The organism is Bacteroidales bacterium (genome assembly GCA_023228145.1).
Lineage (GTDB): Bacteria > Bacteroidota > Bacteroidia > Bacteroidales > CAIWKO01 > CAIWKO01.
In genome coordinates this window covers 1-41,969 of sequence record JALOBU010000026.1, presented here as the reverse complement: position 1 = coordinate 41,969, position 41,969 = coordinate 1, and the positions used below count along the sequence as shown (strand labels likewise).

Genomic DNA, 41,969 nt, shown 5'->3' with positions numbered 1-41,969 from the left:
TTCAATTATCTTATAAATTTCACGCATCATATCATCGTGTTCTGCTTCGCCTTCTTTCGACCAACGTGGCTCATAAGCGCAACTGCACTTCCATGAAGAAGCACATGCCTTTGGTTTTTCTCCCTTACGAAGCATATCAGTACAGGCTAAAAGTGAACGTACATCATAGTTTGTATATTTCTCATTATGCCCGTTATATTCAGGAGAAATTACCGCATATTTTTCAATAAACCTGTAAATACGTTCAGCAAGTTCTTTCATTTCATTTTCTGTTACAGAACCATCAAACATTTGTTGAACTGAAAAAATGATTTAATAAAACCTAAAAAATACTTCCATAAATCAAACCTGATATAGTGGCCATCACAACAACTAAAACCACATAAACAATAGTCTTTTGTGTTCCCATTACACCCCTGATCACGAGCATATTTGGTAATGACAATGAAGGGCCGGCAAGCAGCAAGGCCAAGGCCGGACCTTTACCCATTCCTGAGGCAATCAGCCCTTGTAATATGGGTACTTCTGTCAGCGTTGCAAAATACATAAATGCACCAACAACAGAGGCAAAGAAATTCGAAAAAACGGAGTTGCCACCCACCAGCCATTGTATCCATTCGTTGGGTATCACTCCGGCAATAGTTTTCCCATCGTGAGTTGAACCGAGAAGGAAACCTGCTGTAACAACACCAATGGCAAGTAATGGAAGTATCTGTTTGGCAAAGCCCCATGTTGATATTGTCCATTCTTTATTTTCCTGGTCTTTTTTATCAAAAAGCGTGATGATACTTAATGCGGCAATGCCAACGATCATGGGCACCAGCGAGCTGAGTTTCGAATCAGCAATAAACAAGGTGGAAAGTATGGCGGCCGCCGCTGTTGCTATAACGGCAAAAAGTACCCACTGCCATTTGATTTTTAATATTTTTATCAGCGAATACACCAGAAACAATCCGAAAAATCCGGTGATATACCATTTGTAATGCCATATATAATACCATAGGCTTGAACTGTCGCCTTCAGCCGGGCTGCCCCAGTTTGCAAAAACCAAAATAAGTATCAGCGTAAAAAAATGAAAGGATGTTTGCCACATAGGTCGTTTTTCGGGTGGAAGTTGTATATTCATCTGGTCTTCGCGTTTTTGTTTTTCTTCTTTACGGTATATCAGCGACATAATTACTCCAATAATTACGCTGAAGAAAACAGCTCCAACTGTACGTGCAACGCCCATTTCAAAACCTAAAATACGTGCCGTTAATATAATGGCAAGTATATTTATTGCCGGTCCTGAATATAAAAAGGCAATGGCAGGGCCTAAGCCAGCGCCGCGTTTGTGAATACTTGAAAATAAAGGCAATATTGTGCAAGAGCATACCGCAAGTATGCTTCCCGAAACAGCAGCCACTGAATAAGCCAGCCATTTTTTTGCGTTGGCACCAAAATATTTCAGTACCGAACCCTGGCTGACAAATACTGAAATTACTCCGGCAATAAAAAAAGCAGGCAGCAGGCAAAGAATTACATGCTCACGGGCATACCATTTGGCTAAATCAAAGGTTGCGTCAATGGCTGTTGTAAAACGGGCACTATCTATTGGTAAAAAAAACACCGCCCCGAATACCAATGCGATCCAGATCAGAATTTTAATTTCTTTTTTTGTTTCCATCATAATACGTTTTTGTATTTCGCAAAAAGGCGAAATGAATTTATAAAAAATTTTATGAAATTAATTTTTGTATGTAAAAAATATATACATAGTAAAATCCCACAATAATAAAGACAACAGCAATTACCCGCCTGAACCACTTTTCGAAGATCTTTACTTTATTGTAAAACCCTCCTAAACTGGAAATGCTGAATGCCAGCAGATAAGCCACAATAATTACCGGCAAACCGGTTGCAATAGCAAAAATTAATGGCAGAAACAAGCCTGAAGGACTACTGATGGTGATGGGGATCAACATGCCAAAATACAGCACACCACTATATGGGCAGAATGCAAGCGCAAAGACTACTCCCAGCAATAGCGCACTCCACCAGTTGTTTTTCTTGTTTTTCCCCATTCGTTCTGTCAACTTTCCGCTGCCGGGTAGTTTTATCTTAATAAAGTCGAGCATCAGTATGCCGATTAGTATCAAAAGAGGCCCTAAAAATTTTTCACCGTGCGACTGCAAAAATTTGGCAATATGAAAAGTACTGGCACCAAAAAATAAAATTACACCAATTGTTGTATAGGTGATTGCTCTTCCCAGAGTGTACCAGAGGCCGTTAAAAAAAATCTTTTTACGATTTTCGAGGTCTTTGCTTATAAAGCCAATAGCAGTAATGTTGGTAGCAAGAGGGCATGGGCTTATGGCAGTCATAATACCCAGTATAAAGGCAGATAAAAATGGAACATTCGTCCCATCAAGCCAGTTTTGTAAGAAATCCATAAAATTATTTTATAAATCCGTCTATCTTGGCAATAAGCTCTTTTTCAAGGTTTTCTTTTTTTTGGTCGAGCAAATAACTTTTTACAATATCTGTCACGTTTATGCTGATTTCTTTTTTCTTCTTTTTCTTAACAATAATAACCGTCTGGGAGGTGGCCTGATATTTTTCTATCAGGGCTTTATTGCTTTCATCGGCAATTTTTACTTCTTTGAAAACAACATTTCCCGTGGGATAGTTTTTTTCTACGATACCCTTGATGTCAGCTTCCAGTGCGTTGCATGCCCTGGCTTTGCAACAGGCAAGGTTGGCTTTGAAATACAAAACTTCTGCTTTTCCTTTGGTGCTTTGTGCAAAAAGGGCAGATACAGAAATGATGATTAATGCTAAAAATAATGCAGTTCTTTTCATTTTTTTATTTTATTGATTCATTAATTTTTGATTTTAGTTCTTCCATGAAGGTTTCGGGTTTATGTACCTTCTGAAATGCCCAGTTTGAAAGGTCCTCAGTTTTATCTTCTTTGCCGTTAATATAATATGTTATAGCCAGTGTTGCGCCGTAAGCATCATATTTTTTTACCAACTCTTTGTTTTCAGCCTGCTCACAGTTGAGTACATAAAGGTCAATAATTCCTAATTCCAACTGCTCAGCAAAATTAGTATCAATGGTTTGTTTTACATATTTTTCTATTGAATAACAAGTATTACAACGATTTGTGATATGAAAATAAAGTACCCTCACTTTCAGATTCTGTGGGTTGTTTGAAATGATAGTATCGCCGCTGCTTTGACCATATCCATGAAGCGACACAAAAAATAAAATTAATATAAAAGTTAGCTTTTTCATTGTTCTTTATTTTAAATATTCAGTGATTTTGCTTTTTAAAATCTCAATAAATTTTTCTTCTTTGTTCCTTGCAAATTTGAAGCCATCACCTGTCATGTCGGTTGTGGCTTCTTTCCCTTTATAGATTCTGGTCACAAATAAACCTGAACCAAATGCCTGGTATTTCTCTGCGATCTTAGCATTTGCATCTTCATCTACATTTAAGATATATTGTTTGATCCTGCCTTGTTTAAGTTCTGCAGAAAAGTAAGTATTCAGTGTTTTTGTAGTGGCTTTTTCTATGGCTATGCAGGACACACAACGGTTCGTGATATGAAAGTTGTACACCAAAACTTTAGATAAATCTTTTTTTTGTTCAACAACATCTTTTTTATCTGTCGTATCTGTTACCGGTAGCGAGTCAATGCTTTTTTGTTCAACTTTTGCTATGGTGTCGCTTGTCAACTGGTCGTCTGTTTTTTTGTTCGTTTGATTGCATCCTAAAAATAACATAACTGTTAAAACAAGTGTCAATGATTTTAATACTATTAATTTTTTCATAGTTCAATTTTTTTCTTGTTATTTATTTTGCCTTTATTCAAAAATTCTTCCATGAGCGATTTTGCAATTTCCCATTTTTTAGTGTTTATACAATATTTTATTATAGGAGGCTCTATCTCACCTTGTATCAAACCTGCATATTTCAGCTCTTTCAGATGTTGTGAAAGTGTGGAACGGGCTATAGGAATGTCTCCTATCATTTCGCCACTAGTGCAGCATGTGTTCAGTCCGTTGAGTTTTTCAAGAATATAAACACGTGCAGGATGACTCAGTGCCTTGGCAATAAGAGCAATCTGCTTGTGTTGCTCCGTAAATTTTGGCTTGGGCGACATGGCTTACTTGTATTTTTCGAATATCTCCTTTAATTCTTTCGTGGACGGAATCCTGCCGCTCAGGATCACTTTCCCGTCTATCACGAGCCCGGGTGTGCGCATGATGCCATAATTCATTATCTGAACTATGTCTTCCACTTTCTCCACAGTGGCATCAAGATTTAATTCCTCCACAGTATTTTTTACCGACTTTTCGAGAGTTTTGCAATTCGGGCAACCTGTGCCTAAAACTTTTATATCCATAGTAATTTTACTTTATATGTTTATATTTCGCAAAATTACGAAATGATTTTTAATTAGCAAAAAAAAATTAAAAATTCAGTGATTTTTTAAAATGCAATAAATTTGCAAATGCAAATGTTCAAAAAATACCTGCCGGCAATTATAGTTATTTTATATTTTTTTCTGCATTTTCCTTTTCTGAAATGCGACCCCGACACGCTTGTTGACCCGACGATTTATATGCGTGATGCCTGGACTGACGAAGGGCTTTATTCATCACAAATAAGAAATTATGTTGACCATGGCACTTTCAGCATGACAGAAAACTCTACTTTCGTCAGGGGACCTTTGTTTAATGTGATACAATATCCTTTTTTCAGCATTTTTGGCACAAAGCTGATTGTCGGCCGCCTGATAGTGTTGTTATTCTCATGCCTGGTGCTCTTTTTATTTCTGATACATTCAAAACTCCGCTGTTTTGGATTTTTTATGATGGTTTTTGCGCTGCTTGAATTCCATGTTTTTCAGTTTACACATTACAGCATGGCCGAAATGATGGGTACATCATTTATCTTGTTAGGCTTATATTTTTTATTCCGTTCAAGGGAGGCAGGTTCGGCAAAGAAAGAAAGATGGCTGATTTTCTTTTCTGTGTTTGCCATGTTTTGCTGTTACAGCACTAAAATTCAGTTTTTGTACGCAGGGGTCATTGTGCCAGCAAGTATGTTTTTTATTTCGCTGAACAGTACTCTGAACAGAAAAAAAATCCTGCTGAAGGACTATTCAGCATTTCTTTGGACAATGGCTTTCTCGGCATTTTTTGCGTTGTTGTATTTTTTAGCATGGTTTCTTCCCAATAAAGAATTTTACATGTACGTGATGTCGAGTGAAACAAGCGGAAGGTTTCCTGTCAGATTAATAGAATTCTGGAATGTAGCAAAATTCAACTATAAACATATTCTCTGGCTTGGATCGTTTAAAGTCTTTGTAGCGAACTTCTACCTGATGCTTGTTGTGGCTCTGGCATTTTTTGTTTTCAAAAAAAATAAAGCCAGACATTTTGAAATCAGCGTTTTTGCGTTTGTATGGCTCGTTATTGAACTGCATAAAATCCCCATGACTTATCTGCCAAATCAATACCTGACAAGTACCCTGGTTGCCGCAGGTGTTTTTGTTGCCTCAATATATGCTGAACTTATGGCATATTTTAAAAAGTTAAAGTATGTTTTTCTGTTTGCTGCTTTGATTATCGGGTTGTATAACCTTAAGAAAGACGGAGGTGCGTATAAAAGAAGGTCTTTTCAACTGGAGGCTATCAACAGTTATCTTGCTGGTTTTGATTTAAAAGGCAAAATGGCCTTAGGTGCCTGGGCGGCATCATCCACGTGGGATTGTAAGGCATATACCATTCCGGTATGGGATAAATATTTCAACTGGAAAGATCCTATAAACACATACAAACCCACTTTAATCCTTACCGAGCATGATGAAAAAGATGCAGATTACTGTTATAAAAATCAAGGCATTGACCTTCATCAGGTTTCGGATTCCAGCAGGACTTTCAGTGTTTCGTATTACAAAGTGGTGGTTTACTGGATAAACCAAAATAAATAAATTGACGGAAATCCACTTTAGGAAATATGTGTCTGCTAATGATACTTTCCAATTCCCATCCTTCAGTTGAATAACCAAAATTGAATATTGATTGCTTTCTGCGTAATCTGCGAGATCTGCGGGAACATATTTTTTATCCTGCTGACCCGCCTCGGCGAACGCTGGTTTTCTCAATGAAATATTTTGAGAGAAGTTTTATTTTTGAATTCTTGACTTTCTTGTGTCATGGTCTGTGCAACTCTTTTTTTACTGTGTACATTGAGGTAAAAAAGGATTATTAAACCACAGGGACACTGAGCAAGACACTGAGATCTCCGATTGTCTCACACTGCGAAAAAACAATTTAGTTTTGGATAACGCTATATTTCAAACTCTTTAAGTACCTCGGCAGTGGGAGCACCTTTTGCGTCCCATTTGCGCATTTTGTAATATTCATGAATGATGGTTTTAAAATAATCTTTTTCCATTTTTTTGCCTTTCATAAACCCAGCCAGGCTTTCTTCGCTGAAAAAGCGTTCGGGCAAAGTGTCGTCGGCATCGCTACGGCCGTTGCGCAGGTTGTAGGCTCTGGATAAATGGTTTATTCTTGCGCCGATTTTAAGCAAATCTTCAGCCGTGTGCTTGCTTCCTGTTGCTGCATTGAGAATTTCAGCAAGCACTGCGAGGCTCAAAGGCACAAAGTCGCAAATTACCATGCTGTTGCGGACATTCACGGTGTCAATGCCTTCAAAAACGGCAGGCAGGATATCTTCAACTTTGAAATCCGGCCCCATCTCTGTTTCTGCTATCCATAAGCGGGTGTGGCTTGCAAAGTCAGCAACAGCCATGGCAACTCCCATGGTTAAGGAACCTTTAGGGTTTATTCCCGACAGCTCCATACCACAAATTTGTATGGCAAAATCCAGGCTTCCCTTGCCAATTTTCAGCGCAGCTTCTCTGGTGCCATCGGCAAAAACTTTACCCAGACCTTTGCGGTGCGACATCTGATGCAACAGTTCACGCTGGGCTTCGGCATTTCCCCAGTCAAGCTGCAACCCAAAAGTGTTTTCCAGTAATCCTTTTTCATAACATTCCATGGCAAATCCTACAGTTCCTCCGGCGCTGATGGTGTCGAGGCCAAGGTCGTTGCATATCTCATTGCCAAAAGCTATGTCTTTGATATTAGAAATTTCACATGAGGATCCAAGGAAAGCTGTGGTTTCATATTCCGGGCCTTCTATTTCGTGGCCATCCCAGCGTGCCCATTTGGAGCAGCGTATAGAGCAATTGTAGCAGCCTGTATCCTCCCAGTTGAGCTCTTCACGGGTGGTTTCCGAGCTTAATTTTTCAAATTCTTCGTATTGTACCTTCTGCCAGTTTTTTACAGGAAGTATCTCGTTGGTCTGACAACTGCGTATGCATTTCATAGTGCCTTTTTGCCGGCGGAATTTGACATTGGGGTTGTTTAAAATATTTTTCGTTGCATCAAGATTAATGGCTTTGAATTTTTCTTCGTCGAAATATTTTATGGGGATGTTGCCGTCAACCACTATGGCTTTAAGGTTTTTGGAACCCATCACAGCCCCCACGCCGCCGCGCCCAAACTGCCGGTGCTTGTCAATGCCGATACACGATATTTTCGAGAGGCTTTCTCCGGCAGGGCCTATGGCTGCTATTCTTGGGTCAATACCGCTATGGCGTTTTTTTAGTTCGTCATTGGTATAAAAAATTCCTTTACCCCACAATTCAGCGGCATCAAGGATTTTGACTTTGTCTTCATAGATATAAATATAAACAGGTTTTTCAGCTTTTCCCGTGATGTATATGTAATCGTAACCGGCAAATTTTAATCTTGGGCCAAAGCTTCCGCCACAATGGCAATCCTGTGCACATCCTGTGAGTGGCGAACGTGTTACAAGCGTGGTGCGGGCGCTGGTTTGCATTTTTGTTCCGGTGAAGGGTCCGTTGATAAATATCAGAGGATTTTCAGGATCAAACGGAGCAGGACTCGGATTTAACCGGTTGAGCAAAGCAAAGCCCATTCCTTTAGCGCCAATGTACTGGTCGATAAGTTTTTTTTCTGTTTGGCCAAATTCTATTTTTTGAGTTGTTAAATCTATTTTCAGATATTTGTGTGTGTAGGACATTTTTTATTTTTTATTAAAGGTTTAAGGTTACAGGTTATTTGTGAGGCTTAATGGTTGCATATTCATTTATTATTTAGAGTTTGGAGTTACCTGAATTTATCCCCCTTATATTCGGTTTTTTTTAGGTAGTCAATAAATTTTGAAATTTGTTTGCTGATCTCAAGAATGCTTGAGGATAAATCGTTGAATTTTTCTTCAGTTATATATTTTCTGTCGAATACTCGGTAAAGCTGTGATCTCGCTTCACCTGCAGAGGCTTTAGAAATATAAAGAAACTGAATAAATTCTTTCTTGCCTCCTCTTTCAAATCCTTCTGCGATGTTGTCCATTACAGAACCGGAACTTCCATTCAACTGGTCTTTTAACGCATAATCTTTACAGAGTCCGGTTTCAGTCAACAAAATGAATATTTCATGGCATAAACATCTTGCTTTTTGCCATATCTCAAGATCTTCAAATCTATTAATTTTTGACATTATTATAGCAATTAATTATCAGGAACCTTCCAACCTTCTAACCTTCCAACCTTCCAACCTTCCAACCTTCGAACTTTCTAACCTTCAAACTTTCAAACCTTCCAACCTTAAATTCTTCTAACCTCTATGTATCGCTAAAATATCCGTCAAAATTGAAAATCCGGTTTCAATTCTTCCTGCCCCGGGGCCTACAATGGTAACATCTCCGAGCATGTCTGTAGTAAAGGTCAAAGCGTTTTTTGCTCCCATCACTCCTGCAAGAGGGTGTGTCAGTTCTACCATCTCAGGATTAACGGAACCGACAACCTTGTTGCCTTTCTTTTCCACACAGCCGATAAGTTTCCAGCGTTTGCCTTCTTTCTTTGCTTTTTCAATATCTTTTGGGGTGATTTTAGTTATCCCTTTGCACGGAATGTCGTTTATTTTTAATGGTGCGCCCATTACCACATTCGCCAAAATGCACACTTTGCCTCTTGCGTCATAACCTTCCACATCACCTGTCGGGTCCGCTTCGGCATAACCCAATTCCTGAGCCACTTTCAACACGGAGGCATAGTCCATGCCTTTCTCCATTTCAGTTAACATATAATTCGTGGTGCCGTTCAAAATGCCTTTAATTTTGCTTATTTCACAACCGGCCAGCGGCCCTTTGCTCAGGTTGATTATGGGTGTGCCTGCCACCACAGTGCCTTCTATCATGAATTTTACACCGTTCTTTTTGGCTAGTTTGTCGAATTCCTGAAATTTCAGGGCTGCAGGGCCTTTGTTACTTGTAACAACATTTTTCTTTGAACTTAGCGCTGTTTTAACATGTTCAATAGCCGGGCCACCGGTTTTCAGGTCGGTGTATGTGAGTTCACATACAATGTCGGCATTGCAGTTCTTTATCAGTGAAAGTGTGTCTTTCTTGTAGAGGTCTTTCGTGAATTTTTTCTTTGCTTTGGCAGTTTTCAGCATATAGGGTATGTCAAGGCCTTTCGGGTTGTAGCAGTTGCCGTAAGCAAAGTCGGCCACAGCCACAATGTCGTAATCGAACTTGTAATTATCCTTCAGATATTTCTTTTTGTTTAGGAGAATTTCGCTGATACCCTGTCCAACGGTACCGAAGCCTATAAGAGCAATTTTATGTTTCATAAAAATTTTAATTTAATAATATAAATTGATTTATTTTAATGTTGCGGAAGACGCACCTCCGGCAGAATATTCCGGTGCTGAGAAGAAAACTTTTTTGCCATCCAGCACAGCCAGTGCCTGGTCAAGGTCAGCGATCACGTCGTCGGGATGTTCTCCTCCAACGCATAGGCGAATCAGGTTCGAAGGAATACCGGCAATTTTTCTTCCCTCTTCGCCTTGTTGTGAATGAGTTGAAATTGCCGGAATAGTTGCTACTGATTTAATGCGACCCAAATCCGTAGCACGCCATATTCTCTGGAAAGCATCAAACACATCGCGTGTCTTCTGAGCATCGCCTTTCACATGGAACGACATCAGGTGCCCATAACGGTTCACGGGCTTTCCGTACATCTCGTCATATTCTGCATCAACCAGCCAGAGGTACTCAGAGGCCAGCTTATGCAACGGATGAGATTCGAGACCTAAATAATCAACCTGCTGAATGTGTTTGTGTGATTCAAGAAACTTGGCGACTTTCATGGTGCTGCGGCTTAACATATCAACCTTTGAACGCAGTGTCCTCATATCATTAAGACTGAGAATGCAATTCATTGGCGAAAGGTTTGGCCCCATATCGCGGTTTGGCAGTTGCTTGAGATAACCGCCGAAGCAGGCTTTCATCTCTTCTGTGCCATAACGTGAAATAAGGTTGTTGCGTGCGATGACAGCGCCGGAAATGCCGAAACCGCTGGATGTAAGCGTTTTGGTAGCCGATTGTATAACAACATCGGCGCCAAGTGTCAGTGGGCGCAATAGGGCAGGAGTGGCAACCGTGTTGTCGATAATGACAGGTATGCCATGCGAGTGGCCAAGTTCTATCACTTTCTTTAAGTCGAAGAAGGCCTGTGAAGGGTTGCTTGGCATCTCTCCGTATAAGAAACGTGTATTTTCGTCTATCTTGGAAGCCCACTCATCAATATCGTTCGAGTTGATAATCTTGCGCCATTCGATGTTGCGTTCCTGGTCTTTGCGGATAGCGAACTGCTGAAACGTGCCTCCGTAAACCTGGCAGGTTGCAACAAAATTCATTTTCTGATTGGGATTTTTAGGGTCAACTGCCAAAAAAGGCTCCGTGGCGCTGGCAATGGCAGACATTCCTGAAGAAGTGGCACAGCATGATGTTCCGGTTTCCATGCCGTATCCTTCAAGCAAAGCCATCACACCTTCAAAATAATACATGCTTGGGTTTCCTATTCTTGAATAGCACCACGTTGGGACCATGTAACCCAAAGCAGCTTCCATTTCGTCAGCATCGCGATAAGCCTGTGACGATGACATATAAATAGGTTCAATGATGGAGCCCTGATTAAAATCAAGCGCTTCCTGCATGGAATATACGCCGTGGACAGCGATAGTATCAAAACGGCATTTTTTCATCCTGCTTAAATACTCTGCATGCCATTGTGCCGAGCGTTTAGCGGCATCTTTGTAATGTTCAATTCCTTTTTTCATAATTTCATATTTAGTACAGCAAACCTACTTATTTTTTTTTAATAAAAAATGCTTTGATGCAAAAAATAATCTAATTTTGAATAACTAAAAAATTATATACATAGCCTTATCATGAGATTAAGAAAAGATTTTTTATGGCTTATCATGTTTGGGACATTAGCAGGCCTGAACGAAACTGTGCTGGGGAGCATGCACATCCCTAATAAATCTGTTATTTTAAGCACCATCACCTTGGTATTGTTTGCTGCGGCACGCTATTTATTTCGTGCCAAAGGAACAACACTATTGGTTGCGGGAGTAGCAGTGTTGTTCAAATTAAATGATGTGGGTGTCTGTGGCTGCAGGCCCGAAGCGCTGATAATGCTGGGTATTGGCTTCGAATTGTTTGCCTCTCTGATGATAAAGAAAGATACTGAAAAAAAAATCATATTTTTCTTAGTTCCTGCACTCACGGCATTGCTCGTTTTTCCGGTTTTTGCGCTGATGATGAGGTATGTGATGCTGGATGAATACTGGTTTAATGCAAAGTTTTTCACTCAATACATATTTATAAAAGGGCCTTTGACAGCAGTAGCTTCCGCTTTGTTTTCGTTTCTAACTGTCCTTGCTTTGAAACCACTTGTGAAAAACTATACAAATATTTCCGCACAAAAACCTTATATTATTAATGGAGCTCTTGGCGTTGTGATTATTGCCATCTGGCTGATAGGTTTTTTCAGTGTGTAAGGCGTTTGAAAAGTAATATTTAGTTTTTTAGCATTCTAATAGTGCTTATAAGTTACCTATTTTTTTTCATAATTATATCTTGCCTTTGTTAAAACAATTTTCTTTTTTCTAAGTGTTTCTGAGTGTTCTTAGTGCCTTAGTGGTAGTCATGCGAACCAAATATATCTTGTTTTTATACTTTTATATCCACTAAGACACCAGGGCACTAAGTGCCACTAAGCAAAATAAAAATCTTAAGTAAAATTTTTTAAAAAATGTCAGGATTTTTTATTGCGTATAAATGCAATGTGCAAGGTAACGCCGGTGGCGATAACGAGCAGTATGATTCTTATAAAAAGGTTGTCGGTGGCGAAAATGGCGGAAAGCACTATGGTGAGCCACAACAACGAAATAGCAGAAATTTTAACTTTTAACGGGATGCCTTTGCCCTCACGGTAATTTTTTATGTATATGCCAAACCACTTGTTGTTTAAAAGCCGGTGATAAAATTTTTCTGAGCTTCTGGCATAGCAGGCTGCTGCCAGCAGAAGAAAAGGCGTGGTGGGCAATAAAGGTAAAAATATACCGAGTATCCCCAGCCCGGTAAAAAAGCTGCCTGCAACAACTAACAAAGCCCGCACAAAACGCTTGTTTGTTATATTCTCCTTGTTCGGTTGCTCTCCGCTTGGCTTATCATCTGCTGCTTTCATGTTTTCCATACACTGCAATTATCTTCTGTACATATTTTTGCCCTCAAAGGTAGAAAGAAAAAAATATACAGGGCTTGAAGAAGGAAAAACAGTCGAGAAATGCTCTGCGAGTGCTCTACAATTATATTTAATAAAGTTACTGACTCCTTCCATTATTTTTCATTTTTTATCTGTTAAACACCATTACGCAATATTAACTAAGAAAAATATTTTAATTTTACAATGCAAAATATTAAAACATGAAAAGAAGCATTTTTTTGATGATTGGTATTATAAGTATTTCCAATCTTTTTTCATTTATGTGTATTGTTTCCCATGCGCAGGAGTTCGGTTCTTTCACCGACCCCATTAATAACAAAACCTATAAAACCGTTAAGATTGGCACCCAAATCTGGATGGCCGAAAACCTTAGCGCTGAAAAATTCAGCAATGGAGACCCCATACCTCTTGCCGAAACCGATGCAGACTGGAAAAAGGCAGCTAAAGAAGGCAAAGCCGCCTGGTGCTTTTACAATAATGCCTATTCGTATGGAGACCAATATGGTAAATTATACAATGGGTTCACTATAACTGACTCACGTAATGTATGCCCTGCGGGCTGGCATGTCCCGACAAACGAAGAATGGAAAACTCTTGAGAACTATGTGGGTGGCAGTGTTGTTGGAGGCATTAAAATGAAGGCAGTCGCAGGATGGAATGCTGTTGGCGGTGCAACAAACAGCAGCGGTTTTTCTGCATTGCCGGGCGGCATTCGGTTCAACATCAGTCAATTTGTTTATATGGGAAGAAACGGGTATTGGTGGAGCTCAACACCACACGGTTCCGGTAAAGCATGGAGCCGCTTCCTGAGCGATGCGGATACATTTATTTATCTGCGAAGTTTTCACAAAAAAAGCGGCCTGTCTGTCCGCTGTATTAAAAATTAATTTTTATCCCGGATTACGAAGTAGATTTTTTTCTAAAGCTGGATCAGGGTTTGAGGAATACCAAAACGAACCTATTTTGCCCGATGCCGGAGGCATCGAATATTTATAAAAAGATAACACAAAAACAATGGCGACTCCGGAGGAGTTGAACATTTTTAATAATAATTTAAGCAAGCATACTGTTTGAATTATTATAAATTCCGGCATAATTTCAAGCGCTTTATAAGCATTTCATTGAACCAATGTAAATATTCCTTTCATCTACAATAGTAGAAATTTTAAGCGCTTTATTGATATAGGTTGGTAAACTTTTGTAGTGCATTTGTATTTTCCATAACAATAAATTAAAAAATTTTATCAAATATAAATAATTTGCATTAATTTTAAAAATAGTTATGTTCTTAAAAAAATCAAATTACTCTGAAAGTTTTTTTTTGTTTGACGCAGCATTTAGGATAGATTATCATGAAGCTGCTGGCTTTCCCTTTAATCCACAAAGGGACCATGCTGGGTCGCACCAAACCACCAAAAAATACAAAGTGTATTCTTTTCTGTAAACCACAAATAAAAAAGGTTTCAAAGAAACTCTGAACCCCTTGTCGTAATTTTGTCAGATTCCGTTTACACCTTTGGTTTATTTGCCTGTTGTTTTTTATAATAATCCTGTTGATCTTAAATATATCCTTAAGAAAACCGAATTGTTTCGCAGAAACAAAGAGTGTTGGCCCGAAAACATGCCGGTGTCAGGGAGTGGCCCGTGTGAAGCCTGCCTACCGGCAAGGCAGGGTTCGCGATATATTTTCTTGACTTTTTGGTACTTTTTGTGTCAAGACAAAAAGTACAATACAAATATCTTTTGAAGGTCAAATGCCTTTTTAAAAAACCACTTGGGCGAAGTTTGCAGTGAGCCTTAGCAGTTCCGATGGCTATCGTAAGAACTGCTGATCTTCCATTTCTGCTAACCATCAGATTGACTGAGAGGACATCAATAGCACAATAGTCGCTAAGGCATACCTTTGTTAACTGACCAGTTTTTCTTTTATATCAGGCAAGAAAGGAAAAATGATTTATACCATAATCAATTCTTTGTTTTCTTTTTCTGTCAAATTATTTTGTATTATTGCAACATCTGATCAACATAGTCGACCAACATACCTTGTTTAAATTGAAAAAAAATTTATTTTTTTATAAAAATCGTTGGATACGAGAACTTAAAAGCCACCGATACAAGCTAATGTTTTTTCAATTTTTAACGGATAAAGGAATGCTGCAGCTGACTAAATGACAGTGTAAAACCATTATACCAACTGTATTTTTATTTTATACTAAGATTATTATGGGGCCTATTGCTTTTATTATTGACGGTAGAAAAAAAAACGCGGACAAGATCTTTCTGAACTTTGAACGACATCTTGGTCATGCACATAAGATGAAAAAATTTATTACAGCCTATGGCGGGAATGCTGTTCAGCTTGCAGAGCAGGCTTTAAACGAAGGATTTACCAGTATAATTTGCATCGGTGGTGATGGCTGCCTTAACGAGGTTACCAATGGCATGATGAAGGTACGCCAGAATTTAAGCGAAGAAGAATGGTCTAACGTCAGACTGGGTGTGCTACCCATGGGATCAGGCAATGATTTTGTGCGCGCAGCAAATGCACCGGATACTGTCGAAAAACTTATAAAAGCGATTGAGGAAGATAAGAACAAACTCATAGATATGGGCATGGTAAACTACTTGTCAATTTCAGGAGAGATGCAGCACCGTTATTTTATCAACATTGCTGATATTGGCATCGGCGCTGTGGTTGTGCAGAAGCAGAGCGCTTATGCCAAATGGATGGGAGCCATGTTCAATTACCAGCGGGCCATACTGAGCACCTTTATGACCTATAAAAAACATCTGGTGAGGGTTAAGACAGAAAACTTCGAATACGAGGGAAACGTTATTGACGTGGTGGTGGCAAATGGAAAGTTTTACGGAAACGGACTGGGAATTGCACCCGATGCAGAACTTGATGACGGAATATTCTCCTTAGTGGTGCTGGGAAATATTTCCTTGTTTGATTACCTCAGGAACCTGAACAAAGCGCGCAAATGCGTGAAAATAAATTTACCTGATCTGCATTATAAAACTGCAATCGAGACTCATGTGGATGCTTTATCAGGTAAAACGCCAATAGAAATTGACGGGGAATTTATCGGCTTTTCGCCTGTTACTATAAAGGTTGTTCCAGGCGCTATCAGGGTTTTGTGCTAAAGACACATTATAACATAAATTATCCAGGTTCATAGTCTGCTTGGATTATTTTGCTATCTTTTATCTGATTTTTTTATATTCTTTGTATTAGAAAGATTTTGCTTTTAATAAATGGGATTTTGTGTTTATTTTCGTAATTATTGGCCTTTTTCTTGACACTAAACAAAAAAAGGATTTCAGAACCTCTGAAACCCTTGTTATTGTTGGTGAGTCTTAGCAGGATCGAACTGCTGACCTCTTGCCTGTCAAGCAAGCGCTCTAAACCAGCTGAGCTAAAGACTCATGATGCAAAAGTATTAAAAAAATAAATACGTCAGCACTACCTATTTATTTATAGATACCTTGCTCACCGATTGTTTTTTGCCTTGTTTTACGCTTAAATAATATATGCCCGGCTTGTAGCTACTGAAATCAAACAGGCGGGTGTACAGGCCTTTTGATTTTGGTATTTTTTCCTTATAAATACTTTTGTGATTATCGTTGTCAACAGTTAAAAGCGTTGATTTTTTTTCATCAAGCTGAAAATACACTTTCAATTGGCTGTCGTCAGAAAATTCGTCTGTGCCGAAGTTGCTCACATTAGGCAGTGAAGATGAGATGATGATTTCAGAAACAATGCGGTGCGCCTGATTGTCCTGTTGTTGCCGTTCTATACGGGGTTTTAGCTGTTCGTACTCTTTCTCTGTCGCGTCGGGCATTCTGTAAACTTCATCGGGGAAAAGGCTGTCTATATTCATATCCAGCGGGAAGGTACGGTCAAATATGTCGAATTTCTTGTCAAAAAAATCATCATTATCCATATTTAAATCTTTAAAAAAATCCTTCATTTCCCGTGTAAAGATTTCTTCAAAGCGTTCACTAAAATTTGTATCAAGGTCATAATCTTTATTGAAAAATAAAAACACATCCTGATTGTTAAAAGCGGTATCACTGAAGAAAATATTGTTATCTCCTTCGCTGTCGTAAGAACGCTGGGTTATCACCGTATCGCCGTTTTGTATGGTTATGGTTTTGATGGTAATGGTAGATTTTGATTGTGCCAAAACACCAAAAGACAGGAATGCTGTCAGCAAGAATGAAAATATTATTGTTTTCATGGCTGCAATTTTTTAATTACAAAAAATGAACGATGCCAAAAATAAAAAATTGTATGTTTTAGTTGAAAAAATTATGGAGTACTCAGCGATACGGGAATAATTTTACCGTTCATATGGCGATGAGCTTTGCATGCAAAATCAGCAATAAAATCTGCCATCTGTGTCGCATTTACAGCCGCATTATATCCGGGAAAGGCTTTCTGGAGCATCTCTGTCTTTACCGAACCAAGACATAGGCAGTTAATGCTGATTTTTTTTTCTTTTAGCTCGGCAGCAAGGCATTCTGTCAGTATGGCCAGGGCTGCTTTGGAGGCGCTGTAGCCCGTCAATCCCTGGAACTTTTCACTCCCCTGAAAACCACCCATGCTGCTGATGTTTACTATATGTGCATTATCAGAAATAAAGGGTAGGAGGGTTTGTATCATTTGGAAAGGGGCATGAAAATTCACAGCAAACATCTTGTTGTTATCTGCCCTGCTCAATTTATCAAAGGGTTTTTTTATCAGCAAACCCGCGTTATTTATAAGAATATCTGTTTTTTTCTCTTCAAAGAAGCTGAGTTTTTCAATAATAGGAGTGTACACTTCATTTGTGAGGTCAAAAGAAACTGGGCATAAGTTTATATATTTTTCCTGAAGTTCTTTAAGGTTTTCAATATTTCTTGATATTGCAATAACCTTATTGCTCTCCTGCTGAAGGAATTTTTTACACAGCTCAAGTCCTATTCCTTTTCCAGCGCCGGTAACAACAATGTTCATGCTTTCTTAATATTTCTATGTGCCCTTATGTGTCTATGTGGTGAAAAATGTGCAAGAGATTAAACATCAATTCTTGCGTATTTTGCATTTTTTTCTATAAATTCTCTTCTCGGGGGTACTTCATCGCCCATCAACATACTGAAAATCCGGTCGGCTTCTGTGCCATTCACAATGTTTACCTGCCTGAGCATACGTTTTTCAGGGTTCATGGTGGTTTCCCAAAGCTGTTCTGAGTTCATTTCTCCCAAACCTTTGTATCGTTGTATGTGGATGCTGGATTCTTTTCCTGTTTTAGAAAACTCAGCCACAACTTGTTCACGCTGTTCTTCTGTCCAGCAGTAGTGTTGCTCGTTGCCTTTTTTTATCAGGTATAGCGGGGGAGTAGCAATGTAAACATGGCCTCGTTCAATCAATTCTTTCATATAACGGAAGAAGAAAGTGAGTATCAGGGTGGCGATATGGCTTCCGTCCACGTCAGCATCTGTCATGATGACGATTTTATGATAACGAAGCTTGTCAAGGTTGAGTTCTTTGCTGTCTTCTGCCGTTCCTATTGTGATTCCCAGAGCTGTAAAGATATTTTTTATTTCTTCTGATTCAAATATTTTGTAAGGCATGGCCTTTTCTACATTGAGTATTTTTCCCCTAAGCGGCAGTATGGCTTGTGTTTTTCTGTCACGGCCCTGTTTGGCGGTGCCTCCTGCGGAGTCGCCCTCTACAAGAAAAATTTCACACAGGGCAGAGTCTTTTTCGCTGCAATCTGCAAGTTTGCCGGGTAACCCTGAGCCGGAAAGGACATTTTTTCGTTGTACCAACTCCCGGGCTTTACGTGCTGCATGGCGCGCAGTTGCAGCCAAAATCACTTTATTGACAATAGTGCGGGCTTCTTTCGGGTGTTCTTCCAGATAATATGTCAGCAATTCGCTGACAAGTTGGTCCACTGCCCCCATCACTTCGTTGTTACCAAGTTTGGTTTTCGTCTGCCCTTCGAACTGAGGCTCCAGAACATTAACTGAAATAATAGCCGTGAGCCCTTCGCGGAAATCGTCGCCGTTGATATCGAATTTCAGTTTTGCCAACATGCCTGTCTTCTCGGCATAAGTTTTCAACGTTCTTGTAAGCGCCCTTCTGAAACCAGCAAGGTGAGTACCGCCTTCATGGGTGTTTATATTATTAACGTATGAATGTATATTTTCGGCAAAGGATGAATTGTATTGCATAGCAATATCAATGGGGATGTCATTTTTTTCGCCATCAATGCAAATAGGGTCGGGCATGAGTTTTTCACGGGTAGCATCGAGGTATTCAATAAAGTCTTTTAGCCCGTTTTCAGAGTAAAACTCATCGTGATGTTTTCCGTTGCCGTTTTCTTCGTGTTCGCGCAAATCAGTAAGCACAAGTTTTACTTTTTTATTCAGGTATGCCAGTTCACGAAGGCGTGATGACAACAACTCATAATTATATTCTGTGATATAAAAAATAGATTTGTCAGGTTTAAATGTGATACTGGTACCTGTTTTATCCGATTCGCCTGCTACCCGCACAGGGTAAATAGGGTTCCCGCAACTATATTCCTGTTCAAATATTTTCCCTTCGCGATAAACCGTAACTTTCATTTCTGACGAAAGAGCATTGACGCATGATACACCCACGCCATGAAGCCCTCCGGAGACTTTGTAGGAGTTTTTATCAAATTTTCCCCCCGCATGCAAAACTGTCATGACAACTTCCAGGGCGGAACGTTGTTCCTGTTCGTGCATACCTGTGGGAATACCGCGGCCATTATCTTCCACGGTGATGGAATTATCCGGGTTGATTTTTACCTCAATATTATTACAATAACCGGCAAGTGCTTCGTCAATGGAGTTATCAACAACTTCTACCACAAGGTGGTGCAAACCCCTTGTTCCGGTGTCGCCAATATACATGGCAGGGCGTTTCCTTACAGCCTCAAGCCCTTCAAGCACTTTTATGCTGTCAGCGTCATAATTTGTGTTTTCAATAGCATTATTAGTGCCGTTCACTTTTTCTTTTTCGCTCATAATCAATTACTTATATAAAGTTCTAAACTAAACAAAGATACGATCTTTTTCCCAAAAAATGGTTAAAAATTTACACATTTATTTAAGGAAGTTATTAACACTTTTGTTAAGAAAATATTTTAACGCAGATAAGTGGTTTAAAGTATTTTGAAAGTTATTTTTCTAAATATATCATTATTTTGTATTAATTTCACATAGTAAATTCTATTTTAATGTTCTGGTATCATTTTCTCGATTATTTTTTTCTGATATTTCATACGGTTTTTACACTTTTCAATATTTTCGGCTGGGTATGGGAAAAAACACGCCTGGCTAATTTCATAACACTATCTCTTACTGCTTTCTCCTGGTTTTTGCTGGGTATATTTTATGGCATAGGTTTCTGTCCGCTCACCGAATGGCACTGGCAAGTGCTTGAGAAACTTGGGAACACAAACTTACCTTATTCTTATATCCGGTATGTTATTTTGCGTATCAGTGGAATTGACACCGGCGAAACCCTGGCAGAAGTCATAACTTTAATTATCTTTTTTGTATCATTTGCAATTTCTGTGTACTTAAATTTTTTCAGGAAAAAGCATAGATAAAAAGCAAATATTCATTTCCTTTGCCAAAACATTCGGCTTGAAAAAAGAATATATCTTATATGCCCTGCCGTTGGTTGTATTGCTCTTTAACCGCATTCCTTATCTGGGAAAATACCTGAGGGTGGTCAACACCCTGATACACGAGAGCGGTCATGCCCTGATGGCATTACTGATGAGGGGAGAAGTTTATGAAGTGGAGTTATTCAGCAACCGTGCAGGTACAGCAACAACAAAAACAAAGGGGAAATTCAGATTTTTTATGGTAGCCTTTGCCGGCTATCCCGTTGGTTCGGCTTTTGCCTGGCTGATGTTTTATTTTATCAGCAAAGGGCAATATTCCGTGGTGCTGTATTCGCTTGCAACGGTTTCTTTGCTCAACCTTACTTTTCTTGTAAGGAATACTTTCGGGCTGATATGGCTTGTAGTGTTTGTAATGCTTGTGCTGATAGTGAAGTTTTACGGCGATGATATGATGAGATATATTTTTTGTGCATTTATTACCGGAATTATGCTGTTTGAGGCGTTGTATTCTTCTGTAGAACTTATAACATTGGCTTTTCGCAAATCTAAATCAGCCGGTGACGCTGCCATATTGGCCCAAATCACCCGCATACCTGCCATGTTTTGGGCAATAATATTCTTTCTGATATCGCTGTTGTTTATTTATTTAAGCATAAAACTCTTCTTCCCGATATAAACTGCTAACTGTTAACTGATAACTGCTAACTGTCAAAAACATCCTCCCACAGCAATCCCAATTCCCGGCAGCCATTCTCCTGTTTTAGTTACTATATGCGACATCACAGCCAGCCTTAAAAAGAAATTTTCTTTGGTTTCAAGGCGGTAAGCCAGTTGAGGAACAATATTCACATTAAACTCCTCGAGTAAGAGGCTCTCAAAGGTAGAGTAAATGCCTGCCTCGAATTTTTGCGTTGCATGGCCCAAAGTAATATTGAATCCAACCGGAAAAGCGTATATTTTGGAAATAAAACTGTAACCTACTCTGGCTTGTATGCCAACCATATCATTCCTGAATAGCGTACGTTCATAATTGAATGAATAGGAGAGCCCGCTGCCAAGTGCTTCGAAATAAAAATAATTGTTATACCATTTTGGTTTTTTCTTATCTTTAATCTGTACAGTCATTTTTTCGGTGTTATATTGATAGGTATAATCTGGCTCAGTTTCTTTATTTTTTCTTTTTTCTTCCAGTGTTTGGGGTTTGGTGTTGTCCAGTGACCAAATCAGGCTTATATCAAGCCCTGCTGACCAATTTTGGAATTGGGTGGTGGTGCTTTCCAGAAAATTTAAACTTTCAAGTTTTGTGCTGAAAAAGTTATATCTGAATGCCGGCAAAAACTCAATGCAAAGTCTTTCACGAAGAGGGACACTGATACCTGCCCTGACAATAGCGCTGAAACTGGTGCCAAAAGTAAGTTCGTCGCCGGAATTTTTTGTTCCGGGAATCCCAAAAGGGTAGTCACCACTGATAGTAACTTTTTCAAAATCGCTGTATTTTATGTTGAAAGAAATTCCTGCGCTCCCCTGAAAACGCACTTTACCTCTGGTAGTTCTGTACCCGAAAAGAAAAGGGCAACTTACATAAAGCTGGTTTCCTTTTCTTAGTGTACTGTATGTCCAATCCCTGCCCATAGTGTTTACTGTGCTTATTTGTTCGGCATAATTAGCTGTCAGCCAGCTGATGCCAATACCGCTTTCAATAAAAAGCCCGTTTTTCCATTTGTTCATATAACGGTAACCCGCATTCAGCCCAAAGCCGGGGGTAGGTTGTGTGTTTTCTTCCGAAAAATAAAAGCCAGTAAGCGCCGGGCTGATATAAAAACCACTGGCGCGCCGAAGTGTATCGGGCATTTGTGCTGCCAGTAACAAGGGTATAAATAACAAGCTGGAAAAAGCAAGTAATTTTTTCATATGGCTTAATTCAATAAAACAAAACTACTTTTTTTTCTGAAATAATGCAAATAAATTCCATTTACGAAATCAATAATGATTTTTCAGAATCCTTTACAAAAAATAGATTAAAACAACGTAAAGAAAATAAGGTTAGACATATGTATTGCTTCTTTTCACGTCCGCGGGCTTTAGTAATAACTAATTTTCATACATTTACAAATTAAAATATTTATATGCAATGAGATTAGTTTTTTTACTATTTGTTTCAAAATGCATATGAAATGCCTGCCATGAGATTAAAGCCATAAAGTGGATAGTTATTCCACTGATAATATTTTATTTTTTTCGACATGTTGGTGACATTATTAAAGTTTATCCAGGCTGATAATATTTTCGAATACCGGTATTCAAAACCTAAATTTAAGTCGGCATACCCGCTGAGTTTTTTCTTCACGGGGTTTCTTCCGGCAAATGTTTTGGCATATACATTTGAACGTCCCGTAATTCCTGCCTGAATAATAAACTTATCACGGATGTTATAGCAAAAATCTGCGTAAGCATCAAAAATGGGCTTATGCCATGCCCGGTCCTCGTTATCCATGATGTAATTATAGAAGTTGCCTCCAACGAGAAGTTTAAACTTTTCATCTTTTTGATAAGCAAGTTCTCCTTTGACATTAAGGAGTTTGGCATTATCGTAAATTATTACAAACCTGTTGTTGAAAACGAGGCTGGTGTCGTTCACATACATGGGCATATTTTTTATTCTTTCGTAAGATACAGCAGCGGAGAAATTCAGGGTACGGCTTATTTCACTTTTGATGCCGCCGAAAATATTATACACATGGCTGGTGTATGACAAAGGTATCTGAGGATTGATGTATGGGTTTTCGTTCGTAAAACTCAGATAGGTGTTTTCTTCCAGATTTCCTTTTATCCCTGCAAAAACTATCAGGATATTTTTTACTATGTTAAACTGGACATCGGCAATAGGATAAAAATGAAAAGACGCCAGGCTGTCGGCAGACACAGAGATGTCAACGCCCAGGTTGAAGTTGAACCCTTTAAAAGTTGTTCTTATGTATGGGGTTAGCGAAATAATGCCGGCATTGTACTGCCGGAGGCTGTCTTCATTGAAATAATAGTTGATTTTGGCCTGCATCCCCAGTAACTGGGAGCTTGTGAATTTAAATAAGTGCAGGTCTTTGTGAATGTCGCCACTAAACTCAAGGCCGTTTTCTGAGACACTATAAAAGTCGTTCAGGTAATAATATTTTAGCGCTGTTGAATAATTAAGTTTCAGGGAATCGGGGTGATGCATGCTGTTGAAATAAACTCCTGCTGTGATAAGGTTGAAGCGTTGTTTATACAAATCTCTGTCAAGAGGCTGGACGGAGAGTTCGCCGGGTTTGAAGCCGTAATAATGCCAGACATTTCTTTTATAAGAAATATCGCCTCCTATCACAGTATTTTTAAAAAACTTTTTTCCGTAAAATTCTGCAAGGTTTTCATTATTACCGGGGTAAGCCCATCCTTGAATTTTCCCAAAATAGGAGTGATGTTTCAAATGTCCACCAACAGCATAGGAGCGGGAATATGTATTGTTTACAAAAAATTCGCCATATGGGGAAGTATAGCTTCCAAACCCTGCTTTCAGAAGAAATTTATAAAGTTTAGTTAGGGATGGTTCTCCAACACGTGCTGCTTTAATTGGCTCCGCAGCAAACTGAGTTTTGTATTTACGGAATAGCATGGGATATTCCAGTTTCGGCATGGTAATCACTGTGTCGGTAAATACTGGTTGAGTGTTTAATTTATTTGCATCAGAGATGGTAGGCTGATATGGAGCTATCACCGTCACATTTTCAGCGTAAGGTTTTATTTGCCCGGATAGTTGATGATAAAACAATATGAAAAATGCCGTAAATCCAAGGATGTATCGTGTTGTTTTCATAATGCGGTAATTTATATTATTTTTCATGATTACAAAATTATTTAATGTCCATGTCAGGAATCTGGAGTTCATTTTCTTTCAGCAATTCTTCAGCTTTTTGTTGTTCCTCAGCTTTCTCTGCTTCAAGAATCTCATTAAGTTTGCCTTGTGCTATGGCAACCAGGTCGGCTCCTTCGTAATTATCAATAATGCTTTTCAGGGTATATTTTGCCTGATGCCCATTGCCGGTTTTTACATAATTGTCGGCAAGAAGAATAAAAGCTTTTGCTACCCAGTAATCGTAAGAGGGTACCTGGTTTATCAGGTCAAAAGCTGCTTTTTCCGATTCCACAGTATTATCCTGAAGGTAAAAAATATAGGCAATATTATATTTGGCTTCGGCACAGGATTCACTGTTTGTGATTTTTGTTACGGCATTAAATTCGGCATGAGCCAGAGAATAATTATTCATGGTCATTGCAGACTTTCCAATTATCATGTGTGATTCAACTTCCATTTCATTTGTCAGTTTATCGGTGTTTTGAAGCCTTTGTGCCGCTTCTATGGCCGAGCCATATAATTCAAGCAGGTAGTTGCAGCGCATTTGCCCAGCCATAGCCAGCGTGATGTTCTCTTTGTATTCAGCATATTTCTCGAGTTCAATATAATTACTGAGAGCCGCCTCATATTTTTTATTACTGAAATTAATCTCAGCAGCATGAAGTAAAGATTTTTCCAGAAATTTTGTGCGGGGTTTTGCCGTAACATAATTGTAGTTTTCGAGCGCTTCATTGCTTTCCCCTGAACGGTACTGGCATTCTGCAAGATAAAAATGTGCATCAATAAGATATGCTCCGTTGGGAAATTTTTCTATATAATCTTTAAATCCTTTGGAAGCATTGACGCAATCATTTTTCATGTAGCGATTAATTACAGCTATATAAGTTATGGAATCCTGCTCTGAGTCTGAAACATTGTTAAATGGCAACCCTTTAACATATACAAAAAAATCTTCCACCTGGTCTTTGTCAACATAAATGTTGCGTATGCTGACCAGCGCCTCTTTTGATTCCGGTGTCCCAGGGAAATCACTGATAACTTTTTTCAGAACTTGTAATGCTTGTTCGTCTTTTTCCGAGTTGTAATAAATCATTCCTTTTTTTAGTAAGGATTGGCTTACATACCCCGAATTAGGGTATTCGCGTGAAAGCATATCGTAATAATCAATGGCCTTGTTGCTGTTGTTCATGTTTTGATAAGTATTAGCAAGCTCAAAAATAGCTGCAGCGCGGTAGTTCGATTTCGGGTAGTTTTCAATCATGCTAATCAATGAGGCTGCTTTTGTTTCAAGTTTTGCCAAAGCACCTTCTGCAAGGGCTTTCTGGTACATGGCATAATCAGCGTCAACCAGTTTTATTCCAATCCCTTTGTTATAATTTTCTATGGCACTGGCAAAATCCCGATTCATAAAATAGACGTCACCTAAGCGGTTGTATGTGTCGTTTAATGTTTTTTGAGGAGCGTTTTTTGCTTCGGTGGCATACTTTCTGAAATTGGTAAGGCTGGATGTGTAATCGCGTTTTTAAAATTAGAATACCCCATCCCATAATATGAATTCAGGTAAGCTTCGTTGCCGTATGCTCCCGGTATGCTTTGCAGCAGCTGATAATTTATCAGTGCAGAATCGTATTTTTCCATACGGTAATATGCTTCTGCCGACCAGAAGTAAGATTGAATTTCAAGATTCTGGTTCACAGGATACTTAAGAGATTTGTTAAACAGTGCAATACTCTGACCGAAATCAGAATTATTGAAAAGTTCAATGCCTCGCAGATAAGCTATTTTCTGGTAAGCCGTATTGAGTTTTAAGTCACGTTTTTTGATTTTTTCAAGTGAGGCAAGAGCATAATTATAATTTTTTGTCGAAAGGTAAATATTTGAAAGGTATTCGTAAGCTTCATCAAGGTTGGAGGAATTGGGGTATTTATCAATATACTCATTGAATACATTAATGGATTCGTTATAAGGGTTGTACCCTGTTTCGTAGGAAAGCTTGGCATAGCTGAACATGGCGTTTTCCTGTACATCTTTGTCGAAATCCATTTTATAAGCTGCCGAAAACATATTTATGGCAAATTGTTTCTGTTCGGTTGCAAGGTAACATTCAGCGAGGTGGTAACAGGTGAGTTGAGTCAGGGAGTCGTTTTCGGCGGTGCTGATTTTTTTAAAATTATCAATAGCCTGGTTATAATTGCCGGTTTTAAAATAGGTGAAACCTGCCATGTAATAATCCTGTAGCGACATGGGGGTTGTATTTCGTTGCAGGTAATTCTCAAGATAGGGGATAGCTTCACTGTAGCGTTCTGTCTGGTAATATGCTTCGGCGGCTATGCGTGAAATTTCGGGATACCTCCGGTTGTTGGAATCGGCAAGCAGGGCAGGGGCAAGAGCAGTAACTTCGTCATACTTCTGCTGGTAATAATAAATCTGTATCATATAGAAAGGGGCGATTTTGCTGTATGCTTCGTCGGCTTGCAATTTGCGGAAGGATTTCAGTGCAGTTTCGTAATTTTTTTCCGTGTAAGCGATGTGGGCGAAATAATAGTTGGCCGGGGCATAATATTTTGATTCCTTATCAATGATGTCAAAGAAAGCTTTTTTGGCTTTGTCATAATCCTGTTGTGTGAAATAGCAATAGCCCGATTTAAATTTATATTCAGCAAGGTTTTCGGCGCTAAGCTGCTCGGAGTTGGTTTTTTCGTAAGCTTTCAGGGCTTCGTCATATTTTTTGCTTTTAAAATAATAGTCGGCCAGTTGGAAATAAGTGATGTTGGTTTTTGGATTCTCGGGATATGCTTTGATAAAAGCCATAGCAAGGTTTTCGGCATCGGCATTGAAAAGTTTCAGCCCGCAGATGGCATTGTAATATGCGGCATTGGCTCGCATCTCGGTAGGGTAATATTTTATTCCGAGCAGTTGTTTAAATTTCTCCTGTGCAGCTCCGAATTTTTCTTTATTAAATAATTCAATAGCATCGCGGTAAGTAATAAGCGGGCTTTGATAAAAAGATGTCTTTTGTGCGTACAGGGCCGCATTACCGGTAATCATTGCACAACACAAGAGGAAGAACATAATTTTTTTACGCATAATATATGATGTTTTGTTTATCTATCCTGTTGAAAATTACGAGTTTACGTTTAAAATAAGATTTAAAAGCGAAAATATGCTATAATAAGCCGTGATTAACTGTATGTAAAGCTTAATTATTAACAGCGGATGTTTGATAACTCAAGTGTGTTTTATGTTCAATTTTCAATTTTCATTGCCCGATTTTTTACACAAACTTTTTAAATTGTCCATTAACTGAATTTTAAATTCCTTAGACTGATTGGTTGAAATGTTATGTTCCCATAGTTTCGCGCCTACGGTGCTTTTAATGAAAAAAGCCGGAACTTATTGTCCGGCTTTTTTACATTTATCTATTACTCTTTATTTTTCCTTTTCCCTTTCTTTTCTTTTATGATAAATCAGATACGCAAGCAGCAGCCCTGCACCGCCGAAAAGAAAGATTGTTCCGCTGTAAACAGCGCCGGCAATGCCGCCGCCACCGTGAATGCTAACTTCTGTGGAACCTTCTTCCACAATTTTAACGGCTTCGTGTACAGCAGGCTCTGGAACAAACTGCATGATGATGAGTCCGACAATAATACCTAGTCCGATGCCGATACTCAGCAGCGAAAAACGTAGAGTGCCGAAACCATTGGTTTTTCTGCGGGTGTTGGGTTCCATACCCTTTTCTATCATAGCCATGCGTTCTTCATTTTCGTATTTGCGAAGAAAGACAATGGTGAGGAAAATTCCTGCAAAAAGTGTAATTGGGACTAAAACTCCAAAAAGTGTTTCCATGATGTTTAATTTTTAATTGTTTATTCGTATGACGACATCAACATCTGTCCGGTTACAAAAAAATATCACAAACTGAAAAATTGTATGATGAAATTATGTATTTTTTTATTTAAAAAATTTTTTGTAATATTATAAAAAAACATTGTAACCATAATTATAGTCTTGTCGTCTATTCTATAATGCTATGAATCAGGAAGAGCAAAACTGGATAAACGATTGCCGAAGAGGAAAGACAGAGGCCTTCAGGCTGCTGGTGGATAAATATCAGCATTTTGCTTACACCTTGGCAGTCAGGATAACAAAAAATGATGAAGATGCCGAGGAAGTTACACAGGATGCGTTTGTCAAGGCTTTTAAATCGTTATCGGGTTTTAAAGGAGAGTCGAAATTCAGCACATGGTTTTATAAAATAGTATTACATTTGGCTATGACAAAAGTAAGAAGAAAGAAATATGATTTTCAAAACATTGACGAAATCAGGGAAGCTGTGGAAGTTGATAATGATATGCAACGAAAAAAAGATCGCACTTATTATGTTGAAAAAGCCATCAACTCCCTCCCTGAAGATGAAACGGCCATGGTAAGCTTGTTTTATATGGAAGGGCAATCCGTAGAAGATATTGCTGCTGTTTTTAACCTGAGCATTTCCAATACCAAGGTGAAACTGTTCAGAGCAAGGAAAAAGATGGCGGAAGTTTTACAAAATGAACTCAAAGAAAATTTATATACCATATTATGAAACACCTGGATGAGAATATCATAATTGCATATGCTGACAATCTGCTCTCAGGCACAGAGCTTGCCGCTGCAGGAATGCACCTTGAGGAGTGTGAGGCCTGCAGGCATTTGCTTAAATCATACCGTTCTCTGAATGCCCTGATGCAAAACAATAATGTTATAAAAGCGCCAACCACACTTAAAAGCAATGTGATGTACGCTATAGAGCTTCACCGAAAAATAGCTTTGCACAAGAAAAAAAGTCGAAGGGTATTTTTAGTTTATGCTCTTATAATGTCTGCATTAATGATACCGGCAATAGTTTTTGCTTTTATATCCGGTGATGGACTACTATTTCAATTTCCGGTTTGGCTTCAGAGTGCTTTTACCCATATGGACTATATGAAAATTCCTATACAAATACAAAATCCATTAATTTTTTATGTTATTGTTGCAATAATTTCCATTTTTATTATTGAAAATTCAATAAGATTTGTCCACAAACGCAGAAAAGTAAAGTAATAATTTCTGAAAAAAAATCGCATAACTATCTATCCTCTGCCTGTGCTCTTTTATGGCCTTGAATTAAGCGCTTGATATATTCTTTTTTGTCCTGAGCCTCTGAAAGTTCTTCTTTTTTGTTATTTATAGAAGTTTGCACCTGAAGATAATGTTCTGTACCTGTTTTTTTCTCGACTTTCAGTTGATTGAGTTGTATTTCATACTTTTTCTTTTCCCCTTCCAGAAAACTAATTCTTGATATTATTATTTTAAGGTCATTATCAAGGTTCGTTTCTAGTCGCTCATTGCAGGTTTTTAATAACTCTGACAACATCTCTTCTTTTGCAACTAATTTTTCAAACTGGAATATTTTTTTATCTTCTGCCAACTTGTATTTCTCATATTCTTTTTTAGTTTTCTTATATATATCTTTTTTTGTTTTTTTGCTGTTTTCCAGTTTTTTTATGGTGTATTTCAGTTCATTTATTTTATCGTAATTCTTATCCTGCCATTCTTCAAGGTTATGTTCGACTTTAGGTATCTGATAGCGAACTGTAGCAAGGTCTTCCCGAATCATCTGAATTAGTTTACTGGTTTCATCTGAGTTTCCTAAATTATATATGCTGTTGTTAAATACGATGTTCAGATTAACAGTCGTATCTTCAACGATGTTGTCTTCGAGATAATATTTGTATGATTTGTTGGCTTGCCTTATCTCGGATGCTGTATATTTTGTTGATTTTAAGAAATCTTCAAAATCAAGTATGGGTATATCATCACCCCCGATAATTATTATCACTGATTTTATTTTTACTAAAATATTATCCTGATAGTCGTCAGTTGTTTCAAAACGCCATGCAAAGTTTATTTTTTCAGGATACAACACCCCTCTGTTTTTAGTATTTAATAAAAGGTAATGGCTGTCTGTTTTTGATTTTTTTGGATTTTTTTCATTCTCAGTAACAATAGGTATATGTATTTTTAGCAGAGTTTTTCCAACAATACCCATTTCGTTTTTCTCGAGACTTTCAAGATTTTTAAGAAACGCAGCATAATTATTTACAACATCTTTGTGGAAATCCAGTTCTCTGCTAAAATACCAATAGTCAGAGAAGTTATAATTTTTCTTAAAACTTTCCACCTGGTCAACAAATGATTTACCTGGTTTACCACCTCTAACTGCTGCATGTTTCCCGCAAAAAATGTATGCCCAATACTCTTTTGTGTCTTTCCATACATAAATTTTATAAATTCCATCCACGGTTCCATCATCATTCAATGGCAGAAGTCCGGGTTCATAATAGTAGCAATAAAACGAGCGGTTTATCATCCTTCCATTTAAAGTGTTTATCCAAATATCATCCTTGTTGGAGTAACCTTGTTTGCTAACACCTTCTTTCCATATTACCACGCCTTCAAATTGAGAAAAATACGGCAAATCGTTAGGTATTACGGTGGGCATGCTTCTTCCCTTAGTGCCGTACGGGAGCATAACAAAGTTAACCAATTCGCTTGCAGGGTTCTTTTCATTATCCTTATCGTACTGAAAAGCACAATGCCAGACTGGGTTTTTGCCGTCACCCGGGTTCCATATATTTGTATAAGATATTTGTTGACCCAATTCGTTGAGGGCTTTTCCTTTCATAACTATTCTTTCATTGACATCACGCCAGTAAACGTCATTAAAATATCGGAACAATTCAAATTTCCCCATCCTCACCACCTGTCCATTAGGCAAACTAAGCAGGTCGAATATACTATTGGTGTATAAATCAGTTATTCTGATGAGTTGTTCTTCGCTCATCTGTGTTTGCTCAAGGTATTTTTTAGTGTTAAAGCGCTGGATTATGGCTAATCTTATTTGTGGTGGGGTTTTCTCAGAGAATTGTCTTTTGTTGATATCAATGCGGTAGCTATATTGTTGAAAAAATGTTTCGAACCATTCATAAACAAGGTCGAAATTATTAGCATCTTTCCATGACCCTGTACCTTCTAAATGAGGAAGAAGTATGGTGTCATAAACATTTTTTCTGTTTTCTTTTCTTTTTACGTAAAACCCCGCGAGTTCTGCTTCCACATGTGCGGAATCTATTATTAGTCGTGGCATCGAAGAAGTAAAAGGTTTGTCAATAGGCACTTTTTTCCCTATTGCCCTATTATAAACTGAATCAATACGATATTTTTCTCCTGTAATGGAATAGTGCATGATGCACCCCAGTTTATATGGACTATAATCTTTAACGGCTTTACTTGAAATAAAATTAATTTTTTCAGCTGTGTAACCCATATTGATAAGCATGGATAATAAACTGTTGCCGAATATCAGGTAATCATAAGCTGTAGTAAACGATCTGATTCCATAATTGTCTTTCTCGTTTGGCCCGATAAACCTGCCGTCAAACAAGCCCATTACGTATATGCTGCCGTATTTGTTTTTGTTAAATTTTCCCCTAAGACGGCCGATTTCTTTCCACTCATCGAATGCGACTTTTTTCTTTTCTGTTTCCGAACTTTCTTCATTATTCTGAGAAAATAATACGACAGGAAATAAAAGAACTAATAATAAGGCCAAAGAGAAGGTTAGTATTCTTTTTAACACCTTAACAGAAAATTGTTGTGATTGTATTTTGATGCCTATATGTTTGCAAAAGGGATTCAAGCAGGTGTTGTTTCAAAACATTTATGATAATTAGTTTAAATTCAATTAATAAAATGAGTTTACTTAATTTAAAAGATAAATACAAATATATAAAAAAATAATAAAAAAAACAATTAATAATCGTTGTAAAATAATTATTAATACATTACCTGCTTTATACGTAATTTATCAGGAATTGTTATTATGATGAGACTCTATAACAAAGAAGTTACTTAATAATGATTTTTTGTATGTTTCTGTAATGAATCATTTTTATTTCAGCAAAGTATATTCCCTGGGGAGCATTCGAAAATCAAGCCCGGATTTTTTATTTGCTTTAATTTCCTTTATTTGAAGACCAATGCAGCGGGTAATTTATAGTTTGGCATATTAAAACTAAAATTAATAAAGGAAAATATGCGAAGTTCCTGAGCTTATTCATCCTGTGAAGCTTGTTTTATTCTTTTTAAAATATATATGTCGTAATTTTCAAAACTACATTTAAAATTATAGTTTTTTAATACATAATCATCTATTTCATCCCATCTTGTGTTGAATCCCTTATGCCATATTATGAATTTTGGTGTTTTAGCATTTAAGTCGTTTAAAACAATTGACTTTTCTTTGTCAGAGGTTATAAACATATAATTAAAATATCTGCTTGATGAAATTCTTTCTGAATAAGAGAGGGAAGGATTTCCTCCATAGCCGATAAAAAATATATAATCATTTTTACTGGTATGATTTTTTAGCCAGTATCCCATTTTTTTATCTTCATTTTTAAATCCTATTTCCCCTGAAAGCAATTCTGTATAAGGAATAGAAATAATTATAAACAATAATACCAGCAATATTTTTTTAATTCGCAGGACTTTCTGGTTAAGGCTTTTGAATTCTTCAAATAAATAAGCTATTATAACCCCTGATGCTATGGATAATGCCGGCTGTATCTGCCGAAACTGGTGACCAAAATAGTTCCCTGAGGCATTTACTCCGATAAAGTCCAGAGCTAGCCATATAAAAGTACTTAGGAAAAACCTGTTTTTCAAGTAAGAAGGTTTTATAAGGATAAACAATAAAACAAAAAAGAAAACAACAAAGCGGCTGTTTAACCAGAAATAGCTAAATGAGTTTAAATGATAGTTTATAGGAACACTGGAGCCTTTGTTTAACAAAATAAGCCAGGCGCCTTCTATGTATCCTTTTATGCTCAATCCGCTAATGAATAGAGGAACGGCAGTCAGGATAATGCCTGCCACGATTCCTGTTGAGATAAGCAGCATTCCCAATATTTTTCGGGAATTTTTACTTGATTCGGCGCAATAAATTATGAAAAATAATACAAGTGCCAGGGCTGAAAATATAGCAGTCTGTTTAAAAGCAATGGCAAAACCCATAAGTAATCCGGAAAATAAAATAATAATTTTCCACTTGGAATTGTTTTTTGATTTTGTAGCTGTGTAAAAAGACAATACTAAAAAAAACACCATGAATACTTCTGTCTGTGCTATATAAGCCATATCCATTATAGACCACAAAGAGGTCAACCCGAAAAAAACCATGCTGAATGAGGCGGCAGTACGATTGAGTGTATTTTTTACCAGCAGATAAATCAACAGTCCTGAAAAAAATATACAAATGAGTCCAAGGATACGCACAAATTCAAACCCAGGGCCGAAAAGCAGATGAGATAAGGCAAATATCAAATAAATGCCGGGAGTTTTATTTTCAATTGTCCCGGTATATGGCAGTATGTCGTTCTCCATCCATACTCTGGCAATATAACTCCACATGCCTTCATCATTTCCCATGGAAAAATGCCGGGTTATAAAAAAAATAACTCCCGAAATTATCAGCATAAAAGCTACGGGGTTTGTGAGAATATTAAAAATAATTTCCTGTTTATTTTTCTTCATGGTATTCTTCTTCGGTGTTAATATTCCAGATTGCTTCTTTTGATGTTTCTCCGGAAATGATATTATCAACCGCTCTGATGGCAGTCAACATCGAGTGGTCCTGATTGTTGTATTTGTGCATACCGTTTCGGCCTATAAGAAAAAGGTTTTCAAAACTATCTGTATAATTTCTTATGATGTGGAATTTAGAGTAGGTGCCGAAGTAAGCAGGGTATGTTTTAGGCATTCTGAGCAGAGTGGCGTCTATAACTTCATTTTTATCAATAATATCAATTTTTGCAAGTTCATCAATGGCAAAAGAGATAAAGGCATTATCGTCCATACTCCAAAGTTCATCACCTTCGTTGCAGAAATATTCAAGGCCAATCCAGACTTTTTGAATGTCTGCTACCATATATGGCGACCAGTTATTGAAAATTTGCAGACGACCTATTTTAACATCACGTTCCTGAATGTATATCCAATTGTCGGGGATAAGCTCGTTAAGTGTTGGGATATTGGTTTTGTTTTTCAGTTTCAGTTTATTTAACAAAAGACCAACGGTGATAAAATCCCTGTATTGCAGTCCCTTACTTATTTCCATAACTTCTTCAGGCACTTTGTTGTCCATGGCTATAATAAGTTCTTTGACGGGCATGGTGGAAAAAAAATACTCGCCATTTACACGAATATTATTATTTGAATTATGGTCGTGGTAGCTAGCGCCTGTTATTTTCCCGTCATTTATATGTAATGCTTTTACTTCACAATTCCTGATGATAGTGCCGCCTTTTTCTTCAATAATCTTTGCAACCGTTTCCCACATTTGTCCCGGGCCATGTTTGGGGTACATGAATTGTTCAATCAGGCTGGTGTCGGTGTTTTTTTGCTCAATATCTGTATTTTTCCTGAAGCTGGTTTTGAGTGCATGCAAAATGGCTCTGGTTACAGATAATTCCTTGATGCGTTGTGCGCCCCAGTCGGCTGCAATTTTGTTGCACGGCACTCCCCATACTTTTTCGGTATAATCTCTGAAAAATGTATTATAAAGCTCTCTGCCAAAGCGATTGATAAAAAAATCTTCAAGCGTTTTGACGTTTTTAACAGGGAATATTTTTGCATAGAAATAAGTCGCCCCGATTTTAATAATTCTTATCAACCCAAGGTTTTTAAGTGTTTTTCCATTCAAAGTAATCGGGTAATCGAAAAACTTCCTAAGGAAAAAAATCCGGGACAGCCTGTTGCGTATCAGCATCACCTTGTCGGTTTTTTCAGGATCAGGTCCTCCTTCCGCCAGGATAACTTTTGATTTCTGGTTTAAGTTATTCGTTTTTTTAAGCAAATCATCTTTAGATTCAGAACCTTGAATCGGAAGAATGCGTTGCCACCATTTCATCACTACATCTGATTTGGAAAAAAACCTATGACCTCCCAGGTCAATGCGGTTTCCTTTATAGTTAACGGTTTTTGATATTCCTCCGATTTCGTTCGATTTTTCAATTACCAATGGTTTGATATCCGTCCTGGTAATCAGTTCATAAGCGGATGTTAATCCTGCAGGGCCGGCCCCAATGATAATTGCAGTTTTGCTCATTAAAAAAGATTATTTCTGTTTTTTTCTGGCACAAAGATATAATGCAGTTAATGAGAAACAAAGTTTATCTTGAATGTATTTTTAAATATGATATCAATATTGAATTATTGAACATTCATTGTTACAATAATTTTGATTTGATTCTGTATTTTTGATAAAGCTTTCAGGTTAATTTTATATTTTAAAATCACAGTCATTTTTATTTGAAATTTATTTAATTAATTTTGTTTAAGATTATTTGTCTGAAAACATAAAGAACCGTGTAAAAAATTTTTTATGCCTTTTCCAAAATTCAGGGAACATGCTGTGAACATAAGAAGCCCCAAATGGAAGCCTTGTGTCAGGCGTGAAATGAAGATATACCAAAAGAAGGACGATATCCGCAGCGAGTTTTCACGTGATTATAACCGCATTCTTCATAGCAAGGCCTATCGCCGGCTGAAACATAAGACACAGGTGTTTTATGCTACACAGAATGACCATGTTTGTACCCGCATTGAACATGTAACTCATGTTGCTGCTGTGAGTTATTCTATTGCCAGCTTTTTGGGACTGAATACAGAGTTAACTTCAGCAATAGCTATAGGGCACGACCTTGGTCATGCGCCATTTGGGCATGAAGGTGAATATATTATACGGGAAATTGCAAAACGGGAAATGAATGAATTTTTCTGGCACGAAAAAAACAGTCTTTTTTTTGTTGACAAATTGGAAACATTGCCAGACCTGACAAACAAAGAAAAGAACCTGAACCTTACTTATGCGGTTCGTGACGGCATCATATCTCATTGTGGCGAAGTGAATGAAAATGCAATCTTCCCCCGTCATGAAGCCATAATTCTTGAAAAAATAGAAAAACCCAATCAATACGCTCCGTACACGTGGGAGGGATGTGTGGTGAAAATAGCGGATAAAATCTCTTATCTTGGCAGGGATATTGAAGATGCACTGACACTGAAGATACTTGATAAATACCAGATGTTGGAGCTCTCCGAAATCGTTGGCGAAATCAAGAAAGTAAAAATATGGCAGATAAACAATACCATATTAATGAACGACTTTATCGGGAATTTATGCAAAATGAGTTCTCCATTGGAAGGTATACGTTTTTCCGATAAATACCTGAAAATGATTAATTCTGTTAAAGCTTTTAATTATAAACATATTTACAAACACAAACGCCTTGAATATTACAACAAGCTGGCTTCGCTGGTGATAAATTCCCTGTACTCAGTATTGGATGAGCTTTACGATAAAAAAAACAATCTCTGCAAAAAACTTGATTCTTATGAAAAAACCTATCCTTCTTTGATAGGGGCATATAAATACTGGCTGATGAAATATTCAGATATAAATCTTGAAAAACGGAAAAATTCAAAATTCAGTAATGAATTAATATATGATATCCAAAACGAAAAGGATTATAAAAGAGCCATTTTGCATTATATTTCCTCTATGACCGACCAGTATGCCATGAAACTTTTCGGAGAACTAACCAGATTTTAGTATAATCATTAGAAATAAGTACTTTTGCGTAAATATTTATTTTAATTATTAAAAAGATGCCTCGGAAAAAAGAAAGGATGAATGATATACTGGAGCGTTTCAAGTCAAAATCTGTATTGAAGCAAAAGGTTTACCACAACACTTTGCAGGTGTTTAATGAACTTAAGGTGGTATTGAAAGATTTTTCTCTTGAAAGCCAGAAGTTTTTACGTAAGAACAAATTATTTAAAATCCCTGTTGAATATTTGAGCAAAGGAGACTATGAAGCAGAGTTGAGTTTTGCGGGTGACACTCTGATTTTCCTGATGCATACAAATGTCTTTGAATTTCCAAGAGAACATTCCATTATGAGGAGTCCTTATATTAAAGAGGACGAAACACGAGCTTATTGTGGCATCATATACGTTTATAACTTTCTTGCCGATTCATTAAGGTTTAACCGCGAAAACGACATCGGTTATCTTGTTGCCCGAATCTTTGTTAATAAAGAATTCCATTTTGTGGTTGAGGGCAAAAGACAAATGGATTATTTAAGCAATACATTTATTGAGGAATCCATAGATTATCAAACTTTACGCCAGATACTGGAAACAGCAGTTTTGTATTGCCTTGATTTTGATTTGTTGTTGCAGCCCTACGATATGCTGAAAGAGTTATCTGTGGCACAGATTAAGGAGTATTCATCCAATATGCGCATGATGACCGGCAAACGCCTGGGTTTTCGTTTTCAGGCAGATCCCGATGAACAGTTATGAAAATTTCATTAAATATTATTTTGTATTAAAAAAAATGCTAACTTTGCACCCTCAAAAATTGAGGCAATGTAAGAGGCCCGTTCGTCTAGTTGGTTAGGACGCCAGGTTTTCATCCTGGAAATCAGGGGTTCGAGTCCCCTACGGGCTGCAACAAAAAATATAAAATTATGGCTAATCACATTTCATCAGAAAAAAGAATCAGGCAAACAAAAACAAAAAGGGAGCATAATCGCTATTATGCTATTACCATGCGCAATGCACTTAAAAACTTCAGAAGCCTGAAGGAAAAAGAAAAAGCGCTTGCTGAAATGCCTAAAATGATTTCTATGATAGATAAACTTGTTACAAAGGATATTATTCACAAAAACAAAGCTGCTAACCTGAAATCAGGATTGGTAAAGTTTTGTGCTTCTATGAAATAAGTTTTTTATTTTCTATTAAATTCCACCCTTGTCGAAAGCAAGGGTTTTTTTTTGCCCGTGAAAACAGTATTGTTTTAATTTTACAAAAAATATTTTACATGACCGAACTGCGCAATATTAAACAATGGGCCGAAGACGATAGGCCACGCGAAAAACTAATTACCAAAGGGAAATCAGCATTGAGTGATGCTGAACTGCTGGCTATATTACTTCGTTCCGGCTCAAAAAATGAAACTGCCGTTGACCTGTCAAAAAGTATTTTAGCGGAAGTTTCGGGGAATTTACTGGAACTGGCGAAACTTTCACTTGCAGACCTTATGAAGCATAGGGGTATTGGCGAAGCTAAAGCATTAAGTATTATTGCCGCCCTGGAGTTAGGGCAGCGCTGCCGGGTATCAGAAGTAGCAGTGAAAGAAAAAATTTCAGGCAGCAAAGATGTGTTTGAATATTTTCAGAGCAACCTCGCGGGCAATCTTTATGAAGAATTTTGGATACTGCTGCTCAGCAGGGCCAACACAATTATCAGAAAAATAAACATCAGTCAGGGTGGTATTGCCGGCACAGTTGCCGACCCAAAAAAAATATTCAAAACCGCCCTGGAACATAATGCTTCCAACATTATCCTTTGCCATAATCATCCTTCTGGAAATATTAAACCCAGTGAAGCCGACATCAAACTGACAAACAAGTTAAAACAAGCAGGAGAACTGATGGATATTGGCGTTCTGGATCATATTATTATCGGGGATAACACCTATTTCAGCTTTGCTGACGAAGGCTTGATGAAATAATAGCAAACGGATTATTTGTGCTTTTTTGTCATCAGGTTCAGGTTAATCAGGTGTTTTCTGGATGAAGTTTTAAAAACACCTTCATTTACCGACCTTACTTCTTCTATTGTGTAAAAAGACTGGGGATTGAGTTCGTTAATGATACCAATAAAGTCGCTTACATCTTTACGTTTTATTATTGAAAATATCACCTTAACTTTTCCCATAGCGCCTTCTGCATCCAATATCGTGATTCCATAATGAGATTCTTTCAGGTGTGCGATTAACTCGGGTGCCTGATTTTTTAATATCACCCTGATAATTACATTACCAAGTGATATTTTTTCATCGAGCAGCATACCAATATAATTTCCCATGGCAAAACCTCCCGCATAAGCAATATAACATAAGGGGTTATCAAGATGTTTAATGATTTCGCCAATTGCAAGAAGCCATATCAGCGATTCGAAAAAAGCAAAAACCGGTGCCCACTTTTTTATGCCTTTAGCAATAAAAATTAAACGCAAAGTTCCCACACTCTGGTCGAAAATACGTGCACAAAAAATCAATATGGGAAGCACTACCCAGGTAAATAAAGGTGCATCAGTTGAAAGGAAGTCAAGAATTGTCATAACATTAAAATTAAAATAATTTTACAAAGATAATAAAGGGTAGTCAGGCAGACTATTCGAAAAAGTAATTATTGTAAAACGAACTTGTATGGATGTTAACCGGTGGCCGTTCTAAAATTTAACATTCATGCCGAGGCCGTCATGAGTAATGCCAAAGTTTATTTTTAAATTATTCTGGCTTGTTTTCAGAGAGTTTCTGTAATTGTTAAAGGCAGAATTCATTTTTTTTAATGAAGTGAAATAGAGTGGCAGTCCTGCCCCAAGGAAGCAGGCGCCCATACCCATAAAAATATAACTTGCACCTATGTCCGTTTCATCTTTTTTTCCGTTGGTATAACTAACTATCAGCGCAATCGTGCCAAAAGTAAATATGCCTCCGCCTGCGCCTACAAGCCCTCTGGCAAGCGAATAACGCTTGTAATTATCGCGGTACATCTTATAGGCGTCTGGATTGTTATCCTTATCAATAAAATTACTTACATTGTTTACCACTCCGTGGGTAATTTTATCCCTATAAAAATCATTGCTGCCATTTTCATAATTTATCATGAAAACGAACTGTTTGGGAATTAAAAAAGTTTGTTGTTCTGAAGGGAGATTTCTTTTTTCTTTAAGATCTTGTGATTTGATAATTTGAATTTGCTTACCATTTATATCAAAAAGATTAATTTTAAGTCCAGCTTCATTAACTTCAATATTTTTTGATTTGATTTCATTTCCATTATTCAAAACAACAATATCTTGGCTGTAACAGTATTTTGCTATTAAAAAAAGTACGGCAACAATAATTATATTTTTCATAATACCTGATTTTTGTTTTGATATTCAGATGATTGTATAAATATTTATGTGATAACAAGCGGCAAATATACAACAAAAAAATTATCGCACGTTCTTAAGAAGTGTTAAAACAGTTTATCGGAATTTTTTCTGATTTTTATACATTGCGAACAAATAAAGGGGTTTGTGATAAAAAATTTATATTTGTGGAAATTTAAATGAAAAAAGCATGAATAAATCTTTGATGTTTTTGCTGTTTATTTTCTTTAATTATCAGTTGCAGGCTCAGAATAAATATGTTCCTGTCTGTGAAGGCAGAAACTGGGGTTATATTGATATAAAAGGCAATTATTTTTTTAAACCTCAGTACGAATGCGCCCAAAACTTCTCTAATGGCCTGGCCAGAGTTATGCTTAATAAATGGGGATTTATTGATAGCACTGGTTCTTTCGCGATCAACCCTGTATATGAATGTGCAGGAGATTTCAGCGAAGGTATAGCCAGAGTGAAAAAAGATAAATTTTGGGGATTTATTGATACAAAAGGAAATATTGTTATCTCATGTCAATTTGATGATGCAAAAGATTTTTATGAAGGAATGGCTCCTGTGCGCAAGGGCAAAAAATGGGGGTATATTGATAAGAAAGGCGATTGGGTTATTCAGCCTCAGTATGATGTTGCTGAAAATTTTTCAGACACCTGTGCACGAATTTGCCTGGATAAAATATGGAAGCTTATTGACAGAAGCGGTAATTATATTGGGGATAGGCAGTTTGATGAGATTGGGTTTTTTAGCAGCGGTTTGGCCAAAGCCAGACAAGGAAAACTCTGGGGATATATCAATAATAAGGGAGAATGGGCAATAAAAACTGTATATGAACAAACCGGTAACTTTATTGGAGAGTTTGCAAAAGTGAAAAGATATAAAAAGTGGGGGTTTATTGATAAGGCAGGAATTTTTATTATCAATCCTCAGTTTACCTGCGTAGGCGATTTTCGTGATGGACTGGCTCCGGCTCTTAAAGATAAAAAATGGGGATATATAAACCTGAAAGGTGATTTTGTGATTAAACCCCAATTTGACACAGCAAAAAACTTTTATAATGGTCTTGCAAGAGTAAAAAAAGGTAACAAATGGGGGTTTATTGATAAAAAAGGTAATGTCATCATTGGATTCAACTTCGATGAAGTAGAACACTTTTAGCTAAACATCTGATTTTCAAAAACATTTTTACGAGGCTCTCTCAAAAGCAATTTGTACACATTTGGTTACTCTTTGAATGTCAAAGGTAAAATTCGACATTTTGGTAATGGGGACAAAAATAGTTGGTGACTTTTGATTTTTCATTTTGTATATTTCGAGTGTAAAACTAAAGAGGAAGTAGGCCCTGCTGGAGAGCAACCTGCCAGCAATAGGTTTTACGGATAGACGCAAAAGGACAGAGAATAAATCTGTCCTTTTTTTCTTATTGCGGTATCCTTTAAATGGCTAAGAAAACTCATTGATTTCTGTAAAACAGGTACCACTTAATAAAGTTCTGCCTATTCTTTTTTGACAATCCTCTGTGTATACTGATATGACTTTTAAGATGACCAAAGAATGATTCAAGTCCATTTGTGGATTTTGGTATCATGGGATTATCAAGATAGTGAAACATATTAGGCAAAGCTCTTTTAATGCTAACAAATGCACGTCTGACCAATTTGTG

At 37.5% G+C, this 41,969-nt stretch carries 41 protein-coding genes and 2 tRNA genes; 14 read left to right on the top strand and 29 right to left on the bottom strand.

Annotated elements, in window-relative coordinates; all coding sequences use genetic code 11:
- From M0R16_11315 to M0R16_11280, 8 genes are all read right to left on the bottom strand, one after another.
- A partial coding sequence (locus tag M0R16_11315) for a hypothetical protein (GenBank protein MCK9613460.1) occupies window positions 1–261 on the bottom strand: 261 nt, incomplete at its 3' end.
- A 61-nt stretch (window positions 262–322) separates the two neighbouring features.
- Window positions 323–1,669: a permease gene (locus M0R16_11310; GenBank protein MCK9613459.1), complete on the bottom strand. Its 1,347-nt coding sequence runs from the start codon at window positions 1,667–1,669 to the stop codon at window positions 323–325.
- Window positions 1,670–1,718: 49 nt separating this feature from the next.
- Complete coding sequence (locus M0R16_11305) at window positions 1,719–2,432, bottom strand: aromatic aminobenezylarsenical efflux permease ArsG family transporter (protein ID MCK9613458.1); 714 nt, start codon at window positions 2,430–2,432, stop codon at window positions 1,719–1,721.
- A gap of 4 nt (window positions 2,433–2,436) precedes the next feature.
- A complete protein-coding gene (locus tag M0R16_11300; protein MCK9613457.1) occupies window positions 2,437–2,841 on the bottom strand; it encodes a hypothetical protein in 405 nt (134 codons plus the stop codon).
- A gap of 4 nt (window positions 2,842–2,845) precedes the next feature.
- On the bottom strand, window positions 2,846–3,277 hold the full coding sequence (locus M0R16_11295) for a nitrophenyl compound nitroreductase subunit ArsF family protein (GenBank protein MCK9613456.1): 432 nt from the start codon (window positions 3,275–3,277) through the stop codon (window positions 2,846–2,848).
- A gap of 6 nt (window positions 3,278–3,283) precedes the next feature.
- Window positions 3,284–3,817 (bottom strand): nitrophenyl compound nitroreductase subunit ArsF family protein, encoded by a 534-nt coding sequence (locus M0R16_11290; protein ID MCK9613455.1) that lies wholly within the window; start codon window positions 3,815–3,817, stop codon window positions 3,284–3,286.
- A complete protein-coding gene (locus tag M0R16_11285; GenBank protein MCK9613454.1) occupies window positions 3,814–4,149 on the bottom strand; it encodes a helix-turn-helix domain-containing protein in 336 nt (111 codons plus the stop codon). Before M0R16_11285 ends, M0R16_11290 begins: the two co-directional genes overlap by 4 nt.
- Before the next feature lie 3 nt (window positions 4,150–4,152).
- Window positions 4,153–4,392 carry a thioredoxin family protein gene (locus M0R16_11280; GenBank protein ID MCK9613453.1) on the bottom strand — a complete coding sequence of 80 codons (240 nt, stop codon included), beginning with the start codon at window positions 4,390–4,392 and terminating at the stop codon, window positions 4,153–4,155.
- Between the two features lie 108 nt (window positions 4,393–4,500).
- On the opposite strand from M0R16_11280, the gene M0R16_11275 reads away from it, so the two are divergent.
- Complete coding sequence (locus M0R16_11275) at window positions 4,501–5,985, top strand: hypothetical protein (GenBank protein ID MCK9613452.1); 1,485 nt, start codon at window positions 4,501–4,503, stop codon at window positions 5,983–5,985.
- Window positions 5,986–6,344: 359 nt separating this feature from the next.
- Here M0R16_11275 and M0R16_11270 read toward each other — a convergent pair whose 3' ends face one another.
- The 4 genes from M0R16_11270 to M0R16_11255 all read right to left on the bottom strand — a co-directional run bounded on the left by M0R16_11270 (window position 6,345) and on the right by M0R16_11255 (window position 11,212).
- Window positions 6,345–8,111 (bottom strand): aldehyde ferredoxin oxidoreductase family protein, encoded by a 1,767-nt coding sequence (locus M0R16_11270; protein ID MCK9613451.1) that lies wholly within the window; start codon window positions 8,109–8,111, stop codon window positions 6,345–6,347.
- Window positions 8,112–8,197: 86 nt separating this feature from the next.
- Complete coding sequence (locus tag M0R16_11265; GenBank protein MCK9613450.1) at window positions 8,198–8,587, bottom strand: four helix bundle protein; 390 nt, start codon at window positions 8,585–8,587, stop codon at window positions 8,198–8,200.
- 117 nt (window positions 8,588–8,704) lie between these two features.
- Entirely contained in the window at window positions 8,705–9,721 is a 1,017-nt protein-coding gene (locus tag M0R16_11260; protein ID MCK9613449.1) for a homoserine dehydrogenase, read from the bottom strand.
- 30 nt (window positions 9,722–9,751) lie between these two features.
- On the bottom strand, window positions 9,752–11,212 hold the full coding sequence (locus tag M0R16_11255) for a PLP-dependent transferase (GenBank protein MCK9613448.1): 1,461 nt from the start codon (window positions 11,210–11,212) through the stop codon (window positions 9,752–9,754).
- A gap of 111 nt (window positions 11,213–11,323) precedes the next feature.
- On the opposite strand from M0R16_11255, the gene M0R16_11250 reads away from it, so the two are divergent.
- Entirely contained in the window at window positions 11,324–11,938 is a 615-nt protein-coding gene (locus M0R16_11250; protein ID MCK9613447.1) for a hypothetical protein, read from the top strand.
- Between the two features lie 257 nt (window positions 11,939–12,195).
- Here M0R16_11250 and M0R16_11245 read toward each other — a convergent pair whose 3' ends face one another.
- A complete protein-coding gene (locus tag M0R16_11245) occupies window positions 12,196–12,558 on the bottom strand; it encodes a YbaN family protein (protein MCK9613446.1) in 363 nt (120 codons plus the stop codon).
- 308 nt (window positions 12,559–12,866) lie between these two features.
- On the opposite strand from M0R16_11245, the gene M0R16_11240 reads away from it, so the two are divergent.
- Entirely contained in the window at window positions 12,867–13,553 is a 687-nt protein-coding gene (locus M0R16_11240; protein ID MCK9613445.1) for a fibrobacter succinogenes major paralogous domain-containing protein, read from the top strand.
- A gap of 3 nt (window positions 13,554–13,556) precedes the next feature.
- Here M0R16_11240 and M0R16_11235 read toward each other — a convergent pair whose 3' ends face one another.
- Entirely contained in the window at window positions 13,557–13,706 is a 150-nt protein-coding gene (locus tag M0R16_11235; GenBank protein MCK9613444.1) for a hypothetical protein, read from the bottom strand.
- Window positions 13,707–14,982: 1,276 nt separating this feature from the next.
- Between M0R16_11235 and M0R16_11230 the strand changes: the two genes are divergently transcribed.
- The gene (locus M0R16_11230) at window positions 14,983–15,813 is read left to right on the top strand and encodes a diacylglycerol kinase family lipid kinase (GenBank protein MCK9613443.1); all 831 of its coding nucleotides are present in this window, start codon (window positions 14,983–14,985) and stop codon (window positions 15,811–15,813) included.
- Between the two features lie 204 nt (window positions 15,814–16,017).
- Here M0R16_11230 and M0R16_11225 read toward each other — a convergent pair.
- From M0R16_11225 to gyrB, 4 genes are all read right to left on the bottom strand, one after another.
- Window positions 16,018–16,095: transfer RNA gene (locus M0R16_11225), tRNA-Val, on the bottom strand.
- A gap of 41 nt (window positions 16,096–16,136) precedes the next feature.
- A complete protein-coding gene (locus M0R16_11220; protein ID MCK9613442.1) occupies window positions 16,137–16,910 on the bottom strand; it encodes a hypothetical protein in 774 nt (257 codons plus the stop codon).
- 71 nt (window positions 16,911–16,981) lie between these two features.
- Window positions 16,982–17,668 carry an SDR family oxidoreductase gene (locus M0R16_11215; protein MCK9613441.1) on the bottom strand — a complete coding sequence of 229 codons (687 nt, stop codon included), beginning with the start codon at window positions 17,666–17,668 and terminating at the stop codon, window positions 16,982–16,984.
- Between the two features lie 59 nt (window positions 17,669–17,727).
- Window positions 17,728–19,710 carry a DNA topoisomerase (ATP-hydrolyzing) subunit B gene (gene gyrB, locus M0R16_11210; protein ID MCK9613440.1) on the bottom strand — a complete coding sequence of 661 codons (1,983 nt, stop codon included), beginning with the start codon at window positions 19,708–19,710 and terminating at the stop codon, window positions 17,728–17,730.
- Window positions 19,711–19,922: 212 nt separating this feature from the next.
- On the opposite strand from gyrB, the gene M0R16_11205 reads away from it, so the two are divergent.
- Together M0R16_11205 and M0R16_11200 are read left to right on the top strand one after the other, a co-directional pair.
- Window positions 19,923–20,297: a DUF2784 domain-containing protein gene (locus tag M0R16_11205; GenBank protein MCK9613439.1), complete on the top strand. Its 375-nt coding sequence runs from the start codon at window positions 19,923–19,925 to the stop codon at window positions 20,295–20,297.
- 37 nt (window positions 20,298–20,334) lie between these two features.
- Complete coding sequence (locus M0R16_11200; protein MCK9613438.1) at window positions 20,335–20,994, top strand: M50 family metallopeptidase; 660 nt, start codon at window positions 20,335–20,337, stop codon at window positions 20,992–20,994.
- A gap of 32 nt (window positions 20,995–21,026) precedes the next feature.
- On the opposite strand, the gene M0R16_11195 is transcribed toward M0R16_11200, so the two are convergent.
- The 5 genes from M0R16_11195 to M0R16_11175 form a co-directional block, all read right to left on the bottom strand.
- Window positions 21,027–22,229 (bottom strand): hypothetical protein, encoded by a 1,203-nt coding sequence (locus M0R16_11195; GenBank protein MCK9613437.1) that lies wholly within the window; start codon window positions 22,227–22,229, stop codon window positions 21,027–21,029.
- 247 nt (window positions 22,230–22,476) lie between these two features.
- Complete coding sequence (locus M0R16_11190; protein ID MCK9613436.1) at window positions 22,477–24,237, bottom strand: hypothetical protein; 1,761 nt, start codon at window positions 24,235–24,237, stop codon at window positions 22,477–22,479.
- Window positions 24,203–25,612 (bottom strand): tetratricopeptide repeat protein, encoded by a 1,410-nt coding sequence (locus tag M0R16_11185; GenBank protein MCK9613435.1) that lies wholly within the window; start codon window positions 25,610–25,612, stop codon window positions 24,203–24,205. Before M0R16_11185 ends, M0R16_11190 begins: the two co-directional genes overlap by 35 nt.
- A 35-nt stretch (window positions 25,613–25,647) precedes the next feature.
- Window positions 25,648–27,291: a tetratricopeptide repeat protein gene (locus M0R16_11180; GenBank protein ID MCK9613434.1), complete on the bottom strand. Its 1,644-nt coding sequence runs from the start codon at window positions 27,289–27,291 to the stop codon at window positions 25,648–25,650.
- Window positions 27,292–27,633: 342 nt separating this feature from the next.
- Window positions 27,634–28,050, bottom strand: coding sequence for a hypothetical protein (locus M0R16_11175; GenBank protein MCK9613433.1), 417 nt, complete (start codon window positions 28,048–28,050; stop codon window positions 27,634–27,636).
- Window positions 28,051–28,234: 184 nt separating this feature from the next.
- On the opposite strand from M0R16_11175, the gene M0R16_11170 reads away from it, so the two are divergent.
- Together M0R16_11170 and M0R16_11165 are read left to right on the top strand one after the other, a co-directional pair.
- Window positions 28,235–28,789, top strand: a complete 555-nt coding sequence (locus M0R16_11170; protein ID MCK9613432.1) for a sigma-70 family RNA polymerase sigma factor — start codon at window positions 28,235–28,237, stop codon at window positions 28,787–28,789.
- Window positions 28,786–29,289, top strand: coding sequence for a zf-HC2 domain-containing protein (locus M0R16_11165; protein ID MCK9613431.1), 504 nt, complete (start codon window positions 28,786–28,788; stop codon window positions 29,287–29,289). Before M0R16_11170 ends, M0R16_11165 begins: the two co-directional genes overlap by 4 nt.
- 25 nt (window positions 29,290–29,314) lie before the next feature.
- On the opposite strand, the gene M0R16_11160 is transcribed toward M0R16_11165, so the two are convergent.
- From M0R16_11160 to M0R16_11150, 3 genes are all read right to left on the bottom strand, one after another.
- Window positions 29,315–31,840, bottom strand: coding sequence for a hypothetical protein (locus M0R16_11160; GenBank protein MCK9613430.1), 2,526 nt, complete (start codon window positions 31,838–31,840; stop codon window positions 29,315–29,317).
- 500 nt (window positions 31,841–32,340) lie between these two features.
- On the bottom strand, window positions 32,341–33,822 hold the full coding sequence (locus tag M0R16_11155; GenBank protein MCK9613429.1) for a glycosyltransferase family 39 protein: 1,482 nt from the start codon (window positions 33,820–33,822) through the stop codon (window positions 32,341–32,343).
- Window positions 33,809–35,395, bottom strand: coding sequence for an NAD(P)/FAD-dependent oxidoreductase (locus M0R16_11150; GenBank protein MCK9613428.1), 1,587 nt, complete (start codon window positions 35,393–35,395; stop codon window positions 33,809–33,811). The genes M0R16_11155 and M0R16_11150 overlap by 14 nt, the downstream gene beginning before the upstream one ends.
- Before the next feature lie 276 nt (window positions 35,396–35,671).
- Between M0R16_11150 and M0R16_11145 the strand changes: the two genes are divergently transcribed.
- The 5 genes from M0R16_11145 to radC all read left to right on the top strand — a co-directional run bounded on the left by M0R16_11145 (window position 35,672) and on the right by radC (window position 38,869).
- Window positions 35,672–36,901, top strand: a complete 1,230-nt coding sequence (locus tag M0R16_11145) for an HD domain-containing protein (protein ID MCK9613427.1) — start codon at window positions 35,672–35,674, stop codon at window positions 36,899–36,901.
- Window positions 36,902–36,957: 56 nt separating this feature from the next.
- On the top strand, window positions 36,958–37,656 hold the full coding sequence (locus M0R16_11140; GenBank protein MCK9613426.1) for a hypothetical protein: 699 nt from the start codon (window positions 36,958–36,960) through the stop codon (window positions 37,654–37,656).
- Between the two features lie 74 nt (window positions 37,657–37,730).
- Window positions 37,731–37,804 (top strand) — tRNA-Glu (locus M0R16_11135).
- Between the two features lie 19 nt (window positions 37,805–37,823).
- Window positions 37,824–38,078, top strand: coding sequence for a 30S ribosomal protein S20 (gene rpsT / locus M0R16_11130; protein MCK9613425.1), 255 nt, complete (start codon window positions 37,824–37,826; stop codon window positions 38,076–38,078).
- Between the two features lie 98 nt (window positions 38,079–38,176).
- Window positions 38,177–38,869 carry a DNA repair protein RadC gene (gene radC, locus M0R16_11125; GenBank protein ID MCK9613424.1) on the top strand — a complete coding sequence of 231 codons (693 nt, stop codon included), beginning with the start codon at window positions 38,177–38,179 and terminating at the stop codon, window positions 38,867–38,869.
- A gap of 11 nt (window positions 38,870–38,880) precedes the next feature.
- Here the strand turns inward: radC and M0R16_11120 are convergent, their stop codons facing one another.
- Entirely contained in the window at window positions 38,881–39,480 is a 600-nt protein-coding gene (locus M0R16_11120) for a DUF2179 domain-containing protein (GenBank protein ID MCK9613423.1), read from the bottom strand.
- Between the two features lie 111 nt (window positions 39,481–39,591).
- Window positions 39,592–40,281 (bottom strand): hypothetical protein, encoded by a 690-nt coding sequence (locus M0R16_11115; GenBank protein ID MCK9613422.1) that lies wholly within the window; start codon window positions 40,279–40,281, stop codon window positions 39,592–39,594.
- A gap of 208 nt (window positions 40,282–40,489) precedes the next feature.
- Between M0R16_11115 and M0R16_11110 the strand changes: the two genes are divergently transcribed.
- Window positions 40,490–41,464, top strand: a complete 975-nt coding sequence (locus M0R16_11110) for a WG repeat-containing protein (GenBank protein ID MCK9613421.1) — start codon at window positions 40,490–40,492, stop codon at window positions 41,462–41,464.
- A 295-nt stretch (window positions 41,465–41,759) separates the two neighbouring features.
- Here the strand turns inward: M0R16_11110 and M0R16_11105 are convergent.
- A partial coding sequence (locus M0R16_11105; protein MCK9613420.1) for a hypothetical protein occupies window positions 41,760–41,969 on the bottom strand: 210 nt, incomplete at its 5' end.

Excerpts from the sequence above, each read along its gene's own strand:
- M0R16_11220 (MCK9613442.1), bottom strand. The coding sequence starts at position 16,910 with ATGAAAACAATAATATTTTCATTCTTGCTGACAGCATTCCTGTCTTTT.
- M0R16_11145 (MCK9613427.1), top strand. The coding sequence starts at position 35,672 with ATGCCTTTTCCAAAATTCAGGGAACATGCTGTGAACATAAGAAGCCCC.
- M0R16_11300 (MCK9613457.1), bottom strand. The coding sequence starts at position 2,841 with ATGAAAAGAACTGCATTATTTTTAGCATTAATCATCATTTCTGTATCT.
- M0R16_11190 (MCK9613436.1), bottom strand. The coding sequence starts at position 24,237 with ATGAACTCCAGATTCCTGACATGGACATTAAATAATTTTGTAATCATG.
- M0R16_11305 (MCK9613458.1), bottom strand. The coding sequence starts at position 2,432 with ATGGATTTCTTACAAAACTGGCTTGATGGGACGAATGTTCCATTTTTA.
- M0R16_11115 (MCK9613422.1), bottom strand. The coding sequence starts at position 40,281 with ATGAAAAATATAATTATTGTTGCCGTACTTTTTTTAATAGCAAAATAC.
- M0R16_11110 (MCK9613421.1), top strand. The coding sequence starts at position 40,490 with ATGAATAAATCTTTGATGTTTTTGCTGTTTATTTTCTTTAATTATCAG.
- M0R16_11280 (MCK9613453.1), bottom strand. The coding sequence starts at position 4,392 with ATGGATATAAAAGTTTTAGGCACAGGTTGCCCGAATTGCAAAACTCTC.
- M0R16_11260 (MCK9613449.1), bottom strand. The coding sequence starts at position 9,721 with ATGAAACATAAAATTGCTCTTATAGGCTTCGGTACCGTTGGACAGGGT.
- M0R16_11235 (MCK9613444.1), bottom strand. The coding sequence starts at position 13,706 with ATGTTCAACTCCTCCGGAGTCGCCATTGTTTTTGTGTTATCTTTTTAT.
- M0R16_11275 (MCK9613452.1), top strand. The coding sequence starts at position 4,501 with ATGCAAATGTTCAAAAAATACCTGCCGGCAATTATAGTTATTTTATAT.
- M0R16_11140 (MCK9613426.1), top strand. The coding sequence starts at position 36,958 with ATGCCTCGGAAAAAAGAAAGGATGAATGATATACTGGAGCGTTTCAAG.
- M0R16_11310 (MCK9613459.1), bottom strand. The coding sequence starts at position 1,669 with ATGATGGAAACAAAAAAAGAAATTAAAATTCTGATCTGGATCGCATTG.
- M0R16_11150 (MCK9613428.1), bottom strand. The coding sequence starts at position 35,395 with ATGAGCAAAACTGCAATTATCATTGGGGCCGGCCCTGCAGGATTAACA.
- M0R16_11155 (MCK9613429.1), bottom strand. The coding sequence starts at position 33,822 with ATGAAGAAAAATAAACAGGAAATTATTTTTAATATTCTCACAAACCCC.
- rpsT (MCK9613425.1), top strand. The coding sequence starts at position 37,824 with ATGGCTAATCACATTTCATCAGAAAAAAGAATCAGGCAAACAAAAACA.
- M0R16_11185 (MCK9613435.1), bottom strand. The coding sequence starts at position 25,612 with ATGAATCGGGATTTTGCCAGTGCCATAGAAAATTATAACAAAGGGATT.
- M0R16_11240 (MCK9613445.1), top strand. The coding sequence starts at position 12,867 with ATGAAAAGAAGCATTTTTTTGATGATTGGTATTATAAGTATTTCCAAT.
- M0R16_11255 (MCK9613448.1), bottom strand. The coding sequence starts at position 11,212 with ATGAAAAAAGGAATTGAACATTACAAAGATGCCGCTAAACGCTCGGCA.
- M0R16_11165 (MCK9613431.1), top strand. The coding sequence starts at position 28,786 with ATGAAACACCTGGATGAGAATATCATAATTGCATATGCTGACAATCTG.
- M0R16_11230 (MCK9613443.1), top strand. The coding sequence starts at position 14,983 with ATGAAAAAATTTATTACAGCCTATGGCGGGAATGCTGTTCAGCTTGCA.
- M0R16_11215 (MCK9613441.1), bottom strand. The coding sequence starts at position 17,668 with ATGAACATTGTTGTTACCGGCGCTGGAAAAGGAATAGGACTTGAGCTG.
- M0R16_11120 (MCK9613423.1), bottom strand. The coding sequence starts at position 39,480 with ATGACAATTCTTGACTTCCTTTCAACTGATGCACCTTTATTTACCTGG.
- M0R16_11180 (MCK9613434.1), bottom strand. The coding sequence starts at position 27,291 with ATGCGTAAAAAAATTATGTTCTTCCTCTTGTGTTGTGCAATGATTACC.
- gyrB (MCK9613440.1), bottom strand. The coding sequence starts at position 19,710 with ATGAGCGAAAAAGAAAAAGTGAACGGCACTAATAATGCTATTGAAAAC.
- M0R16_11175 (MCK9613433.1), bottom strand. The coding sequence starts at position 28,050 with ATGGAAACACTTTTTGGAGTTTTAGTCCCAATTACACTTTTTGCAGGA.
- M0R16_11270 (MCK9613451.1), bottom strand. The coding sequence starts at position 8,111 with ATGTCCTACACACACAAATATCTGAAAATAGATTTAACAACTCAAAAA.
- M0R16_11295 (MCK9613456.1), bottom strand. The coding sequence starts at position 3,277 with ATGAAAAAGCTAACTTTTATATTAATTTTATTTTTTGTGTCGCTTCAT.
- M0R16_11250 (MCK9613447.1), top strand. The coding sequence starts at position 11,324 with ATGAGATTAAGAAAAGATTTTTTATGGCTTATCATGTTTGGGACATTA.
- M0R16_11170 (MCK9613432.1), top strand. The coding sequence starts at position 28,235 with ATGAATCAGGAAGAGCAAAACTGGATAAACGATTGCCGAAGAGGAAAG.
- M0R16_11195 (MCK9613437.1), bottom strand. The coding sequence starts at position 22,229 with ATGAAAAAATTACTTGCTTTTTCCAGCTTGTTATTTATACCCTTGTTA.
- M0R16_11205 (MCK9613439.1), top strand. The coding sequence starts at position 19,923 with ATGTTCTGGTATCATTTTCTCGATTATTTTTTTCTGATATTTCATACG.
- radC (MCK9613424.1), top strand. The coding sequence starts at position 38,177 with ATGACCGAACTGCGCAATATTAAACAATGGGCCGAAGACGATAGGCCA.
- M0R16_11290 (MCK9613455.1), bottom strand. The coding sequence starts at position 3,817 with ATGAAAAAATTAATAGTATTAAAATCATTGACACTTGTTTTAACAGTT.
- M0R16_11265 (MCK9613450.1), bottom strand. The coding sequence starts at position 8,587 with ATGTCAAAAATTAATAGATTTGAAGATCTTGAGATATGGCAAAAAGCA.
- M0R16_11285 (MCK9613454.1), bottom strand. The coding sequence starts at position 4,149 with ATGTCGCCCAAGCCAAAATTTACGGAGCAACACAAGCAGATTGCTCTT.